This is a genomic window from Candidatus Merdisoma sp. HCP28S3_D10 (assembly GCF_052065835.1).
Taxonomy (GTDB): domain Bacteria; phylum Bacillota; class Clostridia; order Lachnospirales; family Lachnospiraceae; genus Laedolimicola.
The window spans coordinates 1-46780 of the sequence record NZ_JBQHTG010000006.1; the positions used below are offsets into that span (position 1 = coordinate 1).

Below are 46780 nucleotides of genomic sequence, written 5' to 3' on the forward strand. Positions count from 1 at the left end.
CTGCGCGAGAAACCACTTCATCATGGAGCCGACCGGCGGTATCGATCTGGATAACTTCCGTGAGATCATGGAAACTATCCTGAACGCAGGCGTGGAGAAGGTAATTCCGCACGTATACTCCTCTATCATCGACAAAGCTACCGGCAACACCCGCATTGAGGATGTGAAGAAGCTGCTGGCTATCGTGAAAGAGCTGGTATAAGTTCAGAAACAAGTTTTAAATATCAATTGAGTAGGAAGCGGTGACTAGCCGCCGTCTCTCTCACCATCGTGCGTACCGTTCGGTACACGGCGGTTTCAATAATTGACGTGCATGGACTGATAAGCTATCGCTAAATCATAGTAGCCCTAACTTATCAGTCTTTCTTTACTTAGTGCGGGAGTTTACCACTTTGTTTCCAGCATTAAACCCGTATCCTTTAAACCACTTGTACCCAGAGGGTATGATATGTCCATGCGTTTTTTCCTTTCTGTCTCGCTTGATTCGTGCACCCTTTACCCGATTAGTTACGACAGATGTTTTGTCGTTTCTGTAATACGAGACATACTCAAACTTATTTAATGAGACCTCTTTCTCTCCATATATCCGCCACATTTACTCTGCTGCTACAAATGTGATAGTTATTAGACTTCATTTGCTTACAGCTTCCTTCAGATTCCACCTCGCAATGGACACCCTTACTGTTCGACTATACACTTCCCACTATCTGGGCGTGTTCGGGACTTTCTCCCGTTAAAGCATGCCTATGGCGCGCAAGCTAAAAAAGAGGATGCTGTCATCGTTCTGAATCGCAGCATCCTCATTCTTTTATCTTCTCTGTTCTTTTCTCTTTTGTATACTTCATGTGTTCTTGTTCCACGCCTTCCTACAGCGTCAGCTCCTCCAGATTCATTCCCACTGAATTTAGCTTCGCCGCTGTAGCTCTGATTTGATAATCCAGCTCTTCATTGACCGTATCGCCGTTGGCTTTTTTGATACGCTGTAAATTTGCGTACTGATCAATCAGGATCATCAGCAATTCTTTGTCCTGCATTTCTTCCACTCTTGCCACCGCCTTTCTGTATCACCAGTATAGCGGATCCATATTCTGTTTACAAGCTTCTTTTACCCTTCCACCACATACCGGACGTCCGCAAATCCCACCGAATCGCCGGGCCGCAGGCGGGCTTTTTCATTGACGCCCAGGCGGCCGCCGTTTAAGAAGGTTCCATTGGTGGAATTGAGATCCGTCAGGTAATAACAGTCCTCCTCCCGAGAGATTCTGGCATGAATCCGGGAGATTCCCCTAGCTTTCAGCCAGCCGTCTACCGCATCCTTCTTTTTACCAATCAGGAAGCTTTCCTTCTGAATCCGCAGATCCGGATATGCCGCGCTCTCGCTCCGCAGAAAAAGTCCCGGTTCCCTAAGACCGGCCAGACAGGCGGTGCCACCAGAGGTGCTGTCCACCCACTCCGGGAAATGCTCCGCCAACCTACTTCCCGGCTGATTTTCCCGGCAGTAGACGGTTCCCCCGCTACCCTGCTTCGCAGTCTCCCCATAATGCGCCTCCTGCTTTCTTTTTTCCTGTTCCTCCGCTCCCTGATTTTCACGCTGCCCTTCCGCTTCTTTTTCTGCGGTTCCTGCTTTCCACTCTTCCAGAAGTTTTTGGACAGAAGGATTCTCCTCTCCCGCCATCCGGTAAAATTCATAGCCCAGGGTCACCGCCCCGGAATCCTGCCGTTCCAGATGATCCAGCAGATATTCTGCCAGTCCTAACAGCCCTCCGCCTGACTCCTGCGTTTCAAAGGGATAAAAACAAATCCAAACTTTCCAGGTATCCGGATCCAGATAAAGATACTCCGGCTGCAGCAAAATCCGATCCGCATCCAGCAGATATTCCTCACAGATTGCAATCGCCTGTTCCAGTTCTTCCAGAAGCTTTCGCAACTCCGGAAGGCTGATCCGCTTCCTCTCCAACACCAGTCTCAAATTCTGCCGGGAGGTAATTTCATAATAAAGAAGAGCGTCTCTGTCTACTCTCGTCATCCGGCACTCCAGGAACCCCGGTATCCGGTTTTTCAGAAGCATCTGCACCTGATAATTTTCCTGATATTCCTTTTCCTCCAGAACCAGATAATTATGATCCAGCTCCCGTCTGTAGCTAACCTCCATCTCTCTACACCTTTCCTGCCGACTACCGGTTTCGTATCCGCCCGTTACTCTGTCACTTCTTTTATGATCCTGCTTTTTCGAAGGGCACTCACCGGATTGTGCCGCTGTGCGCTTTCCTGTTCCCTGGTCTCCAGCCCTCCCAGAAGCGGCGTGTGGCCCGTGTAGCGCACCGTCACCTTGTCTCTGGTAACCTCCGCGGAAGCCTCCGTCAACCGCAGCAGATACAGCCGTCCCTCCGCAAGTCCTGCTGCCTCCGTCCTGATCCAGTTCTCCAGCTGCGCCTCTGTCTCATACTTTCTTGACGCGCCCTTTCCAGCCAGTTCTGCCGCGCAGGAAGCAAGCACGCTCCGGTCATGCCAGAACAGTCCCAGGCACAACATTACAAAAATAAGCAGAATCAAAAAGGGCATTATGAGCGAAGCCTCCACCGTAAAACTTCCCTTTTTCCATCTCAAATCCATAAAACTATCCTCAGAAGCTGCGCCAGAAACAAAAAGGGAACAAAGGGAAACGTATCCTTCCCATGCGCTTTTCCGGACAACAGCCCAAGGCTCAGAACCCCGGCGCACAGGATCGAACCGGTCAACAGCAGCGCAAAATTTCCGGACACGCCCAGAAATACTCCGGTGGCACATAATAGCCAACCGTCTCCCAGTCCCACCGCTCCCTTCGTAAAAACAGCCAGGAACACCATACCTACGCCGACTCCCAGACCTCCCAGCAGCTCCCATGCCGTCAGTTCATGAAATCCGAAGTTCCACAAAAGTCCCAGGACGAATGACAGGAAAACACTCGGAAGCCAGACCTCCCTTAGCTTCCAGTCCCATACGCTGTTTAGCAACAACAGAACTGCCACATAATATTCCTTCCACATCCTTCAACCTCCACATACCGAGCAGGGTGGTAATACTGTCTCAGACAAGGGTACCGTATGAATTCCGCGAATCAGGGCAGAACAGTTCAGGCTCTGATGATACCGCGTTCCGTCATCTGTGAGAAATACCCGGTCCGCTCCCTCTTTCCAGCATTTCTCACAGGGATAATATTTACCGCCGGAATGATTTCTCAGGCTGTCCACCCGGGAAAGCTCCTTTTGATGAATCGATAACTTTAGATAACGGCAGCCTAAATCCCGATGATAAACGGTACCATAATCCGTCACATAGACCAACTCCGCTTTTTCCGAATTTCCGGAATCTTCCCTGCCTCCAAACCCTGTCCAGCCCCGGACCACCCGTTTCTGTCGGATAGAAACTGGGTGAAACCAGGTAAACCCTGGCGGGAATAGCGCTTGTCCGGAAGCCTGCAGTGTAATCAGGGATTTATCTCTGTCCCAGCTGCTTCCCAGCGCGGAGATTCCATCGGTTCCGTCCCGAAGAACCGCTGTGGCAGCCCTTCCGTCCAAATATTCCTTAAGTTCCTGCTTTTCATATAGTATAACCGCCGCAGAAGATCCGATACTTCCCGTCGTGTCCGAATATACAGCCAGCTCCGCCAGCTGCTTTCCTGTATCCGTCAGGCTTCTTCCTATCTCCGTTTTTAACTGTACCATCACCAGCAGGTACAGAAAGGCAGTTACAACCAGCAAAAAGAACGGAAAGACCAATGCCGCCTCTACAGTCATGCTTCCCTTTTTTCCAGGGGCCCACCGTGATGTTCTCCCGCTGTCAGGGCAAGAAACAGATTGGTCGAAATCTTTGAGATCGGCAGTCCTGCCGCCATTCACTGCCTGGAGAGCTTTGAATTTTTTCAGACATGCCTCTGTACGGGAAAACATCACGGTACACCCCTTTTTACCATTCATAGCAGAATTGCCGCTCTGCCGGATACTCCTGCCCGTTTTCGCAGATTACACGAATCCGGAACGCATCCACACACTGATCCAGATAAAACCGTCTGCCGGATACTTCCTGAATCACTCCTTCCACTGCATCCAGGCTCCGCATGATCCTTTTTTCCCGTCCGGTCAGAATCAGAAGAATACCCAGATACTCCGGATACCTCAGCCCATCCGGATCCCCCTCCCCGTCTGCTTCTGACAGATTGGAGAGATCCATTATCCCACTTAAAGACGTTCTCCAGGTCGCTGCATCCTTCCGGAAGGCCACACGCTTTCCGCCAAGCAGCAGCCGTACGTCCTGCACACTCTCCGCATAAGCCCAGGTCAACAGCAGCACCTGCTTGACGGCCTCCACAAGCCCCGGAATCAATGTGACTCCCACCAGCGAAGCTGCCAGGGCTGTACACTCCGCTGTTTTTCCGGGATCTGATAAAATATAGGCGTAATTTATTCCCTCGCGAATAACCAGCAGCCGCCCACAGACCGTCTCTAGGTTAGCAATATCCGTCTCCTTCCCGGCTATCATATATTCCAGCTGGTAATTGAGCCATGGCCCGCTTTCCTTTTCCCCGCTTAAGAACTCCGAAGCGTCGCTGAAATGCTCCAGAAGATAGGCCAGAAACCAGGCGTCATGGAGCGCTCCCGGCACATTTCTGCCTCTTGCTCCCACTCCCTCCAGAAGGCTCCGTCCGGAGGGACTTTCCTGCAGATCGACCCGTTTTCCGGAAACCGCTCCCGGATCCGGAAGCACCAGATTCAGGATGCTTCCCTTCTTCAGCTGCTCCATCTGTTCCGCCGGATTGGGCGTCCCCTCTTCTTCCTCTTCCTCTCTGCGTTTCCGGAGTTCCTCCAGATTTCCTTTTTCTCGTTCCTCCGCCTCCCGGTAGTCTTCTCCCTTTTCAGAAGCTGTCTGCCCATACCCGGCATATTCTTTCAACCGTTCCAACACCCCTGCTCCACTCTCTGCCCTCATGACCGACACTGCCTGCTCATAGTAGGCTATGCCCTGCTCATCTGTCGCTCTTGCGTAATCCCAGGTTTCCAGAGCCTTCACGCTTCCGGGCTTCAGGTTCAGATTCAGGAACTCCTCTGCTCTCTGATTCAGATATTCCCTCTTCTCTGCGCCTCCGCCATAACCCAGATCCAGATAGAAAAGCCCATAACGCTCCAGCAGTTCTCTATGATACTCCGAAAGCACCGAATACTCACAAAGCTCCAGGGCTTCCTCCATCTGGCTGCGGAAAAGAGCATTGCCTGCCGACTGAAATAAGGCCTCAAAGAAAAACAGCACCACAGAAAGCAGCAGACTTAAAAAAACCGTAATTTCTCCCCGTCTTTGCATCCCTGCTTCTTATACCAGCCGGCTCTGGCTTGTAATTTTATCAAAAATCTCATTCACCAGAGAGGTCAGCTTGCTCTTGAAAATCAACACCAGAGCAATCAGAACCACCAGAATCAGGATCATTTCCACGGTTCCGATTCCCTCCTCGTCCCTCCAGAGCTTCTTCCATAATCTGTTCCATCTCCTTAACAATTTCATCTGTTTCCTCCTTCTATACCTGCATGGACATCCCGGCCGGGATCAGCACCAACAGCATTACCACCGCCAGCGTCAGCACCATTGGGAACAACAGCCTCGTAGCTGCCTTCTCTCCCTGTTCCCGGGCCAGCTCCTTTCTCTGCTCAAAGGCCTCCGTTACCTCGGCCCGCAAAAGCGCGCTCAGACCCTTGTTCCCCTTTTTTAAATTCTGTTCCAGCAGGACGGCCAGCTTCAGATAACAGGGCAGACGGCACCGTAGTCCAAAGTTTTCGTAAGCCCGTCCCTCTGAAACGCCGTTCTGCAGCTCCCGGCAGGTCAACAACATTTCCTCATAGACATAGCGGCGCTTCCCACCTGCTTTCCGCTTCCGTTCGTAATCCTGCGCCATGGTTTCCCAGGCCGTCCGCACTGCGCTTCCCGCTCCCATCAACAGCATCAGCTTACTTACCATCTGCGCATAATCCCGCCGCAGCTCCCATTCCCGCTCCTGCACCTGCTTTTTCAATTCCTGATCTCCGGCCATATATACCAGGATCAGGCAGAGTCCTGTCAGAACCGGGAAAAAAATCACGGTGGAATTCTTTTTTTCCTTCCAGCTTAAGGAAATTCCTTCCACTGCCTTCGGCAGTTCCTCCCGTTCTGACAGGCGGCTTTGCACCCGCAGGCTCTCCATTGCTTCCGCTAAAGCCTTCCTCCACTGCTCCTCAGGGCTTTGAAGCTCCGGAAGCACCCGGACGGCAGCCTCATAGACCCTTTCCTGGCCTTCACACCGAAGACGCCCCCGGATTCCCACAATCGTGCCATCCTCTGTTACCTTTTCCTTTCGGATGCTGCCGTCCAGATTCAGCACCTCATAGGAATCCAGTTCCCAGTCTACGGTAATGGGCGTCCCTTCAATCTCCCGGATCAGCCTCAGATCGGTCCGTACCTCCTCCAGGGAGGAATTTTTTCCGAGGATATAGCTTTCCATTCTCCCAGTTTCTTCCGAAAGCAGTTTTTTTATCTGTTCCGGTGTCATTCCCTGGGGCTCTATCTCCACCGTGATCGCTTCCTTTTCCTTGCCTGAATCCGGCTCCGGAATCGCCCAGAGCTCCTGTGTATACGCCCTGTCCCTTCGCGGCAGAAAATATCCGTTTTCCGGAAGACTGTTTCCACATTCGCGGAGCGCCATGCCAGCTGTCAGAAGCAGTCCGGCCAATGTCACCTGTACCAGCGTCTTCAGTTTCTTCCTGTAGAAGAGCTCCAGCGTTTCTTCCACATTCTGATCCGCGCCCAGAATCCGCAGATTTTCTGCCACAGTCTCCCGGCCCGGATATCCCTTTTCTCCCAGGTTTAACAGACGCCGGTTGATTTTCTGTAAAAGCTTCACCTTACACCTCGATTTCCAACATACGCCTTCCCAGATACCAGGCAGCCAGATACAGGATAAGACAGCCCGTCATCACACACACACCCACTGCATTGCCATAGACCGGATTCATAAAACCCGGACAGCCTGTCCGCAGATACAGCACAATGACAAACGGAATCCCGTTCATAATCCGCTGCTCATAACGGCGGGAAGCCAGTGTTCCCTCAATTGTCCGCTCCGTCTCCACGGTCTGGGCAATGGTCCGAGCCGTATCCTCCAAAATTCCAATCAGATCCCCGCCGCTTCGCTTTCCCACTGCAAAGATTTCCGCAAAGGTCTCTACCTCCGAAAGGCCGCTCCGCGCCGCAAAATCTCCGATAGCCGACTCCAGAGTCTGATTGGAATCCAGCCGTCTCTGCATAGCTGCCAGCTCCTGTACCATATCCGCATTCTCTGCATACAGCATTCTCAGATCCTTTGCGGCTTCCCGCACCGCGTTTTCCACCGAATATCCTGCAGCCAGGGCGGCGGCCATTCCCTGTACTGCATCCTTGAACTGTCCCTTCAGGACGCTTTTCCGCTTCGCCAGAAGCGTCCTCCGTTTTTCCCGGAGATACCAGAAGAAAACCGCCGGCCACAATACCAAAGCCCATAGAGAATTATAAAAACAAAACGCAATCACACCGGTGAGGAAAGCTGCTTCAAGACCGTACCGCAGATATTCCCTTCTGCTGAATCTAAAGATCCCATAATCCACGCCTACAGCCCTCCTATTCCAGCTGCCCGAAGCTTCTCCGTATGGAGAAGATCCGCCTTTTTCTGAAGCTGTCCTACGACCTTTGCAGTCTTTTCCTTCCCCTTTTCTTCCTCGAAGGAAAACAGGGTGCGAAGCCGGATCTCGTCCCGATCCATTCCTTCTATTTCCACAATTTCCAATATCTTCCTGCTTCCGTCCCGGACTCTGCCCAGGTGCACGATCAGGTCTAAGCCCGACGCAATCTGACGCCGCACTGCCGTAAGCGGCAGCTCCATTCCCATCAGCACCATGGTCTCCAGACGGGACAGCATGTCCGCCGGACTGTTGGCGTGTCCCGTACTTAAAGAGCCGTCATGTCCGGTATTCATAGCCTGCAGCATATCGATAGCCTCTGCCCCGCGGATCTCACCGACGATAATCCGATCGGGGCGCATTCGTAAAGACGTCTTAATCAAATCGCGAATGGTAATCTCCCGTTCGCCTTCCGGGTTGGCGCTTCTGGCCTCAAGGGTTACCAGGTTTTCCACCCGGTCCAGCTGAAGCTCCGCATTATCCTCAATGGTAATAATCCGCTCATCCATGGGAATAAACTCCGACAAGGCGTTGAGCGCCGTTGTTTTCCCGGATCCGGTACCGCCGCTTACGAAGATGTTGTATCCGGCCTGTACTGCCTTCTGCAAAAAGCTGACCGCCTCCGGACTGATGGAGCCCCATTCCAGAAGCTGGCGCATTCGGATCGGTTCTTTGGGAAAACGGCGAATCGTCACCACAGGCCCGTTCAGAGCTACCGGATCCAACACGATATTTACGCGGGATCCGTCTGCCAGACGTGCGTCCGCTATGGGACTGGCCTTGGATATACTCCGGTTACAGAAGCTGACCATCTGCTGTACCACATCCTCCAGCTTCTCTCTGGAAGAAAAGCATCCTTCCCAGCGGGTCAGACGCCCGCCCCGTTCCACGAATATGTCCCGGGGACCGTTTACCATGATCTCGGTAACGTCCGGGTCTTCGATCAGTTCCTGCAGCATATCCAGTCTTCGCATAGAATTGAATAATTCTTTCTGAAGCTGCAGCTTCTCATCCAGAAGCAGATACCTTTCTCCACTTTTCTTCAAAATTTCTTCGTCAATCAGCGCCAGAACCTCCTGATCCGACTGCTCCCTTGACAAATCCAGACGCTCCTGCACCCGTTTCTGAAGCTCCCGGGATAATGCTTCCCAGTCCTTTCTCAAGGCTCGCACCACCTTTTTCCTTCTGCCTTCACCAGCAGCTCCAGTCCGTCATAGGCGGACAGCTCCAGCCTTTTGCTGTTCTCCAGTATCTGCTCCCGTTCCATGAGCTTCAGTGTCTCCTCATACTGCCGCAGCTTCGCCGCCGCGATCTCATCTGTCTCCACTGGTGTGTAGATGCCGCTGCATTCCTCCAGAAGCTCATACCAGCCGTCCACTGCCCCGCTTAGATCCAGAATAACCACCTCATAGCGGCTCTCTTTCTCCAACAGTTCCAGCAACGCTTTCCAATCCTCCCGCTTTATGTTCTCGTATTCCACCGGAGAGCGCAGAGGCGGAATGTAATCCAGTCCTCCCATAGAGCGGAGCATCCCATCCAACTTCCAGCCAACAGCCGGTTTCTTCTGCTTCATAAAATACAGTAGTTCCGATAAGGTCCAGTCCCCTTCCGCAGGATACAGATCCGCAAAGCCGGAGTACTCCTCCAGATTCAGATACAGTGTCCGTTTTCTCTTCGCAATTTCCTTCCCCAGAGCCAATGCGAAGCCCGTCTTTCCGGTCCTTCCAATGGGCGAATAGATACCGATACACTTCATTTTTTCTGCGCGCAGCACCCTTCCCGGGGCTGCTGATGTCTGAACTGAATAGAATTCCACCGCCTGCCGGAGAATCTGCGGGCAGGACTGATACTTATAGATCATCGGATATTCCGTTTGGGAGGAAGCCTGATACTCGTCTCCCGACAACAGAATGATATTTCCGTATTCCTTCTCTTTTGACAGCTTCCCCGCCAATTCCTCTGACAAAAGCAGAATGTCTACCGGGTGCTCTTTTGTATAGGCGGAAAGTTCCCCGCTGTCGGTAAATCCATGAACTGTCAGCAAAGATGCCTGACGCCGGTTCGCATACTCCGCGAACCGCTGCACATACTCCCGCTCTCTGCTGCAGACCGCCATCTGCCTCCCTCTCATTCTCTACACCCCGGAACACAGCAATAATCCTGTCATCAGACTGAGCCACAGCTCCAGTCCCAGAAATACTGCCGCCAGAAGGAATGGCTTCGGCCTTTTCTTTTCCCCTGTTACACGCAAACTGATCCCTTGTCCTCCTTCCACTCCTTGTCCACTCAGGAATTATGGTTTGATACAAACCTAAGACAGTACCGACAGCCTTTCCGCCGGTCTTTTGTAAGAATTCTTGATTGACTCAACCGTCACCTCTGACGGTAGTTCAAGTATAGCCCCTGTGCTCTCGTTTGTCTATTGTAAATGCTTCACAAAATTCCCAGGGCCGCAATCCCATAAAGAAGCCCAATCCCGCTGATTCCAAGGCTTCCTGCCGTACAAAGCGTCAATGGATTCAATCCCACAGAAATTGAAATATTCTGGGATAGGAACAAGGCGTTGATAACCTGAATCCCGATAGCGCCGAATACGGCGCGGATGAGAAAGTTGATAATTTTCATAGAACCGCCTGCTTTTTTTATTATGTATACAGTCCATTTCCCCGATTTATACATACGCCGCCTGAAAATAATTCACCCAACCAGGTTTTTCCGTATATTTCCTGTTCCATCGGTCTATACTCCTACTAGAACAAAGAATCCTGCTTGCAGGATTCTCCGCCTGCGGCGGGTCGCTTCAGCTACATCATTCCACTCCGCCGCAGCGCGATAATTTTTTTTATAATAGGAGAGTCCATCGGAATATCCTATTTATACAAAAGACTTTTCAGATACGGGGGATTTTATGGGATTATTCAAAAAAGATGAGCCGCTGGAGGAATACGAACGCTTCTCGGCCCGGCGGCAGCTGATGGAAGATTTGACGCTTACAAAAAACGCGCTGGACACAGCCTACGCGAATTTCGAGACGGTGGTTGATCCGGATCTGATCGACTGCTATACTTATGAGATTTATTCGGTGCAAAAACGGTATAAATTTCTGCTGGAACAGGTGCGGCAGATTGATTTACAGAAAATAATGTGATAGACTTTTCCTAAAAGAAACCAAAGAAAAAGAGGGCTTCTTATGAATTCAGATATTCTTTCTCAGATTGCGTCCTCACGGCCGACGATTAAATTCTGCAGCCTTTTTAACGGTCTGTCCCCCCTGTGGGATTATTCGCTTCACAGTCATCCTTACATGGAACTGATTTACCGGAAAAAAGGCTTCGGGAAAACGGCTCTGCTGGACGAACTGGTCTCTGTGTTTTTTACCAGCAAATCCTTTCTTGCTAAAACATTTCAAACAGGAAACCGGGAAAACCATTATCGAATATCTGAACGATATCCGAATTGATACAGCCAAAATGCTGCTTATGACTACCACGAAATCTGTGGAGGAAATTGCCTACGCTGTGGGCTATGAATCGCCCAAGTATTTTGCGCGTATTTTCAAATCTGTCGTTGGCATAAGCCCGTCCGCTTTCTGCCGACAACAAAAGCACGGTCAGTAAGCCGTGCTTTTATTCTGGCATTTGTTCGGGCCGGTATGGCTTGGAGCAACTCATTGGGAGATGTCTGCTCCAGGACCTGGTTATAGAAAAAACACAATTTTCACTTCGAACACCGGTTATCCGGATGACTTCTTAAGGACAAAGAGGAAAAAGGGCGTTTTCCTCTTTGTCTTGTGTTTTCCGTCATCCATTTTTATAATTATATATGCATTTTTATCTGATTCATAGAAGTATAATTGCATTTTTATAGGACAAAATCGTCATTTGTATTTTTGCAGGAGGTAGATTATGGCTCTTAGTATTTCTGCGGTAAAAACCGATCCCTACGGAAGAGAGGCTGTCGCCCACGGCAATCTGGCCTTTCCAGTAGGCGCTTATCAGGAGGACTTTCTGGTGGATCTGGTCCCCTGGCACTGGCACGAGGAATTTGAGACCGTCATCATCACCGAGGGGCTTTCCCATGTACATGTGGAAAATACTATTTTGCCCCTCCGCGCCGGGGAAATGCTGTTCATCAACTCCGGTATCCTCCACAGCCTGAACAACGGCCTGCCGGAGCCTTCCTTCGGCTGTTCCGTAGTCTTTCATCCCCGGATTCTCGGCGATCTCGACACGGTCTTCTGGAAAAATTACGCCGCGCCCCTTCTTCAGGACAAGCGTCTCCGGTTTCAGCATTTTTCTCCGGATATCCCCTGGCAGAAGGAATTTATCGACCATCTCACCACAGCATGGGATGCCGTGGCCTGCGAACCCGCCGACTATGAAAATGAAGTCCGCTATCATCTCACAAAAGCCATCTCCCTGCTGCTGACCCATTACACGCCCTCCGGAGAGGTCGCGTCCACTCACGAAAGCGTAGCCGCCGAACGCACCAAGCTGATGCTCCAATACATCCAGACCCACTATTCCGAGGAGCTGACCCTGGAGCAGATCGCCGCCAGCGCCGCAGTCAGCAAGAGTATGTGCCTGCGCTATTTCCGCCAGATTATCGATACCACGCCCATCCGCTATCTGCTGCGATACCGCATAGAAAAGGCCGCCGGGCTGCTCCTTTCCACCGAAAAAAAGGCCGGGGAGATCGCCACAATCTGCGGTTTTTCCGATATAAGCTATTTTACCAGACGCTTCCGTGAAATCAATGGCTGCACCCCTCTGGAATACCGAAAAGAAAATATATAATTTCTAACGAAACTTTTTATTCTTTTATTTGAAAGTTTGAATTGACGTAGTGACCGTTCAATGGTAGTATAATATATATACGAAAGCACTATGATTTACGTTCAAAGGAGGTCACTATGAAAAACGAAAACCATTTCGGCACTTTAACCGAACGCATGCAGGCTTTTCGCGAAGAAGTTCTGGATGAGAAACCCTATGTGGACGCCGAGCGTGCCATCTGGGCCACGGAGGCTTACCGTGAGAGCCTGAACCAGCCCAGGGTCATGGTGCGTGCCCTGATGCTGCAGAAGATTCTGGAGCATATGACCGTCTATATTGAAGATAAATCCCTTCTCGCAGGAAATCAGGCTACCAAGAACCGCAATGCTCCCGTTTTCCCCGAATATACCCTGGAATTCGTCATGAATGAGCTAGATCTGTTCGAGAAGCGCGACGGCGACGTGTTCTACATCACTGAGGAAACCAAAGAACAGCTTCGGTCCATCGCTCCCTTCTGGGAGAATAACAATCTCCGCGCCCGTGGCGAAGCCCTTCTGCCCGACGAGGTCAGCGTCTTTATGGAGACCGGCCTGTTTGGCATGGAAGGCAAGCTGAACGCCGGAGACGCCCACCTGGCTGTGAATTACGAGCGTCTTCTGAAAGAAGGACTGCGGGGTTACGAAGCCAAGGCCCGCGCCTGCAAGGAAGCCCTCGACCTGACCGACCCGGACAGCATCGACAAAAATGTATTCTATAAGGCCGTTCTGATTGTCATCGAAGCGGTCCGGGCTTTTGCGCTCCGCTACAGTAAACTGGCCGCTGATCTGGCCGCCAGGGAAAGCGACGTCGCACGGAAAGCCGAACTTCTGGAAATGAGCCGTATCTGCGCCAAGGTTCCCTACGAACCCGCTTCCAACTTCCGCGAGGCTGTACAGTCCGTCTGGTTTATCCAGCTGATTCTGCAAATTGAGTCCAACGGCCATTCCTTAAGTTACGGCCGTTTCGACCAGTATATGGAGCCCTATTATGAGAAGTCCCTGCAGGACGGAACCATCACCAGAGAGGAAGCTCTGGAACTGCTGACCTGTCTGTGGATCAAGACCCTGACCATCAATAAGGTCCGTTCCCAGGCCCACACCTTAAGTTCCGCCGGTTCGCCCATGTACCAGAATGTCACCATTGGCGGCCAGACCGTGGACAAAAAGGACGCTGTCAATCCCTTAAGCTTCCTGGTACTCCAGTCTGTGGCTCAGACCCGTCTGACCCAGCCGAACCTGACGGTCCGCTATCATGCAAACCTGGATCCGAAATTTTTCGACGAGTGCATCGAGGTCATGAAGCTGGGCTTCGGCATGCCGGCCCTGAACAACGACGAAATTATCATCCCGTCCTTTATCCAGTGGGGCGTCAAAGAGGAAGATGCCTATAACTACAGCGCCATTGGCTGCGTGGAGACCGCCGTTCCCGGAAAATGGGGCTACCGCTGTACCGGCATGTCCTACATTAACTTCCCCCGTCTGCTCCTCTGCGTCATGAATGACGGCGTGGATCTGACCAGCGGCAAGCGCTTTGTAAAGGGCTACGGACGCTTCCAGGATATGGAGAGCTACGAGGAGCTGCTAGACGCCTGGGATAAATCCCTGCGTGAACTGACCCGTTACAGCGTCATTGTGGAAAATGCCATCGACAAGGCCTCCGAGCGGGATGTGCCCGATATCCTCTGCTCTGCCCTGACCGACGACTGTATCGGCCGCGGCAAGACCATCAAAGAGGGCGGTGCGGTCTACGACTTTATCTCCGGCCTTCAGGTGGGCATTGCCAACATGGCGGACTCCCTGGCCGCTGTCAAGAAGCTCGTCTATGATGAGAAAAAAATCACCCGGGATGAGCTCTGGAATGCGATTCTCGACGACTTCCAGTCCCCGGAGAACCAGAAGATTCAGGAAATGCTCATCAACGACGCGCCCAAATACGGCAATGACAACGACGACGTAGATCTCCTGGTGGTACGCGCCTACGACACCTATATCGACGAGATTAAGAAATACCCCAGCACCCGTTACCACCGCGGCCCCATCGGCGGTATCCGCTACGCGGGAACCTCCTCCATCAGCGCCAATGTGGGGCAGGGTATGGGAACCATGGCCACTCCGGACGGACGCCACGCCTTTGAACCGCTGGCCGAGGGCTGCAGTCCGGCCCATAACTGCGACAAGAACGGCCCCACCGCCGTATTTAAGACCGTGTCCAAGCTTCCCACCGACAAGATTACCGGCGGTGTTCTGCTGAACCAGAAAATGACGCCCCAGGTACTGTCCAGGGAAGAGAACAAACAGAAGCTGGAGATGTTGATCCGCACCTTCTTCAACCGACTCCACGGCTATCATGTCCAGTACAATATCGTGTCCCGCGAGACCCTGATCGACGCCCAGCTCCATCCGGAGAAGCATAAAGATCTGATCGTCCGCGTGGCAGGCTACAGCGCTTTCTTCAATGTATTATCCAAGAAGACCCAGGACGATATCATCGGAAGAACGGAGCAGTCTCTCTAAGTCCAGCTTCTCTGCCGGCCAGCAAAGGAGGTTTTTATGACATCCATGAAAACGAAACGTTATGCCATCGCAGCCCCGACCAGTATGGGGCTGCGCATCACCCCGGAAAACCGGATGAGTGTGCAGAACAGCAATTTATTCTATATGCAGGCCACCAGCGCCGAATCCAACGTCCTGAACGTGGCGTCCTCCCTAGGACGCGAGTGCCTGATTCTTACAAAATTTGTAAAAGGAAGTCCCATGGCGGATTTTATCCGGCGTCAGCTTCGCGCCCGCAATATCGCTTTTGAAGGCGCGGAAGTCGATCAGGGCGGCCCCTGGGGCTATCGTCATCAGTTCAATATCGCGGATTCCGGCTTCGGTCTCCGGGCGCCCCGGGTCTGGAACGACCGGGCAGGCGAAGTGGGCCGCACCCTTTCCATCGACGAGTTCGATGTGGAGCGCATCTTCGGCCAGGAAGGCGTAGGCATCCTGCATCTCTCCGGCCTGATTGCGGCCATGAGTCCCGAGACTACCGCCTGCTGCCTAGCTCTCGCCAAAGCGGCGAAGCAGTACGGCACCCTGATTTCCTTTGATCTGAACTATCGGGCCACCTTCTGGGCCGGACGGGAGGCTGAGCTTCACCAGGCTTTCCACGAGATCGCTTCCCAGGCCGATATTCTCATCGGCAACGAAGAAGATTTCCAGCTCTGCCTGGGCTTTGAAGGCCCCGAGACCGGTGGCAAAGACCTTTCCGAGAAAATAGATTCCTTCAAAGGCATGATTTCCCAGGTAAAAGAACGTTACCCTCATACCCGCATGTTTGCCACCACCCTCCGGCAGGTGCTTTCCGCCAATGAACACCTCTGGGGCGCCATTCTTCTGGCTGACGGCCAGTGGTACGTGGAAGAGCCCCGTCCGATTCAGGTTCTGGACCGCATCGGCGGCGGCGACGGCTTCTCCGGCGGCCTGCTCTACGGCGTGCTGAACGGCTGGGCTCCCGATAAATGCCTGCAGTTCGGCTGGGCGTCCGGCGTCCTGGCCGCATCCAGTCTCAACGACTATGCGGAACCGGCAGATGAAAAACAGGTCTGGGATATCTATAAAGGCAACGCCCGCGTGCAGAGATAAGGAGGCATACAGAATATGAAAAAAGCAGATATCGGTCTCATCGGCCTGGCCGTCATGGGCGAAAATCTGGTCATGAATATGGAATCCAAAGGCTTTACCGTGGCTGTCTACAATCGCACCACCGAGAAAGTCGACAAATTTGTAAACGGCCGCGCTTCCGGCAAAAACATCATCGGCTGCCACTCCCTGACCGAGCTGGTGGACGCCCTGAAAAAACCCCGCAAGGTTTTCCTGATGGTAAAAGCCGGCCAGGCCGTAGACGATATGATTACACAGCTGTTACCGCTTCTGGAGGACGGCGATATCATCATAGACGGCGGCAACTCCCATTTTCCCGACACCATCCGCAGAACCGCTTCTGTGGAAGCTCAGGGAAAACTCTATGTGGGAACCGGCGTGTCCGGCGGCGAAGAGGGCGCGCTCAGGGGCCCCAGCATGATGCCCGGCGGTTCGCCTGCTGCCTGGCCCTTCGTAAAGCCCATCTTCCAGGCCATCTGCGCGAAGGTGGAGGACGGCAGCCCCTGCTGCGACTGGGTCGGCGAGAACGGCGCAGGCCATTTTGTGAAAATGGTACACAACGGCATCGAATATGGCGATATGCAGCTGATCTGCGAGGCTTACCAGCTTATGCGGGATCTGCTTGGTATGTCGGACGACGAGATGCAAGAAGTCTTTGCCTGTTGGAATCAGACGGAACTGGACAGCTACCTCATCGAAATTACGCGGGACATTCTCGCTTACAAGGATACCGACGGCAGCCCCATCGTGGAGAAGATTCTCGATACGGCAGGACAGAAGGGAACCGGCAAATGGACCGGCATTGCCGCCCTGGACGAGGGCGTTCCGCTGACCCTGATCGGCGAAGCCGTATTCGCCCGCTGCCTCTCCGCCATGAAGGAAGAGCGTGTGGCGGCGGCGTCAGCGTACCGGCGCGCCATCCCGGCTTTTACCGGCGACAGAAAAGAGATGGTGGAAGCCATCCATCAGGCTCTCTACGCCAGCAAAATCATTTCCTATGCTCAGGGCTATTCCCTGATGCGTACGGCGGCGGAGCACTACGGCTGGAACCTGAATTACGGCGGCATCGCCCTCATGTGGCGCGGCGGCTGTATCATCCGAAGCGTTTTCCTGGGTAAAATCAAGGAAGCCTACGACGCCAATCCAGCCCTCGCCAACCTGCTGCTGGATCCCTATTTCCGTGAGACCATGGAGCGGCTGCTTCCGGCCTGGCGGAAAGTCGCGGCGGCAGCCATCCAGTACGGCGTCCCGGCTCCGGCTATGACGGCGGCCTTAAGCTATTTCGACGGCTACACCACCGACCGGCTTCCGGCCAATCTTTTACAGGCGCAACGCGATTATTTCGGCGCGCACACCTATGAGCGGCTGGACGCTCCCCGCGGACAGTTCTTCCATACCAACTGGACCGGCCACGGCGGCGATACCGCAGCCAGCACTTACAACGCTTAATTCAGACTGTATCCCCTGAAAAAACCGACTGTCCGGAGCTTATCATAAGCCCGGGCAGCCGGTTTTCCTTCGCTGTATTTACTTAAAGCTGGCGTCCAGTCCCCTGTCCAGGAATACCTGGATGTACTTCTGCAACTGCTCCGGATGCAGCTGCGGCACACCGCTCATCTCATACTCTGTCTCCAGCTGCTCGTATTTCTTTTCCCCGAACTGATGGAAAGGGAGCAGATGTACCTCACGGATTCCAAGTTTACATAAGTTTTCTGCCATCCCTGCCGCATCCTTCAGGCTGGCATTGAACTTCGGGATCACCGGAATCCGGGCAATCAGCGGAATCCCCTGGGACACTGCGTATCCCATATTTTCCAGAATTATATCGTTATACACGCCTGTCTTTTCAAAATGCTTTTCCCGATCCCAATGCTTCATATCAAAAAGAAGCAGGTCAATATACTCCACAAACTCCCGAAATACCTCGTGGCTGGCATACCCGGTAGTCTCCGCCGCGCAGTGCAGTCCCCGGCTCTGCGCCTCCTTCAGAAGCTCCACCGCAAAGGCGTGCTGCTGCAATACCTCACCGCCGGACAGGGTGATACCGCCCCCGGATTCCTCATAGAACTCCCGGTCCTTCTCCACTTCCTCCAGCACCTCTTCCACGGTCCATTCCCGGCCAATGAGCTTCTTATCGCCCGACGCCAGCGCCTTCTTCCGGAAGCGGTTCTGGGATTCCGGGTTAGAACACCAGCGGCAGCTTAAGGGACAGCCCGCGAAAAATACGGTGGAGCGAATGCCCGGTCCGTCGTTGATACTGAACTTCTGAATATTAAAAATAAGCCCTTTTTCTGCTGAATTTCCCATGAAATAACTCCTTTTTCTTTTCTTATTCTTAGTTTATCATTCGCATTATTGTTTGTAAACTTATTTTTGAAATTATTTTATATTTCGTTTGAAATATTCTTGAAGTTTTTAGCGAAAATATGTGGCATTATTTTCCCACTTATTATATAATAAATGCAAAGGAGAACGAAGCAAATGAAAGAACGCCATTTACAAATCATAAACCTCGTCAATGAGAAAGAAAAGGTCAGCGTCCAGGAGCTGTCCGAGCTTCTGAAGCTCTCCATGGTAACTATCCGCAAGGACCTGGAGGAGCTGGAGTCCCAGGGACTCTTAAGACGTCAGCACGGCTACGCCACAAAGGCCTCGCCGGACGCCATCAATTCCCGTATGGCTTTCCATTATTCGGAGAAAAAGGCCATCGCCAAACGGGCCATGGAGATCGTCGAACCCATGGAGACCATTATGATTGAGTCCGGTTCCACCTGCGCCCTGTTCGCGCTGGAGGCGGCCATTCAGAAAGACGTCACCATTATCACCAATTCCGCTTATATCGCCCGCTACCTGAATCAGGTGCCTACCGCGCACATTATTCTGCTGGGCGGCGATTACGATACGGTAGCCGAGGTTACCACCGGCCCCGTCACGCAGCTCTGCGCCCGGGAATACCACGTAGACAAGCTGTTCGTCGGCGTAGACGGCTACACCGAGGAAAACGGCTTCACTAATATCAATCACACCCGAAGTGCCGTGGTAAAAGAATTCGCGAAGCAGGCCGACCATGTTATCGTGTTGACCACCTCCGATAAATTCGGAAAACGCAGCGTCGCCAAGCTGTTCGATTCCGAAGAGGTCTCCATGGTTGTTACCGACGACCAAATTACCCCGGAATGCAAAGAGACCATGGAACGCCACGGCATCCAGGTCATCACCACCACGACACAGGCATAAAAACACCGCTTTTTCGGTTTGCTTTTTTCCGGAAAAGCGGTATTTTTATCTTCTTATACTTCTTTTAAACAGGTTTCTATCTCGATCGCCACGCCGTCCTCTTCATTGGTACAGGCCGTATGATACGCCGTTGCTTTCAACACTTCCGGGTCCGCATTAGCCATGGCCATGCCTCTGCCTGCAGTCTTCAGAAGCGCCAGATCGTTGGTTCCGTCGCCGAACGCCATACATTCCTCCAGCCCGATTCCCAGATATCCGCACAGGAATTTTAGTGCTAGGCCCTTATTCGCCTTAGCCGAATTAATCTCAATGTTGTTCGGCAGGGATGTGGAAATCTCCAGATTGGGAAAATGCGCCTTCATCTCCGGCAGTCTCCGGTTCCTCTCCGGAATTTCCCGGAAATAATACTGAATCTTCTGAATCGTCGGCTCTATATCGAAGATCCTTTTCTCCATATTTTTCAAAGGCCGGTACACCTGCTTCCCAATCTCTGCCGTAAGCAAAGACAGCTTCTGACTCCGCCCGGGTCAGCTCTGCCCGGTGCAAAATCCTTTTTTCTTTCACGTCATAAATCTGCGCTCCATTGACCGTTATGGCATAGCGGACAAAGGGCATATTCTTTACCACATCCGGCATGCCGTCGTAGACTCTGCCTGTGGAGGGCACCAGATAGATGCCGCGATCCGCCGCATTCTGAAGCGCGGCCATGGTTCTCCCGGAAACTGTCTTATCCTCTTTCAGAAGCGTTCCGTCCAGGTCGAACGCAATCAGTCGAATACTCATATTATTTCACCTCAGTCAAATAATAACTCAACCGCGCCGATAAGTCCAGAATCGCTTCCCAGCTCCGTCTGAAAAAATTCCACCGGGAACTCATTGGTGTGATACCGCTCAAACTCCTCTTTCATCCGCCCGAACAGCTTGTCGCCCATGGCCAGCAGACCGCCGCTGAATACGATGCAGTCGATATTCAGAAGCATGTAAACGTCGAAAATCCAGATGGCCAGATAGTGGGCCATCTGTTCTACAGCCCGGATGGCTACTGCGTCGCCTTTCTCATATGCCTCGTTGATATGGCGGGTCGTAATCTGATCCACGCCCCCTGCCAGTTCCGGCAGAATAGAGCTTTCCCCGTCTTCTTTGATCCATTTTTTTACATATTTTAAGATTGCTTTTCCGGAACCCAGAGAATTAAAGCAGCCCACATTGCCACAGCTGCAGGCCATGCCCACCTCTTCCGGCACTGCAGCAAGCATATGCCCGCTCTCGCCGGATGCCCCGTTGCTGCCTCGAAACAGCCTTCCGTCAATGATCATGCCGCTGGAGATTCCGGTGCTGACCGGACAGTACAGCATATTCCGGCGTCCCCGGCCAGCGCCCTGCCGATATTCCGCCAGCGCGCCACAGTGACAGTCATTGTCCATGACGATGCGGATATCCTGATCCAGCCTGGATTTCAGGTAATCCACCACCGCAAAATTATTAAGCTTCGGCAGACTGGCCGTCTTCGTCAGGGCTCCCTTTTCAAAATCCACAAAACCTGTGATCCCGATGCCGATACCCTCTACGGTTCCGCCACGGTCTCCCGCCTCCTCCATAAATTCCCGGATAATCTCCAGCACCGGCTCAAAAAACTCCTGGCCTTCCTTCTGATCATCCGAAGCTGTCTGCTTTCTCACCAGCAGCTTGCGCGCTTCATCAAACAGACCGTAAGCAATCTTCGTACCACCCACGTCAATTCCAATATAAAACTTCATGCTACAGTCCCTTTCTCAGAAGCTCCCTGACTACCTCGTCGTCGGTCTCCACACCGGCAGCCTTCAGTTCCTGAATCTTCTCCGCAAACTGGGGCAGGTACTTCTCATGGGCTACCAGCAGCTCATCCAACACCCGCTTGCCCTCTTTTCCGCTTTCGATCAACGGATTCATGGTAAAGGCCTCCAGCGCCAGACCATAATCTCCCGTAATAGCCGCCTCGATGACGCACTCCTCCATGGCCTTCATCAGCTGCAGCCAGCCTCTTGCCGCAGGCGGCATCTCGCCCCATGCGATGGGCTCCGCTCCCCTGGCGGAAATCAGGCTGCTGACCTCCACGATGGAATCCGGTGCCAGACAGGGAAGCGCACCCTTATTTTCGGTGCTGACCGTCATTCTCAGATGCCTGTCATTGTAAATGGCGCTGATACACTCGCAGGCCGCGTCACTGTAATAGGCTCCGCCGCGCTTGCCAAGCTGCTCCGGCTTCTCGTGAAGTCCCGGCTGAGCGTAGAGTTCAAACAACTCATGCTCCACCTGATACATCTGCTCGGCTCTGGTTCCGCCCTTTTTGAACTCCTGGATACTGTGTTCCAGCATCTCCCGCTGCATAAAATAATATCTGTGATAACCGCAGGGAACCATTTTCATGGAATCCAGCAGTTCCTCCGGGAACGGCTCCTGATAAATATTCACCGGCGTACCGCCGTTCTTCTCATTGACATGCTTCAGAACCTCCGCTGTCACATCCTCGCCGTCGCGGTTTGTCACTTTATGCCAGTGGAAATGATTCAGTCCGGCGAACTGATAAGTCAGCTCCTCTTCAGTCTCGCCGATATTGCCCGGCTCCCGCATCTGCGCGATGGTCGGCACGTTACACAGACCGATGGTCTTCTTCCAGCCAAATTTTTTGATGGCCGCCTCAGTCACCATACCGCTGGGATTCGTAAAATTGATCAGCCAGGCATCCGGACACAGCTCCCGCATATCGTCGATAATCTGTCCGATAACCGGAATAGTCCGGAAGGCCTTGAAGATACCGCCTGCGCCGTTGGTCTCCTGCCCCAGCATTCCGTGCAGATCCGGGATACGCTCATCCTTAATCCGAGCCTCCAGAAGCCCCACACGGAACTGCGTGGTCACAAAATCCGCCCCCGGAAGCGCTTCCCGGCGATCCAGCGTCGTATGCACCTTTACCTGATAGGGCGAAGCATCCCACATTCTCTGTGCCAGTTCCGATACGATACGCAGCTTTTCTTTACCGCGCTCCACATCCACCAGCCACATTTCCCCGATGGGAAGCTCTTCATAGCGCCTGATGAACCCCTCGATCAGCTCCGGCGTGTAACTGCTGCCTCCACCAATTGTTACAATTTTTACCTGCTTTTTCATGACCACAGACTCCTCCTTCTTTTATGTTTTCATTATGTAAACTGATAGATGGTCGTCGTCTTATACAGCCCGCCCTTATCCAGAATGGGCTGCGGGAAATTCGGAGTGTTGATGCTGTTGGCGTAATAGTGGCTTTCCATACAGAAGCCGCTGTTTTTCGTAATCAGCACACCGCCCTTTCCGATGATGTCCCGGGTAGTATTGCCTGCGTAAAACTGCAGGCCCGGCAGATCCGTATACACGGTCATCCGAATGCCCGACTTGGGACTCTCGGCTGTCGCGGCTTTGCGGAGTCCCTTTCCGAAACCTTTCAGAACGAAATTGTGATCGTAGCCATAGACCAGCTTCAGCTGCTCGTCGTCGGCGTGAATCTCCTGCCCGATGGCCCTGGGCTTCCGAAAATCCATGGGCGTACCAGCCACATCGCGGATTTCCCCGGTGGGAATGGTTCCCTTCCGCACCGGTGTAAACTGCTCCGCGTTGATCCACACGACGGTATCCAGAATATTGCCCGTCTCATAGCCAGACAGGTTAAAATAAGAGTGATTGGTAAGATTTACCAGTGTCTTTTTATCTGTGGTTCCATAATAGGACAGAATCAGAGCGCCTGTATCCGTCAGCGTATAGGTCAGCGAGATATCCAGATTGCCCGGGAATCCGTTTTCCATGTCCGGACTGTGATAGGTAAAGGATACGCTGTCATCCGAGAAGCTTTCCGCCTCCCAGAGCACCTTGTGAAAACCATGGGTCATACTGCTGTGAATGTTATTATCATTCTCATTGATTTCCAGCTGATACTCCACGCCGTCGATGGTAAAACGACCCTTCTCGATCCGGTTCACATTGCGGCCCACCGTCGTTCCCAGCATATCAAAATTATCCTCGTATTTTTCCAGTTCGTCATAACCCAGCACCACATCTCTCAGCTTTCCGTCCTGATCCGGCACCAGAAGCTTCACCAGAACGGCTCCGAAGTCCGTCAATACGGCCTGCATACCCTTCTGATTTTCAATGGTGTACAGGTTCGCGATCCGTCCGTCCCGAAGTTTGTCAAATGCTTTCACTGTCACGCTCATAGTCTGTCTCTCCTTTACTTATACATGCTCCCGCTTTCTTAGACGGCCGAAGCAGTCAAATCCCAGAATCAGTACAATAATGATACCCTGCAGAAGCTGCTGCACATAGGCTCCGATTCCCAGACAGTCCATACAGTTAGACATCAACTGCAAAACGAACACTCCTATAAAGCTCTGTACCACACCGCCGATACCACCCGCGAAGGAGGTTCCGCCGATTACGACGCCGCAGTTGACCAGCATACCGGTATTGTCTCCGTACACGGAGGACGCAGAGTTCATTCTGGAGGACAAGAGAATGCCCGCCAGCGCCGCCATCACGCCGGAGATTACAAAAGTGGACCACTTGATCATCACCGTATTGATACCGGAATATTTCGCCACATCATAATTGCCTCCGATGGCATAGCAGTTTCTTCCGTAGGTCGTAAACCGCAGCACGCAGAAAAAAATCACCAGAATGACCGCCATATACAGCACCAGAATCGGAATCTGTCCGAAAATCTTGGTGTTGGAAATCTTCATGAATTCCATATTGGTGCAGGCAATCGGGTGCGCGTCCGTCAGCTGTTGGCAGATACCCTTCAGCAGGGTTCCCATACCCAGAGTAATGATAAAGGGCTCAGTTCTCTGATGTACTACCAGGAACCCATTGACCAGACCCACAGCCGCTCCGGCCAGCAATGCGCAGAGGCAGGCTATCGCGATGGGCATACCGGAATTGATCATCAGAACCGTAATAACACCGGACAGACACATGATTCCACCCACCGACAGATCGCAGGCCGCGCAGAGCACGGTCATAGTCACGCCCATGGCAATGATTCCCTGTACCGTCGCGGAACGGAATACGTTCATCCAGTTGTATACACTGTAAAACTGTGTGTTGAAAAACAACATTAGAATCAGCATGGCCAGAATCGCCAATACTGCTTTCTGCTTCAGTAAAACCTGTTTTGCTTTTATGAAAACACGCTTGGTATCCATCTTCTGCCCTCCTTAATGAATCTGTTGTTCTTTACGATTATCCAGCCAGATAGCGATGACAAGAACGAGACCCTTCATGATGGTCTGCAGATAAGTAGACACGCCCAGCATATTCATACAGTTGGATAACAAGATAATTAACAGTACTCCGAGCACGGTCCGGACGCCGCTTCCGGTTCCTCCGGCCAACGCCGTACCGCCTACGACTACGGACATGATGGCGTCCGTCTCATATCCTGCTCCGGCCACCGGAGACGCGGTCGTAACACGTGAAATCAGAACAATCGAACCCATGCCTGCGAACAGGCCGCAGATGGTATATACCAGAATCATGGTGCGCTTCATATTGTAACCACAAAGCGTCGCCGCAATCTTATTGCCGCCCATCAGCGCGATCTGTCGGCCCCAGAGGGTCTTACGGTAGAACCACTCCACCGCCACCAGTGAAATGACAAAGAGAATCATGGATACCGCCAGGGGACCCACTTTTCCCTTTCCAATCCAAGTGAAAATGGTGTAGGGATTGGACAGGCGGGACATGTGCTCCGTCTCGGAATTGGTATAAATCAGCGCAATAGCCCCGAAGATCGAGCTCATTCCATAGGTGATGAACAGAACCTCCGCCTGAATCCGGGCGCCAAAGCCCACCAGGATCACGCCGTTCAGGAATCCTAAGAAGGTTCCCAGAAGCAGGCCGCAGAGCAGCGCGCCCACCTGACCCAGCGGGTCAATCAGGGACAGCGTCACCACGCCTACCAGTGAAATGATACCTACCACAGACAGGTCCAGAAAGCCGCCGATGATCACGTAGGTCATACCCAGCGCCACAAAGCTTAAGGGACCGAACTGTCTCAAAATATTGGTAAAGTTATTCTGTGTCAGAAATAAAGGCTCCACAATCGCCGTTACCACGCACAGTACCACGATGCCCAGCAACACAAGATTGTGTAACAAGAATTTTTTTACGTCGATTGATTTTCCCATTCTATTACCTCTTCCCTTATCCGATGGCCCTGTCCATGATCTCGCTCGGATCTACTTCCTCCGGAGAGAATTCTCCGGTAATCCGGCCGTCGCAGACTGTCAGTACGCGGTTGCTCATGCTCAGAACCTCCGGAAGCTCAGAGGAAATCATAATGATGGCTCCTCCCTGCTCCACGATCTTGTTCATCAGCACATAAATCTCATACTTTGCTCCTACGTCGATGCCTCTGGTCGGCTCGTCCAGAATCAATACCTTGGGATTCAGCTCCAGCCATCTTCCCACGACGCATTTCTGCTGGTTTCCACCGGACAGATTCAGCACCTTGGCAGCCGCGCTCGGCGTCTTGATCAGAAGGTTTTCAATCTGACGCTTCTCGATCTCCTTCTCTTTCTTACGGTTCAGCACACCCTTTTTCGCAATCTCGCTCAGGGCCGCCATGGTGATGTTTTCACCTACGGAAAAGCGTAAAATCAGACCCTCCTGCTTCCGGTCCTCGGGAACCAGTCCCATGCCCAGCGCTTTCGCGTCTCTGGGGCTCGATACGGTCACAGGTTTTCCTTCCATAATGAGCTCCTTGCTCTTGACCTTATCCGCTCCATAGATGGCCCGGATGATCTCGGTTCTTCCGGCTCCCACCAGGCCTACCAGACCCAGGATCTCGCCTTTGTGCAGGGTAAAGTTGATGTCGTGCAGCTTACTTGTGTTGAGGTTTTTCACCTCCAGAAGAGGTTCTCCCACGAAATGTGCCCGGGGCGGGTACTCATTTTCGATGGTACGGCCCACCATTTTGGCAATCATCTCGCTTCTGGTCAGTTCCTCGATAGGTTTGGTGTCAATGACGTTACCGTCACGCATAATGGTGACAATATTGCAGTATTCAAAAATCTCATCCAGCTTGTGGCTGATATAGATGATAGAAATGCCCTTATTTCTCAACTGGAAAATGATCTCGCCCAGCTTCTTCAGCTCCTCTGTGGTCAGACTGCTGCTGGGTTCATCCATGATGATCAGCTTCGAATCAAAGGAAAGAGCCTTGGTAATCTCTACCATCTGCATTTCGGAAGCGCTTAAATCCCCCACCAGCGTATAGGTGTCAATCTTGCTGCCGATGCTGTCCAGAAGCTCGCGGGCCTTCTGATGGGTACCCTTCATCCCATGATTTTCCGAGAATCTTCCGAGAAAAATATTTTCACCCACAGTCATCGTATTGACTAGATTGAACTCCTGGTAAATGATGCTCAAGCCCCTGCGCAGCGCCTGAATCGGTGTGGTATGCTCAATGATCTCCCCATCAAACTCAATCGTACCCTCGTCCTTTTCATAAACGCCGGACAGAATCTTCATCAGTGTAGATTTTCCTGCTCCATTTTCTCCAACAATTCCATATACCACGCCCTTGGGAATTTCCAAAGATACTTTATTCAGCGCCAGAACACCCGGAAATCGTTTCGTTACGCCGCTGACCTTCAATATCAAATCTTTTTTCTGTTCCACTGATATATCTCCTTTTAGAAAAATCTCCTTTAACTATCTCCATTTTTAAGAAAAGCTTGCTCTGGCAGATACCAGAGCAAGCTAATCACTTCTGTGTTACTCTCTCTTTTTTACCACTCCGGATAGGGTAAGCTGTCTACGTTTTCAGATGTAACGGTGTCAAGCGGGATCCAGTTGATTTCTTCGAAGCTCTCGCCTGCAACTGCCTTCTGTGCGCAATCCAGAGACTGAGCTACCATGTTGGTGAAGGACTGGCCGATGCATACAGCCTGGGTGCCGTCCTTAACATGATCGTAACCTGCGGAGCATCCGTCTACTGCTACGATATATACGCCGTCCATATTCGCGTTTTCAAGCGCGTTGATAACGCCGGTAGCGCCGTTATCCCAGTGACAGAATACCGCGTCGATCTTATCGCCGTATTTCACGATGAAGTCTTCCATGATAGCCATACTGTCCTCGGTTGCCCACTGATCGCAGTTCTTGGAATCCAGAACTGTGATGTTGGAGCCTTCCAGACCAGCCTTGAAGCCGTCGCTTCTCTTAACCTGCGCGTCATGTCCGGACTGTCCGCCGATCTCTACTACATTACAGCCGTCCGGGAATGCGTCGATAATCGCCTGAGCCGCCTGCTCGCCTGCCATGGTATCATTGGTTCCGCAGAAGAAATCTCTGTACTGCTGGCTCTCTGCTGCCAGGTCAGAGGAGAAAAGTCCTACTACGATACCGGCTTCTTTCGCTTCCATCAGAGCCGGTACAACCGCCTGCGGATCTGCCGGGTTGATAATGATAGCGTCTACACCCTGTGCGATACAGGTGCTGATAGCGTCAGTAGCCTTCTGAGCGTCGCCAGCCTGATCGTAAGAGGTCAGGTTGATTCCCAGCTCTTTCGCTTTCTCTTCTGCGATACGGCAGGAATAAGACTGAGACTCATTCGCCATATCCTGTACAATCCAGCCTACAGTAATGCCGTCGCCGGAAGCCGCTGCTGTGTCGCCGGTGTTCTCGGTCTGCGCTGTGTCTGCTGCTGCGTCAGTCTTGGTCTCCCCGCCAGACTTTCCGCATGCTGCCAGACCACAGATCATGGTCGCTGCCAGTAAGAGTGCTAATCCCTTCTTTTTCATGTTGTTCCCTCCTGTTACTTTTTTGTGTTTTTTCTATAACCGACAGGCCTTCCGCCTGTAAATTATCGTTGTTGCTTCGCCGTCTTTTATTTGTCTCTATTATAGTTTTTACCTCTGTCTCCCACAACTCCCGATCTGAGCTGTAAGGTGCACAATCTGCTTCGTTCATCAGAAGCTGATACAGGTGACACAGTAGACATTTTCCTGGTTCCAGACCTCCTTAAGACCACCTGTATGCTCATCTATTGCGAATACGCAAATATTGTCGGTATCCTGATTTGCCGCCAGCAGATACCTGCCGTCCGGGGACAGAATAAACTCCCGGGGAATTTCACCGCCGCTTAGCTTCGTCTCTGTCAGTGTCAGGCGTCCATCCGCTTCCATCCGGAATACCGCGATATGGTTTGTACCGCGTACCGCACCGTAGACCCATTTCCCACTGGGATGAATCCGGATACCCGCGCCAAGGCAGCCTTCCGTCTGCTGCGCCGGATCCGCAAACGCGGATATGGTCTGCATCAGCTCTGCCTGTCCGGCTTTATACTGATAAACATTGACCTCACAGGTCAGTTCTGTCATCACATAGAAATGTGTTCCATTTCCATCGAAAGCGCCATGTCTCGTTCCCTGTCCCGGGATACCGTAGATGTTCTTCTCTTTCTCCGGAAGCAGCCATCCCTTCTCCCAGTCCGCCCGGTAGCAGGCAAATACGTCCTGTCCCAGATCCGACACATAGACGTGCTGTCCATCCGGCGCCATCACAGTCTGATGGATATGGGGACTTTCCTGCCGCTCCGGGTTCGCGCCCCGGCCCCGGTGCCTCAGGACACAGGTCGCCGGTTCCAGTCCGTGATCCTCCCGGATCCGGTACACGGCCAGGCTGCCGCCGGAATAATTGGATACCAGAAGGTACTTTTTATCTGGAGAAAAACTCAGATGACAGGCATCCGCCCCACAGGTAAACTGCCGGTTGATGCGCCGAAGCGCTCCCGTCTCCCGGTCAATGGCAAAAGCAGAAACAGTGGAACCGTCAATGCCATTCCATTCCTTCAGCTCATTGACACAGTACAGATACGCGCCCTCTGCGTCTGCCAGTACGTAAGAGGGATTCTGAATGTCACCAGTCACTGTCCGGTAGGTCAGCTTCCCGGTCTGTTCATCGAAATCATAGCAGGCGATACCCTTGCATCTTCCTTCTACTATCTCGCCCGATCCCATCAAAATCGGCTCCGTATAGCCTCCCGTAAATATCCGCATACCCTCTCTCCTTATCAGTCAAGCACCAGTTCGGATGCTCCCACGATACCGAAATCTTTCTTCAGCTCCGCGAACCGGAATTCTACCGGAAGGGGAATCTGATTGTAACGGTCAAATTCCTTTCTCACTCTGCCGAACAGCGCGTCGCCAAAATGGGTCAGGCCGCCGCCGAATACGAATACGTTGATATTCAGCATCATGAAGCAGTTGTACGCACAGACCGCAATGTAATGCGCCATCTGCTCCACCATTTCGATGGCCAGCTCGTCGCCCTCGTTGTAGGCTGCCAGCAGATCCTCACAGCTTAAATCTTCCTTGTCCACCATGGAAGTTTCCCTGCCCTCCAGCATCTTGATTTTCAGATGCTTCGGCACGTAGCGTCCGCTGGCATGGGACATGAAGCAGCCCCTGTTCCGGCATCCGCACATGACGCCCTCGTCCGGCGTCGCCAGCATGTGTCCGCACTCTCCAGCCCAGCCGTAGCTTCCGCGGAACAGCTTTCCATCTATAATAATGCCACTTCCGATTCCGGTGCTGGTGGCCATATAGATCATATGGCGGCTTCCCCGTCCGGCTCCCTTGCGGTACTCTGCCAGGGCTGCGGCATTGCTGTCGTTATCCAGTACAATCTTTACACCCGGCAGACGCTCCTGCAGATATTCCTTCATGGGAAAATCGCGAATATTCGTCAGCGCCGAGGTCAGATAAACGTAACCGGTATCAAAAAGAATATAGGATGGCATGCAGATTCCGATTCCCTGCAAATCCTCGTTCTTCAGGTTATGCTTCTCCTCGATCTCGCGGATGGTCTCAATCATCCGGTCGCTGAAAGCCGGTCCGTCTGCATTAATATCCGACGGATGCTGCATCCGATCCAGGAGCTGCCCGTCCGCATCAAACAAACCATATGCTACTTTGGTTCCACCTGCATCAATTCCAATCCTGTACTTTTTGCACATATTTTTTCTCCAAATTGAATTTGTTTTGTTATATTTTATATTTATCATTATATAGATCAATTTCAAGTTTGTCAATAGAAATATAAATTACTTTTGAAAACAACTTTTTTTGTTTCTTTTTATATTGTTTCGAAACATGAGATCGAAAAAAGCAGCATCCGGATTTTGATCCGAATACTGCGGAAGTTTGACACCCAAAATCCCGGAAAGCCTTGTCTTTCCTTATTTTTTTTGTAAATTTTCATTTTTTCTATAAACCGTAATGCCGTATTGTGTTGTAATAGAAAATATATACGGAGGTATTCTTTATGCGGTTAAGTAAAGTAAAATCTAAAAATACGGTATCTTATTACATCATCCGTTCCGTCCGGAGAAATGGTAAAAACTCTTCTGAAATCGTGAAAAAACTTGGAACTGAAAAATTCATCCAGGACACCTACGGTGTCGAGGATGTTGACGCCTGGGCTAACGCCCAGCTTGAAATGATGAATGAAGAGGAGGCGCAGTCCAATCACAAAGTTCTGATTCCCTTTCACACGGATGCTCTTCTTTCCCTGGAAGAACAGCTTTCCTATAACGTCGGTTATCTTTTCCTTCAGCACATTTATCACCAACTGGGGCTCCCTTCCATTTGCAGGAAGATAAAAAAAGAAGGCTCTTTTATTTACGACCTGGATGCCATCCTTTCCCGTCTCGTTTATGGACGTATTCTTTTTCCATCATCAAAGCTTTCCTGTTACGAACAATCCCGTTCCCTAATGGAACCGCCTCAGTTTGAACTGCACCAGGTCTACCGCGCCCTGTCCGTCCTTGCCGAAAATGCGGACCTGATTCAGGCTGAACTCTATAAGCGTTCCAAAAAGGTCCTGAAGCGCAGCACAGGAATTTTATTCTACGACTGTACCAACTACTTCTTCGAAACCGAGCAGGAAGCAGGTTTAAAGCAGTATGGCCCGAGTAAAGAACACCGGCCTAACCCGATTGTTCAGATGGGATTATTTATGGACAAATCCGGAATTCCACTTGCCTTCTGTATCAATCCCGGAAATCAGAATGAGCAGCTGTCCCTCACACCTCTGGAGCAGCAGATCATGCGGGATTTTGAACTTTCCAGGTTTGTTGTCTGCACAGACGCCGGATTGTCTTCCGATGCAAACAGGAAATTTAATAACTTCGGGGAACGCAGTTTTATTACAACACAATCCATTAAAAAGCTAAAAACAGATTTAAAGGAATGGTGCCTGGAGCCAGCTGGCTGGATGCTGGAGGGCGATAAAAAAACTTATGACATTTCGAAACTGGAAGATACACCTGAAAACCGCAGAAAACTTTTTTACAAGCAAACCTTTATCGAAGGCTACGACAAAGAGCGGGACATCCCCTTTGAACAGACCCTGATTGTTACTTATTCTTTGAAATACAAGCTTTTACCAGCAGACTGTCCGAAGCCGTCAGCTGGAACGTGCGAAGAAGTACCTGGAACATCCCTCTTCTTCTGATAAACGTTCTCAGAATGACGCCAGGCGCTTTATCAAAAAGACTTCCTGCACAATGGACGGAGAAATCGCCGTTAAGGCTATGTATGAGCTGGATGAAACTGCCCTTCACGAAGAGAGCCGATATGACGGTTTCTATGCCGTTTGCACCAATCTCGACGATGATCCGGCCGTCATCGCAAAGATTAACCATGACCGTTGGGAAATCGAAGAATCCTTCCGTATCATGAAATCCGAGTTCGAAGCCAGACCCGTTTTTCTTCAGGGAGATGACCGTATAAAAGCCCATTTCCTGACCTGTTTTATTGCATTGATGATTTATCGCATCCTGGAAAAACAGCTGGGTGACAAATATACCTGTGAAGATATTTTTTATACCCTACGAAAAATGGATATGCGAAAACTTGGCGACTACGGATACATTCCCTGTTATACACGTACTTCCCTTACGGATGATTTGCATGAAAACGCAGGTTTCCGCACAGACTATGAACTTATCACGCCAAAGTCTATGGCAGGTATCATCCGGCGCTCCAAAGGCCTTTAATTCCAAGGGCCGCAATCCCGTAAAGAAGCCCAATCCCGCTGATTCCAAGGCTTCCTGCCGTACAAAGCGTCAATGGATTCAATCCCACAGAAATTGAAATATTCTGGGACAGGAGCAGGCCATTGATAACCTGAATCCCGATAGCGCCGAATACGGCGCGAAGAAGAAAATTTACAATCCTCATAAAATCCACCATTTTTTACAGTTCTCTTTGATATAATCTATTCACGCACCCTTTCTATCTTTCCTTTTTCTGTTTTTTGTATAAATTTTTCCAGTTCCGTCTATACTTCTACTATAAAATAATTTCCGGATATGGGGGTTTTTATGGGATTTTTAAAAAAGGAAGAACCGTTGGAAGAATATGAACGTTTTTCAGCCCGACGGCAGCTGATGAACGATCTGACGCTTACCAAAAACGCATTGGACGCCGCCTACGCCAATTTCGAAACCGTAGTGGAACCAGATCTGATAGACTGCTATACCTATGAGATTTATTCTGTCCAGAAGCGCTATAAATTTCTGCTGGAGCAGGTCCGGCGGCTGGAGCAGCAACGATTTTCATAAAAAACCGGGAGTGCCTTTTCCACACTCCCGGTTTCCTGTCATTTCATTACATTTCTTCTGTTTCCAGATATTTTTCAATCTCTACTGCCACGCCGTCTTCCTCATTCGTCAGAGTCCGGTACGCGGCAGCCTCCAGAACCTCAGGCTCCGCATTGGCCATAGCTACGCCCCTGCCTGCCTTCTTTAAAAGGGCAAGATCATTCGTTCCATCGCCGAAGGCCATACATTCTTCCGTTTGAGTTCCCAGATATTTACATAAAAATTCCAGGCCCAGACCTTTATTGGCTCTCGCTGAATTGATCTCAATATTGTTCGGCAGAGATGTGGAAACCTCCAGATCCGGGAACCTCTCTTTCATCTCCGGCAGGATACGATCCCGTTCCGGAACCTCCCGGAAATAATACTGGATTTTCTGAATGGTAGGCTCCTGTAAAAAAATCGCTTCCGGCAGGTTTTTCAACGGAATATAAACCTGCTTCATCAATCCCAGTAATTTACTGCTGGAAGCATATTCTCCCATCTGCTCCATTTCCGCTTCTTCCATCCAGCCTTTTCCACTCTGATAACAGCCGCAAATCGCATCCAGCCCTTTTCCATACGCAAATATTCTCTCTGATTCTTCCCGGTTCAGCTCTTCCCGCTGCAGAATTTTCTTTTCCACAGCGTCATAAACCTCTGCTCCGTTCGCTGTAATCGTATAACGGATAAAGGGCAGGTTCCGTATATTCTCCGGCAATCCCGCATAGATTCTTCCGGTAGCGGGCACCAAATAAATTCCTCGATCCGCCGCCCTCTGCAAAGCTTCCCTGGTTCTTTTCGAAATCGTTTTATCATTTTTCAAAAGAGTTCCATCCAAATCGAACGCAATCAGTCGAATTCCCATCTTTTTCTCCTGTTTAGCAGATCTCAGCTCCTGCCGGCATATCCTTCTCCGGCGTCATCAGCGCCAGATTGCCCTCTGCGTCCTCGGCGCACAGCAGCATACCCTCAGAGAGAATGCCTGCAAGCTTGGCGGGCTTCAGATTCACCACAACCATAACCTTCTTTCCGACCATCTCCTCCGGCGTATAGTGAGCCTTGATACCGGACACAATCTGTTTTACCTGACTGCCCACACGAACCTGTGAGCACAGAAGCTTCTTGGATTTCTTCACCGCCTCGCAGGCAATGATTTCGCCTACCTGGAACTGCAGCTTCTCAAAGTCGTCAAAGGTAATCTCTGCCTTGGGCTCAATATCGATGACGTCCGCCGCTTCCTCTGTGGTCTCCGGCTCCGCCTGCGCAGCCGCATCCGCAGCCTTCTTTGCCTCTACCTTTTCCAAAACCTCATTTACGTCCAGACGGGCAAACAGAATCTCCGGCTTATCCGTTACCTTATTGCCGGACTGATAGAGGCCGAACATATTCATTACCTCAAGGGACCGCTTTCTTGCGCCCAGCTGTGCCAGAATCTTCTCTGCGGTCTCCGGCATAAACGGCTCCAGCAGGCTTGCGCCGATACTGATACTCTCCACCAGGTTGTAGAGAACAGTTGCCAGACGATCCTTTCTGTTCTCGTCCTTGGCCAGCGCCCAGGGCATTGTCTCGTCGATGTATTTGTTGCAGCGCTTGAACAGGTTGAAGATCTCAGTCATAGCGTCAGCCACACGCAGCTCGTCCATCTTTGCGGAAGCCTTCTCTGCAGCGCTGACAGCGGCCTCGCGGAGCTCACGGTCCACCGGCTCGATCACGCCTGCATTATTTACCACGCCGTCAAAATACTTGTTGGACATGGATACGGTACGGTTTACCAGATTGCCCAGGGTGTTGGCCAAATCGGAATTCATACGCTCCACCATCAGCTCCCAGGTAATCACGCCGTCGTTATCAAAGGGCATTTCATGAAGCACAAAGTAGCGGACTGCGTCCACACCGAACATCTCCACCAGATCGTCTGCGTAGAGCACATTTCCCTTAGACTTGCTCATTTTTCCGTCGCCCTGTAAGAGCCAGGGATGGCCAAATACCTGCTTCGGCAGCGGAAGATCCAGCGCCATCAGGAAAATCGGCCAGTAAATGGTATGGAAACGGATAATATCCTTACCAATCAGATGCAGATCGGCCGGCCACTCCTTCTTAAACAGATCACTGGATTCTCCGTCACACTCATAGCCGATACCGGTAATATAGTTTGTCAGCGCGTCCAGCCATACATATACCACATGCTTCGGGTCAAAATCTACCGGAATGCCCCACTTGAAGGAGGTACGGGATACACACAGATCCTGCAGGCCCGGAAGCAGGAAGTTGTTCATCATCTCATTCTTTCTGGAAACCGGCTGAATGAATTCCGGATGCTTGTTGATGTGGTCAATCAGACGATCCGCGTATTTACTCATACGGAAGAAATAAGCCTCCTCCTTAGCCGGCTGAACCTCACGGCCGCAGTCCGGACACTTACCGTCTACCAGCTGGGACTGGGTCCAGAAGGACTCGCAGGGAGTACAGTACATTCCTTCATACGCTCCCTTGTAGATGTCGCCCTGATCGTACAGCTTCTTAAAGATCTTCTGTACCTGCTTTTCATGGTAATCATCTGTGGTGCGGATAAATTTATCATAGGAGGTGTTCATCAGATCCCAGATACGCTTAATCTCACCGGATACATTGTCTACAAATTCCTTCGGCGTTACGCCTGCCTCTTCTGCTTTCAGCTCGATCTTCTGACCGTGCTCGTCGGTTCCGGTCTGGAAAAATACGTCGTAGCCCTGCAGTCTCCGGAAACGGGCGATAGCGTCCGCCAGCACGACCTCATAGGTGTTGCCGATGTGGGGCTTGCCTGACGTGTAGGCAATAGCCGTAGTCATATAAAATTTTTTCTTGTCCATTTTTTACCTCTCTTTTCTATGCAAACGAAAGATCAAAAAATCCCCGTCTTCCTCAATACCAAAGAAGACGGGGCTGATTCCCGTGTTACCACTTCCATTCGCCTGTTCCTCACGAAACAGACCTCTGCGGGTACCTGCATACCCTGACGCTGTAACGGGCGCACCCTTCACGGCTTATCGCAGCAGTCTTATCCGACACCTGCGTTCATCCGTGCCGCTCAGAAACCATCTTCAGCCCTTTTGTCTTTATCCCTCTCAGCACCGGGAATTCTCTGTAAAAGACGCATACAGCCTACTCTTTTCTTCATAGCGTTTGCATTTTTAACTGATATAAAAGAAGCGTAACACAGGATAATTTTTTTGTCAAGTTTCCTGCTGCCTGGAAAGAGCCTTCTTAAAATTTTCAGTTTTTTACGGGTTTTTCTCCGCTATTTTTGTGAAAAATTACTCTTTCACTTTTCAAAATCAGTGCTATAATAAGCACCGTAAAGTAAATATAGAACCACTTAACAATACCTGTTTGCAACACAAAGTGGAAGGCTGCTAAGCGATTCAGATTTTGGAGGAAAAGATAAATGAATACTTTAAAAGCTGAAAAAAGAGACATGTTGACGAAAGCCAAGAAACTTAGACGTGAAGGTTATGTTACCGGCAATATCTACGGCCGCGAGATGAAGGAATCCATTCCCCTTCAGATTACCAAGGCAGACGCTGAGAAAATCTTAAGATCCGAAGGAAAAGGAAGCCAGGTAATGCTGGAGGTCGCAGGCGAGACCTACGACGCGCTGATTAAGGAGATCGATTATGATTCCTTAAGAGGACAGCTTCTGGAGATTGATTTCCAGGCACTGGTAAGCAATGAAAAGGTTCATTCCGTAGCTGAGGTAATTCTGCTTGGTCAGGACGATGTCCAGGCCGGCGTGGTACAGCAAATGCTTCAGGAAGTTACCTACAAGGCACTGCCCGCAGATCTGGTTGACAAGATTAAAGTTGATGTCAGTCACATGAAGGTCGGCGAAACACTGAAGGTAAAGGATCTGGATATCGCGAAGAATCCTGCCATCGACCTGCATACTTCTCCGGACGCTACCGTCGCTACCGTCATTGAGGTACACAATCCTGCGGTAGAGGAAGACGCTGACACCGAGGGTGAAGCCACAGAGGCATAAGCAGACATTAGATAGGATAGAGGAAGCCTGTTCTGTTTCGGAACAGGCTTCTTTTTGTCCCTTTATACCGATACCAGCTTCCCGGCCAGCCACAGGCTGGCGGCGATTCCCACCGCCGTAGCCAGCAGCGCGCCCGGCAGCGTGTAACGGGTTTTCTTTACTTTTGCCGTCAGAAAATAGATACTCATGGTATAGAAAATCGTCTCTGTACACCCCATCATAATCGACGCCGCCAGCCCCACGTAGGAATCTGTCCCATATTCCCGGAAAAGATCCAGCGCCAGACCCGTAGCTGCCGAAGAGGAGAACATCCGGACAATGGCTAGGGGCAGAAGCTCCGATGGGACATGAATCCCTTCTGTCGCCCGCCCCAGGGCTTCCGCCAGGAAATCCAGAAAGCCGGAGGCCCGAAGGACGCCCACGGCTGTCATAAGCCCCACCAGCGTCGGCAGAATCTGCACCACCGTCCTAAGCCCCTCCTTCGCCCCTTTTACAAAGTCGTCATACACCGGTCTTCTGGCAATCACCCCCTCTGTCACCACATAAAAAATCAGGAGCGGCACCATCAGATCCGACAGATACAGCATGATTCCTGTCACCCCTTCACCTCCTGTCCATCAGCTTGCAAAATCCTACCGCCACCGCTGCGCCAAGAAGGGTCGCCAGCAGGGACGGCGCCAGAATGGCCGCCGGATTCACACTGCCGTATTGGCTCCGATAAGCGATGATATTCACCGGAATCAGCTGAAGCGACGCAATATTCAATACCAGAAAGGTACACATTTCATTGCTGGCCGTCCCCTTTTTCCGGGCTCGGACGCCGGATTTCCGTCGTTCCTCCTCCAGATCCCCCAGAGCCTCCATGGCCTTTAGTCCCGCCGGTGTGGCGGCCCAGCCCAGACCGAAGATATTCGCTATCATATTGGCTGTCATATACTCCCGGGCCGGATGCTCCCACGGCAGGTCCGGAAACATCAGATTTATAAATGGACCCAGGGCCCTGGACGCCCGCCCGATGACGCCGCTTTCTTTTGCAATCTCCATCAGCCCCACCCAGAGAGCCATAATCCCTGCCATGGTGATACACAGCGTCACCGCCTCACCGGCCGAATCCAAGGCCGCCTGGGTCAGCTCCGGCAGCTTTCCCTGTATGCTCCCGTAAAGAATTCCCAGGAGCAGCATAGCTGCCCACAGAATATTCAGCATTCACAATTCTCCTGTTTTTTACTACTATATTCCCGTCTATCTGTATTTATGGAAATTTTTTGCCTTCCCCTGACCTGTTTCCAATATTTATCTTATTTATCCTTTTTTCATACATTTTTATCATACTTTTTATAAAAAACCTATTAAAAAATACAAATTCCTATTGGAATCTTATGGTTTTTTTGCTATAATACAGAAATTGATTGTTACCATTATTTAAGGAGGAGAAGCAATGAAGAACACCGGAGTGGTCAGAAGACTGGATGAACTCGGACGTATCACGCTTCCTATGGAATTACGAAAAGTATTCGGAATTGAAGAACGCGATTCTCTCGAGATCTATGTTGAAGATGACAAAATTATTTTAAAGAAGTATGCACCGACGGATATTTTCACTGGAGACCGAGATGACCTTATTGAATTTCATGGTAAAATGGTTTCTAAAAAATCGATTGAAGAATTAGCAAAGAAAGCTAACTTGATTTAATAATTGTCAGCATACAAAAACCGGAAGCCCCAGGCGGGTTTCCGGTTTTTTCTACATATACCCTCTATTCTTCCAACAGCGCCTGGTAAATATCGCGCCTGGACACGCCTCTGTCCCTGGCCACCAGCCGCATGGCCTCTTTATGCTGGATTCCCTGCTGCTCATACTGCGCCACATGGTCGGCAATCGTCATCTGCTCCCAGGCCGCCTGCTTTTCTTTTACCAGCTCCTCCGGATTTCTTCCCTCGATCACCAGCACGCACTCGCCTCTGGGCGCTTCCGTCTCGTAATGGCGAATAGCTGCTTCCAGATCCGTCCGGAAAATGGTCTCGTGCTTCTTGGTCAGTTCCCGGCACACGGAAATCTGCCGATTTCCCAGTGTCTCTTTCAGCTCTCCCAGTGTCTTCAAAAGCCGGTGGGGCGCTTCATAGAGAATCATCGTCCGCGTCTCATTTTTCAGCTCTTCCAGGACGCTCTGCCGCTCCTTTTTATCCGATGGTAGGAAGGCCTCGAAGGCAAAACGTCTGGTTCCCAGGGCCGACAGGGTCAGCGCCGTCACACAGGCGCAGGCTCCCGGAAGTACGGTTACAGTAATCCCGGCCTCCGCGCACATTTTCACCAGCTCCTCGCCCGGATCGGAAATGCCGGGCATACCCGCGTCGGTGATCAGCGCGATATTTTTGCCGGCCCGGAGCTGCTCCACCAGCTCCCGTCCCTTATCGAACTTGTTGTACTCATGATAACTGGTCATGGGCGTATGAATTTCAAAATGGTTCAGAAGCTTAATGCTGTTGCGGGTATCCTCCGCCGCAATCACATCTACCTCTTTCAGGATACGCAGCACCCGGAAGGTAATATCCTCCAGATTACCGATGGGTGTGGCGCACAGATATAACGTTCCCTGCATGTTATCTCCTTAATAGCCGTAAATATCGTAGATCTCGTCCATATAGACGCCGGGCTTTTTGTATACAATCAGCGGCTTCTCCACCGTCATACGGGAACGGCCGCCGCGGCAGGCCTCCAGAAGCACCATATTGGGTTCCTTGTCCACATAGGGATAGACCAGCTGCATCCGCTTGGGCTCCAGCTTATACTTCACCAGGGTGGTGATAAGCTCCGCCAGCCGGAAGGGACGGTGTACCAGATAAAAGCGTCCGCCGGGCCGCAGCAGCTTGGCCGCTTCCCGCGCCACGTCTTCAAAGCTGCACAGAACCTCATGCCGCGCGATGGCCTTCGGCAGCTCCGGATTCACCAGACCGTGATTACCGGTCATATAGGGCGGATTACAGGTGACCACATCAAAAGAAGCCGCCCCAAAGATGGAAGCTGCTTCCTTTATATCTCCCTGGACAATGGAAACGGAATCCGTCAAATTGTTGAGCTCCACGCTTCTTCTGGCCATATCCGCGCTCTCCTCCTGGATCTCCAGCCCGGTAAAGCTTCGTCCTTCGGTCTTGCCCCGGAGCAGGATCGGGATAATTCCCGTACCGGTTCCCAGATCCAGAACCCGCTCGCCCCGCTTTACCTTTGCAAAGCCGGACAGCAGCACCGCGTCCATGCCAAAACAAAATTTGCTCGGATTCTGGATAATCTGATAGCCGTTCCGCTGCAGATCATCCAGCCGTTCTCCATCTTTTAACTTAATTGTCATCCAGCTTTGATTTCCTCTCCTGCTTTTCCAGGGCCTCCAGCTTCTTCAGCTCTTTATCGGATGTTCCCCGATCGCCTTTATCGCCCTTTTCCTTCTTCTTTCTGGGACGGAACTTCAGCTCCTCCACCGGATATTCGCGAATCTCCTTCTCATCGCCGTCCACCGTCACGATAACCTTCACCTTCTGACGCAGCACATTGACGCTCTGCACCTCGCCCTTCAGCCCGTCGGAGGTCGTCACATAATCTCCCAATCCCGGCAGATGGCTGTTCAGCTCCTCATAGGTCTCCTGCTCATGCTTCAGACAGCACATCAGTCTGCCGCACACGCCGGAAATCTTCGTGGGATTCAGGGACAGGTTCTGCTCCTTTGCCATCTTAATGGATACCGGAACAAAATCCGACAGATGGGTGTGACAGCACAGGGGTCTTCCACAGATTCCGATACCGCCCAGGATCTTTGTCTCGTCCCGGACGCCGATCTGCCGCAGCTCAATTCTCGTCCGGAACACGCTGGCCAGATCCTTTACCAGCTCCCGGAAATCAATTCGTCCGTCCGCGGTAAAATAAAACAGGACCTTATTGTTATCAAAGGTATATTCCGCCTGGATCAGCTTCATTTCCAGTCCATGCTTCCGGATCTTTTCCTGACAGATCTTATACGCCTCTTTTTCCTTAAAGCGGTTGGCCGCTTCCCTTGTGTCGTCCTCCGGAGTCGCAAGCCGGATAACCGGCTTTAAGGGCTGAATGATCTTCTTTTCCTCTACCTCCTTGGTTCCCACAACTACATATCCGTATTCCACGCCTCTGGCGGTCTCTACAATCACATGCTTTCCCTTGGGAATATCCAGCTTTCCGGGAGAAAAGAAATATATCTTTCCCGCATTCCGAAATCTGACGCCTATGACTTTTTCCATCTTAATTCTCCTTTATTGTCAGCATGAGAAGCTCCATCGTCAGCTCAAAATTCACATTGGCCTTCAGACGTACCTTAGCCTTCTCCAGTGCCTTTAAAATCCGCTCCAGGCCCTCGTAAGAGCTCTTCTGGGCCTGTGCGCTGATATCTCCTATCTCTTCCGCGAAAACCAGTCCGTCAATCTGGCGGGTGGCCTTGAACAGCAGCACATCCCGGAACCACAGAGCTATCAGATCCAGATAATCGCCTATCTCCGCCTTATATTCCGACGCGGAGCGCACCGCTTCCGTCAGTTCATAAATCTCCATATCCCGCAGATGGCGCAGCAGATGAATCAGGTGTTCCTTTAGCTCCGCAAACTGCTCCGACTGGGCCAGCCGCTGTGCTTTTCCCACATTTCCCCGGGCAAAGGCCGTACATACATCGGCCTGATAGTCAGGAATCTGATACTTCTCCATCAGATATGCCCGAATTACCTCGCTCTTTACCGGTCGCAGCTTCAGGGTCACGCACCGGGACAGAATCGTCGGAAGAAATGCGTCCGCATTGGTGGTCAGAAGCAGAATCACCCCGTAGGCCGGCGGCTCCTCGATCGTCTTCAGGAGCGCGTTCTGCGCCTGCACCGTCATCTTTTCCGCTTCGTCCACAATATAGATTTTATAGGGACTGCTGTAGGGCTTGATCTGAATGTCGCCGCAGAGCTGACCCCGGATATCCTCCACGCCAATAGACGCAGGCTTTTCATGGCTCACCGTAATAATATCCGGCTGATTGCCGCTCAGCGCCTGCTTACAGGAATGGCATTCCCCGCAGGGCTCGATTCCGCCCCGTTCGCATTGGAGTGTCTGGGCAAAGGCCCGGGCCAACATCATCTTTCCCGCACCCTCTTCTCCGTCCAGAATATAGGCATGGGATACCTTTTTCATCTGTATCGCATTCTGCAGATGTTCGATGATCTGCTCGTGTCCCAGAATCTCAGAAAATCCGGCCATATATTCACATCCTCCCTAATAAAAATACTCTTTTTAGTATACCATACATTTTTTAGAAAAAACAGCTTTTTGTTTTTACTTATTTTCCATGATATAATCCGAGATTTCCTGTATGCATTCCTTCAGATCCCGGTTGAAAAACCGTTTTTCAATCCCGGCCTCCGCTATATTTTCCTCGGAAAAATCCTCGCTGTCCGCCAGAAATCTCCGGCAAAGCTCCGCGTACTTAGGCTCCTGCTGCGCCCGTTCCCGATCGAGGGCCCGCTGCAGCCGTTCCCCGTCCTCCACCTCAATATAGATAGGAACCACCCGGTCAGCGCCGTAATAATCCCGCAGCGCCCGATAGGACTCCAGCACGCCGATCCCTGCGTAGTTCTGCCGGGTCAGATCCGTAGCCTCCGTATCTGCTGTAAAATACTTCCACACGCCGTAGACGGTATCGTAAGCCCGGAGTTCGATGACTTTTCCCTCCTTCTGAAGGGCCAAAAGCCCCGCCTCATCGGTAAAATGATACTGTACCCCCGGCTGCTCTCCGGCCCGCATGGGGCGGGTGGTGTAGAGCACCAGCGGCTTCAGTTCCAGCCCCTCCTGCCCCAGCAGGCTCTGGAAAATGGTATCCTTGCCGGTGGCGCTCTTTCCGATTACATAAAACAATTTTCCCATTTTTATCTCCGTTTTATCCGCTATTCCGGATTTCTGCTCCGTCCGTTCCTGTAACTTGCACAGCTAATTATGATTTATCACTATTTTTAAAGCAGGGTTTCCCTCGGAATCAGCTTCCAGACCATGTACCTCATAGCCGGCTGTAAGCCAGGCTTCTACACATTTCAATAGCTCTGCCGTCACCCGCTCCCCCGGCGCCAGAACCGGAATGCCCGGCGGGTAGAGATACACATAAGTTCCCGATACAGCGCCCTCACAGGCCGCCAGAGGCCTGCAAGTGCCTTCGGCCTCCCCTGCTTCGCTGATGGTCAGAACGGCCTCCAGACGAGGCAGGGCGCTGCTCTTCGCGCTTTCATTTCTCGCTTTTCTATCTGTGCCTTCTGTTAGCTCAGTTCTGTCGAGTTCCCGATCCATCTCATGCAGAGCCTCCGCCAACCGCCGAAAGCCTTCCTGTGAATCTCCGACGCTTGCGATTCCCACCACATAATCCGGTCCGCTCATTTCCATCTGGATATGATAACGTTCCCGGAGAATCCGCGACAGCTCTTCGCCCGTCAATCCGACCCCGATCCGGTTCGCTCTCCTTGCAGAAATCAGAAGCTTACTCCGGTCAAAATCCGATCCCCGGTCCGCTCCGGCCAGATACAGCATTTTCAAATCCCGGCAGTTCTCCCGGAACATCCGCAGCTTTCGCACATGCTGTTCAAAAAGCTCCCGCCCTTCCCGTTCTATCAGATCCACACAGGCGTCGATAGACGCCATCAACACATAGGATGGACTGCTGCTCTGGTAGACAGACAAGAACTTCCGAATCCGCTCCCGATCCACAAGCTTTCCCTGCACATGCAGCAGCGCCGTCTGGGTCAGGGAGGGCAATGTCTTATGGACGCTGTGAATCACCACATCTGCCCCTGCGCTCACCGCATCCTCCGGGAAATACTCCGAGAACCGAAAATGCGCCCCGTGGGCCTGATCCACGATCAGCGGCACCCCAAAGCTGTGACAGACGGCCGCTATCCGCTCCACATCTGAGCAGACGCCGTCGTAGGTGGGCGATACGATCATTACTGCCTGAATTTCTTTCTTTTCGTTCAGGGCCTTTTCCACATCCTCCGGTAAAACCGCCCCGTTTATCCCCAATTCCTCCAGGTATTGTGGATAAAGATACTCTGTTTTCAAGCCCCGAAGCTCCGCCCCGTGATAGGCGGATCGGTGACAGTTCCGGGCCATCAAAAGCGTCCCACCCTGCTTCGTGCAGCCTGAGATAGCGCTTAAAATCCCAGCCGTACTTCCATTTATCAGGAAATGCGTCTCCTCCGCTCCAAAGACCCTCGCCGCCCGACGCTGGGCCTCTGTCAAAATTCCCTCTGCCTCCGGGTGGTGCAGATCGTCAAAGCCGTCAATCTCCGTAATATCCATATGAAATGGATTCTCAAATTCCCCTATCAGCCGCTTATGTCCCGGCATATGGAAAGCATAAAAATCCGATGCCCCATAGTCGGCCAGCTTCCGGTAAAGGGGGCCGCCAAATTTTTCTACAGCCACTGGCCCAGCTCCTCCATGTCCTCTGCGGTTGTATACCAGCCGGTCGCCAGGCGCACAACTGTATGGTTCTCATCGACTTTCTCCCAGGAGCTGACTGCCACATGCTTCTTCAATTCTTCCAGTTGTCCATTTTCCATGATCACAAATTGCTGGTTGGTCGGAGACTCCAGATAAAAGGTGTAATTTTTATCATGGAGCAGACGCTTCAGTTCCTCTGCCTTCTCTATGGCGTTGCGGCTGATATTCAGGTACAGGTTTCCCGTAAACAGCTCGTCAAACTGAACGCCCAGAAGACGTCCCTTGGCAAGCAGCGCGCCCTGCTGCTTGATCCGCGTCAGGAAATGCTTCGGCGCGTTCCCCTTCGGAAATACCACCGCTTCCCCGCAGAGGGCTCCCACCTTGGTGCCTCCGATATAAAAGACGTCGCAGATCCGCGCGATATCCGCCAGGGTCATATCCGCCTCCGGACTTATGAGTCCATAGCCCAGACGGGCGCCGTCCAGATACAGCGGCATTTCATAGGTATGGCAAACCTGCGCGATGGCCTCCAGCTCTGCCCGGCTGTAGAGTGTGCCGTACTCTGTAGGCCAGGACACGTATACCATTCCCGGAAATACCATATGCTCATAGCTGCTATCCCCATAAAAGGTTTCCAGAAAAGTCTTCAATTCTCCTGCGTCGATTTTTCCCTGGTGCTGCGGCAGGGTCAGCACCTTATGGCCGGTATATTCGATGGCTCCCGCCTCATGGCAACTTACATGGCCGGTCTTTGCTGCTACCACACCTTCGTAAGGCTGCAGCATGGAACCAATGACTACTGCATTGGTCTGGGTACCGCCCACCAGAAATTCCACCGTTGCCTCCGGACATTCTGCCGCCTCCCGGATCTTCCGTTTCGCGTTTTCACAATATACATCTGAGCCATAGCCCGGCAGCGGCTCCATGTTCGTCTCCGTCAGTCTCTGTATAATCCGCGGATGGGCTCCTGCTGAGTAATCATTTTCAAATGAAATCATACTATAACCTCCTCTTTTCTATCCCCGCACCCTGATGTTGCCTTTATTATACTATGGTTTTCTGTTTTATCGTAATTATATCACGAATCTGCCTGTTCATTTCAGATTCTCACGAATTTTCCGGAAAAAAGTTGCTTTTTTTATAGGATTCTCTCTTGATTTCCTGTGGTAAAGTGCTACAATGAAGCATAGAAACAACAAGGGCTTGTAGCTCAGTTGGGAGAGCGCTGCGTTCGCAACGCAGAGGTCGAGGGTTCGAATCCCTTCAGGTCCATGGAACAAACATTTTATAAATACGGAAGTATAGCTCAGCTGGGATGAGCGTTCGCCTCACACGCGAGAGGTCATGGGTTCGAGCCCCATTACTTCCACTAAAAAAATCCTCAGGAAATTTCCTGGGGATTTTCTGTTCTATGAATTCCAGACATAAAAAAAGTGCCCAGAACCGGAATCGAACCAGTGACACGAGGATTTTCAGTCCTCTGCTCTACCAACTGAGCTATCTGGGCATTTTTATAAAATAAGAGTACGAGTCGTTTCTCCGTACTCTTTAGTTGCGAGGACAGGATTTGAACCTGTGACCTTCGGGTTATGAGCCCGACGAGCTTCCAGACTGCTCCACCTCGCGATATGAAATTAAAAAGTGGCTTATCTAAAAGATAAACCAGAGTGGGGGAAAGTGGATTCGAACCACTGAAAGCACAGCTAACAGATTTACAGTCTGCCCCCTTTGGCCACTCGGGAATTCCCCCATGACACGGTCCAACAACGGCTAATGTACCTTTTTCAGTTCCGTGAAGCCGATGATCGGACTCGAACCGATAACCTGCTGATTACAAATCAGCTGCTCTGCCAATTGAGCCACATCGGCACTACAACTTTTAGGTTGTAAAATGGGACCTATAGGGCTCGAACCTATGACCCTCTGCTTGTAAGGCAGATGCTCTCCCAGCTGAGCTAAGATCCCATTTGCACTCGACATGCATGTAGCAGTCAGTACGATATTTATATATTGATTACTCAATATAAGCGACCCGAATGGGACTCGAACCCACGACCTCCGCCGTGACAGGGCGGCGCTCTAACCAACTGAGCCATCGGGCCTTAATTACACCTTCAAAACTATATACTGCATATCTCTTTAGACATTTTCTATCCTATGACGCTTCGCGTTCCGCTTTCGCTTCACACTCTTGGTCAAGCCCTCGACCTATTAGTAACAG

General features: G+C 51.5%; 47 protein-coding genes, 8 tRNA genes, 1 pseudogene and 1 other annotated feature. Of the genes and pseudogenes, 14 read left to right on the forward strand and 42 right to left on the reverse strand.

Features of this window, described 5'->3' with window-relative positions; translation table 11 throughout:
• Positions 1-202 (forward strand): KDGP aldolase (locus ACTNCH_RS12140; RefSeq protein WP_441019434.1); only part of this gene is annotated, 202 nt, incomplete at its 5' end.
• Between the two features lie 664 nt (positions 203-866).
• On the opposite strand, the gene ACTNCH_RS12145 is transcribed toward ACTNCH_RS12140, so the two are convergent.
• From ACTNCH_RS12145 to ACTNCH_RS12200, 12 genes are all read right to left on the reverse strand, one after another.
• Positions 867-1043: a hypothetical protein gene (locus ACTNCH_RS12145; protein ID WP_441019474.1), complete on the reverse strand. Its 177-nt coding sequence runs from the start codon at positions 1041-1043 to the stop codon at positions 867-869.
• Between the two features lie 62 nt (positions 1044-1105).
• Positions 1106-2152, reverse strand: coding sequence for a DUF6382 domain-containing protein (locus ACTNCH_RS12150; protein ID WP_441019435.1), 1047 nt, complete (start codon positions 2150-2152; stop codon positions 1106-1108).
• Between the two features lie 44 nt (positions 2153-2196).
• Entirely contained in the window at positions 2197-2613 is a 417-nt protein-coding gene (locus ACTNCH_RS12155; protein WP_441019436.1) for a TadE family protein, read from the reverse strand.
• A complete protein-coding gene (locus ACTNCH_RS12160; RefSeq protein WP_441019437.1) occupies positions 2604-3026 on the reverse strand; it encodes a prepilin peptidase in 423 nt (140 codons plus the stop codon). Before ACTNCH_RS12160 ends, ACTNCH_RS12155 begins: the two co-directional genes overlap by 10 nt.
• Before the next feature lie 3 nt (positions 3027-3029).
• A complete protein-coding gene (locus ACTNCH_RS12165) occupies positions 3030-3776 on the reverse strand; it encodes a hypothetical protein (RefSeq protein ID WP_441019438.1) in 747 nt (248 codons plus the stop codon).
• Between the two features lie 169 nt (positions 3777-3945).
• Positions 3946-5334, reverse strand: coding sequence for a DUF5702 domain-containing protein (locus ACTNCH_RS12170; RefSeq protein ID WP_441019439.1), 1389 nt, complete (start codon positions 5332-5334; stop codon positions 3946-3948).
• 9 nt (positions 5335-5343) lie between these two features.
• Positions 5344-5532 carry a Flp1 family type IVb pilin gene (locus tag ACTNCH_RS12175; RefSeq protein WP_441019440.1) on the reverse strand — a complete coding sequence of 63 codons (189 nt, stop codon included), beginning with the start codon at positions 5530-5532 and terminating at the stop codon, positions 5344-5346.
• A gap of 13 nt (positions 5533-5545) precedes the next feature.
• Positions 5546-6901, reverse strand: a complete 1356-nt coding sequence (locus ACTNCH_RS12180) for a secretion protein F (RefSeq protein WP_441019441.1) — start codon at positions 6899-6901, stop codon at positions 5546-5548.
• 1 nt (position 6902) lies between these two features.
• Positions 6903-7640 carry a type II secretion system F family protein gene (locus tag ACTNCH_RS12185; protein ID WP_441019442.1) on the reverse strand — a complete coding sequence of 246 codons (738 nt, stop codon included), beginning with the start codon at positions 7638-7640 and terminating at the stop codon, positions 6903-6905.
• Positions 7641-7642: 2 nt separating this feature from the next.
• Complete coding sequence (locus ACTNCH_RS12190; RefSeq protein WP_441019443.1) at positions 7643-8875, reverse strand: CpaF family protein; 1233 nt, start codon at positions 8873-8875, stop codon at positions 7643-7645.
• Positions 8872-9843 (reverse strand): hypothetical protein, encoded by a 972-nt coding sequence (locus ACTNCH_RS12195; RefSeq protein WP_441019444.1) that lies wholly within the window; start codon positions 9841-9843, stop codon positions 8872-8874. The genes ACTNCH_RS12190 and ACTNCH_RS12195 overlap by 4 nt, the downstream gene beginning before the upstream one ends.
• A gap of 302 nt (positions 9844-10145) precedes the next feature.
• On the reverse strand, positions 10146-10391 hold the full coding sequence (locus ACTNCH_RS12200) for a pro-sigmaK processing inhibitor BofA family protein (RefSeq protein WP_441019445.1): 246 nt from the start codon (positions 10389-10391) through the stop codon (positions 10146-10148).
• A 229-nt stretch (positions 10392-10620) separates the two neighbouring features.
• Between ACTNCH_RS12200 and ACTNCH_RS12205 the strand changes: the two genes are divergently transcribed.
• The 6 genes from ACTNCH_RS12205 to gnd all read left to right on the forward strand — a co-directional run bounded on the left by ACTNCH_RS12205 (position 10621) and on the right by gnd (position 17616).
• Positions 10621-10860 carry a DUF2508 family protein gene (locus ACTNCH_RS12205; RefSeq protein WP_158363866.1) on the forward strand — a complete coding sequence of 80 codons (240 nt, stop codon included), beginning with the start codon at positions 10621-10623 and terminating at the stop codon, positions 10858-10860.
• A 244-nt stretch (positions 10861-11104) separates the two neighbouring features.
• A complete protein-coding gene (locus ACTNCH_RS12210) occupies positions 11105-11329 on the forward strand; it encodes a helix-turn-helix domain-containing protein (RefSeq protein WP_441019446.1) in 225 nt (74 codons plus the stop codon).
• A 288-nt stretch (positions 11330-11617) separates the two neighbouring features.
• On the forward strand, positions 11618-12508 hold the full coding sequence (locus ACTNCH_RS12215; protein ID WP_441019447.1) for an AraC family transcriptional regulator: 891 nt from the start codon (positions 11618-11620) through the stop codon (positions 12506-12508).
• Between the two features lie 116 nt (positions 12509-12624).
• Entirely contained in the window at positions 12625-15039 is a 2415-nt protein-coding gene (locus tag ACTNCH_RS12220) for a glycyl radical protein (protein ID WP_441019448.1), read from the forward strand.
• Positions 15040-15075: 36 nt separating this feature from the next.
• Positions 15076-16149: a PfkB family carbohydrate kinase gene (locus ACTNCH_RS12225; protein WP_441019449.1), complete on the forward strand. Its 1074-nt coding sequence runs from the start codon at positions 15076-15078 to the stop codon at positions 16147-16149.
• 15 nt (positions 16150-16164) lie between these two features.
• Positions 16165-17616 carry a decarboxylating NADP(+)-dependent phosphogluconate dehydrogenase gene (gnd, locus tag ACTNCH_RS12230; RefSeq protein ID WP_441019450.1) on the forward strand — a complete coding sequence of 484 codons (1452 nt, stop codon included), beginning with the start codon at positions 16165-16167 and terminating at the stop codon, positions 17614-17616.
• Positions 17617-17694: 78 nt separating this feature from the next.
• Here gnd and ACTNCH_RS12235 read toward each other — a convergent pair whose 3' ends face one another.
• On the reverse strand, positions 17695-18474 hold the full coding sequence (locus tag ACTNCH_RS12235) for a glycyl-radical enzyme activating protein (RefSeq protein WP_158363861.1): 780 nt from the start codon (positions 18472-18474) through the stop codon (positions 17695-17697).
• Positions 18475-18648: 174 nt separating this feature from the next.
• Here ACTNCH_RS12235 and ACTNCH_RS12240 point away from each other — a divergent pair, with 174 nt between their 5' ends.
• Positions 18649-19404, forward strand: a complete 756-nt coding sequence (locus ACTNCH_RS12240) for a DeoR/GlpR family DNA-binding transcription regulator (protein WP_158363860.1) — start codon at positions 18649-18651, stop codon at positions 19402-19404.
• Between the two features lie 53 nt (positions 19405-19457).
• Here ACTNCH_RS12240 and ACTNCH_RS12245 read toward each other — a convergent pair whose 3' ends face one another.
• The 11 genes from ACTNCH_RS12245 to ACTNCH_RS12295 all read right to left on the reverse strand — a co-directional run bounded on the left by ACTNCH_RS12245 (position 19458) and on the right by ACTNCH_RS12295 (position 30433).
• Positions 19458-19826 carry an HAD family hydrolase gene (locus ACTNCH_RS12245; RefSeq protein ID WP_441019472.1) on the reverse strand — a complete coding sequence of 123 codons (369 nt, stop codon included), beginning with the start codon at positions 19824-19826 and terminating at the stop codon, positions 19458-19460.
• Entirely contained in the window at positions 19711-20187 is a 477-nt protein-coding gene (locus tag ACTNCH_RS12250; RefSeq protein WP_441019451.1) for an HAD family hydrolase, read from the reverse strand. Before ACTNCH_RS12250 ends, ACTNCH_RS12245 begins: the two co-directional genes overlap by 116 nt.
• An 11-nt stretch (positions 20188-20198) precedes the next feature.
• The gene (locus ACTNCH_RS12255; protein ID WP_441019452.1) at positions 20199-21161 is read right to left on the reverse strand and encodes an ROK family protein; all 963 of its coding nucleotides are present in this window, start codon (positions 21159-21161) and stop codon (positions 20199-20201) included.
• A 1-nt stretch (position 21162) separates the two neighbouring features.
• Positions 21163-22551: a 6-phospho-beta-glucosidase gene (locus ACTNCH_RS12260; protein WP_440322982.1), complete on the reverse strand. Its 1389-nt coding sequence runs from the start codon at positions 22549-22551 to the stop codon at positions 21163-21165.
• 32 nt (positions 22552-22583) lie between these two features.
• Positions 22584-23627: an aldose epimerase family protein gene (locus ACTNCH_RS12265; RefSeq protein WP_441019453.1), complete on the reverse strand. Its 1044-nt coding sequence runs from the start codon at positions 23625-23627 to the stop codon at positions 22584-22586.
• An 18-nt stretch (positions 23628-23645) separates the two neighbouring features.
• Positions 23646-24614: an ABC transporter permease gene (locus tag ACTNCH_RS12270; protein ID WP_441019454.1), complete on the reverse strand. Its 969-nt coding sequence runs from the start codon at positions 24612-24614 to the stop codon at positions 23646-23648.
• Between the two features lie 12 nt (positions 24615-24626).
• Complete coding sequence (locus tag ACTNCH_RS12275) at positions 24627-25598, reverse strand: ABC transporter permease (protein ID WP_441019455.1); 972 nt, start codon at positions 25596-25598, stop codon at positions 24627-24629.
• A gap of 16 nt (positions 25599-25614) precedes the next feature.
• A complete protein-coding gene (locus tag ACTNCH_RS12280) occupies positions 25615-27093 on the reverse strand; it encodes a sugar ABC transporter ATP-binding protein (protein ID WP_440322978.1) in 1479 nt (492 codons plus the stop codon).
• A 110-nt stretch (positions 27094-27203) separates the two neighbouring features.
• Positions 27204-28217, reverse strand: coding sequence for a sugar ABC transporter substrate-binding protein (locus ACTNCH_RS12285; protein ID WP_441019456.1), 1014 nt, complete (start codon positions 28215-28217; stop codon positions 27204-27206).
• 168 nt (positions 28218-28385) lie between these two features.
• Positions 28386-29474 carry a lactonase family protein gene (locus ACTNCH_RS12290; RefSeq protein ID WP_441019457.1) on the reverse strand — a complete coding sequence of 363 codons (1089 nt, stop codon included), beginning with the start codon at positions 29472-29474 and terminating at the stop codon, positions 28386-28388.
• A 14-nt stretch (positions 29475-29488) separates the two neighbouring features.
• Positions 29489-30433 (reverse strand): ROK family protein, encoded by a 945-nt coding sequence (locus ACTNCH_RS12295; RefSeq protein ID WP_441019458.1) that lies wholly within the window; start codon positions 30431-30433, stop codon positions 29489-29491.
• Between the two features lie 308 nt (positions 30434-30741).
• On the opposite strand from ACTNCH_RS12295, the pseudogene ACTNCH_RS12300 reads away from it, so the two are divergent.
• A pseudogene (locus tag ACTNCH_RS12300) lies at positions 30742-32476 on the forward strand (IS1634 family transposase).
• Here ACTNCH_RS12300 and ACTNCH_RS12305 read toward each other — a convergent pair.
• Positions 32451-32660: a pro-sigmaK processing inhibitor BofA family protein gene (locus tag ACTNCH_RS12305; protein WP_441019459.1), complete on the reverse strand. Its 210-nt coding sequence runs from the start codon at positions 32658-32660 to the stop codon at positions 32451-32453. The pseudogene ACTNCH_RS12300 and the gene ACTNCH_RS12305 overlap by 26 nt on opposite strands.
• A 143-nt stretch (positions 32661-32803) precedes the next feature.
• On the opposite strand from ACTNCH_RS12305, the gene ACTNCH_RS12310 reads away from it, so the two are divergent.
• Positions 32804-33043, forward strand: a complete 240-nt coding sequence (locus tag ACTNCH_RS12310) for a DUF2508 family protein (RefSeq protein WP_441019460.1) — start codon at positions 32804-32806, stop codon at positions 33041-33043.
• 46 nt (positions 33044-33089) lie between these two features.
• Here the strand turns inward: ACTNCH_RS12310 and ACTNCH_RS12315 are convergent, their stop codons facing one another.
• Positions 33090-33926, reverse strand: a complete 837-nt coding sequence (locus ACTNCH_RS12315; RefSeq protein WP_441019461.1) for a Cof-type HAD-IIB family hydrolase — start codon at positions 33924-33926, stop codon at positions 33090-33092.
• 13 nt (positions 33927-33939) lie between these two features.
• Entirely contained in the window at positions 33940-35910 is a 1971-nt protein-coding gene (gene metG / locus ACTNCH_RS12320; protein ID WP_441019462.1) for a methionine--tRNA ligase, read from the reverse strand.
• A gap of 60 nt (positions 35911-35970) precedes the next feature.
• Positions 35971-36227, reverse strand: a binding site (T-box leader).
• A 258-nt stretch (positions 36228-36485) separates the two neighbouring features.
• Here metG and ACTNCH_RS12325 point away from each other — a divergent pair.
• Entirely contained in the window at positions 36486-37079 is a 594-nt protein-coding gene (locus ACTNCH_RS12325) for a 50S ribosomal protein L25 (protein ID WP_441019463.1), read from the forward strand.
• A 62-nt stretch (positions 37080-37141) separates the two neighbouring features.
• Here the strand turns inward: ACTNCH_RS12325 and ACTNCH_RS12330 are convergent, their stop codons facing one another.
• Positions 37142-37666 (reverse strand): spore maturation protein, encoded by a 525-nt coding sequence (locus ACTNCH_RS12330; protein WP_441019473.1) that lies wholly within the window; start codon positions 37664-37666, stop codon positions 37142-37144.
• Positions 37667-37682: 16 nt separating this feature from the next.
• Positions 37683-38285, reverse strand: a complete 603-nt coding sequence (locus ACTNCH_RS12335) for a nucleoside recognition domain-containing protein (protein WP_441019464.1) — start codon at positions 38283-38285, stop codon at positions 37683-37685.
• A gap of 232 nt (positions 38286-38517) precedes the next feature.
• Here ACTNCH_RS12335 and ACTNCH_RS12340 point away from each other — a divergent pair, with 232 nt between their 5' ends.
• The gene (locus ACTNCH_RS12340; RefSeq protein ID WP_158363844.1) at positions 38518-38772 is read left to right on the forward strand and encodes an AbrB/MazE/SpoVT family DNA-binding domain-containing protein; all 255 of its coding nucleotides are present in this window, start codon (positions 38518-38520) and stop codon (positions 38770-38772) included.
• 64 nt (positions 38773-38836) lie between these two features.
• Here ACTNCH_RS12340 and rsmI read toward each other — a convergent pair whose 3' ends face one another.
• The 7 genes from rsmI to ACTNCH_RS12375 all read right to left on the reverse strand — a co-directional run bounded on the left by rsmI (position 38837) and on the right by ACTNCH_RS12375 (position 45557).
• Complete coding sequence (gene rsmI / locus ACTNCH_RS12345) at positions 38837-39679, reverse strand: 16S rRNA (cytidine(1402)-2'-O)-methyltransferase (protein ID WP_441019465.1); 843 nt, start codon at positions 39677-39679, stop codon at positions 38837-38839.
• 9 nt (positions 39680-39688) lie between these two features.
• The gene (locus tag ACTNCH_RS12350; protein WP_441019466.1) at positions 39689-40426 is read right to left on the reverse strand and encodes a tRNA1(Val) (adenine(37)-N6)-methyltransferase; all 738 of its coding nucleotides are present in this window, start codon (positions 40424-40426) and stop codon (positions 39689-39691) included.
• Positions 40416-41342: a PSP1 domain-containing protein gene (locus ACTNCH_RS12355; protein ID WP_441019467.1), complete on the reverse strand. Its 927-nt coding sequence runs from the start codon at positions 41340-41342 to the stop codon at positions 40416-40418. Before ACTNCH_RS12355 ends, ACTNCH_RS12350 begins: the two co-directional genes overlap by 11 nt.
• A 1-nt stretch (position 41343) precedes the next feature.
• Positions 41344-42333, reverse strand: a complete 990-nt coding sequence (holB, locus tag ACTNCH_RS12360; RefSeq protein WP_441019468.1) for a DNA polymerase III subunit delta' — start codon at positions 42331-42333, stop codon at positions 41344-41346.
• A gap of 75 nt (positions 42334-42408) precedes the next feature.
• Complete coding sequence (locus ACTNCH_RS12365; protein WP_441019469.1) at positions 42409-42996, reverse strand: guanylate kinase; 588 nt, start codon at positions 42994-42996, stop codon at positions 42409-42411.
• Positions 42997-43059: 63 nt separating this feature from the next.
• On the reverse strand, positions 43060-44541 hold the full coding sequence (locus ACTNCH_RS12370) for an aminotransferase class I/II-fold pyridoxal phosphate-dependent enzyme (protein WP_441019470.1): 1482 nt from the start codon (positions 44539-44541) through the stop codon (positions 43060-43062).
• The gene (locus tag ACTNCH_RS12375; protein ID WP_441019471.1) at positions 44532-45557 is read right to left on the reverse strand and encodes a threonine aldolase family protein; all 1026 of its coding nucleotides are present in this window, start codon (positions 45555-45557) and stop codon (positions 44532-44534) included. Before ACTNCH_RS12375 ends, ACTNCH_RS12370 begins: the two co-directional genes overlap by 10 nt.
• Positions 45558-45758: 201 nt before the next feature.
• Between ACTNCH_RS12375 and ACTNCH_RS12380 the strand changes: the two genes are divergently transcribed.
• Both ACTNCH_RS12380 and ACTNCH_RS12385 read left to right on the forward strand, forming a co-directional pair.
• Positions 45759-45831: transfer RNA gene (locus tag ACTNCH_RS12380), tRNA-Ala, on the forward strand.
• Between the two features lie 23 nt (positions 45832-45854).
• Positions 45855-45928, forward strand: a tRNA-Val gene (locus ACTNCH_RS12385).
• A 65-nt stretch (positions 45929-45993) separates the two neighbouring features.
• Here the strand turns inward: ACTNCH_RS12385 and ACTNCH_RS12390 are convergent.
• The 6 genes from ACTNCH_RS12390 to ACTNCH_RS12415 form a co-directional block, all read right to left on the reverse strand.
• Positions 45994-46066, reverse strand: a tRNA-Phe gene (locus ACTNCH_RS12390).
• A gap of 45 nt (positions 46067-46111) precedes the next feature.
• Positions 46112-46185: transfer RNA gene (locus ACTNCH_RS12395), tRNA-Met, on the reverse strand.
• A gap of 42 nt (positions 46186-46227) precedes the next feature.
• Positions 46228-46309 (reverse strand) — tRNA-Tyr (locus ACTNCH_RS12400).
• A 46-nt stretch (positions 46310-46355) separates the two neighbouring features.
• Positions 46356-46428, reverse strand: a tRNA-Thr gene (locus ACTNCH_RS12405).
• A 23-nt stretch (positions 46429-46451) separates the two neighbouring features.
• A tRNA-Val gene (locus ACTNCH_RS12410) sits at positions 46452-46524 on the reverse strand.
• Between the two features lie 63 nt (positions 46525-46587).
• Positions 46588-46661: transfer RNA gene (locus tag ACTNCH_RS12415), tRNA-Asp, on the reverse strand.
• Between the last annotated feature and the right edge of the window lie 119 nt (positions 46662-46780).

What these genes read in the sequence shown, in the direction of transcription:
- ACTNCH_RS12150 (WP_441019435.1), bottom strand. Translation starts at nt 2,152, where the DNA reads ATGGAGGTTAGCTACAGACGGGAGCTGGATCATAATTATCTGGTTCTG.
- ACTNCH_RS12155 (WP_441019436.1), bottom strand. Translation starts at nt 2,613, where the DNA reads ATGGATTTGAGATGGAAAAAGGGAAGTTTTACGGTGGAGGCTTCGCTC.
- ACTNCH_RS12160 (WP_441019437.1), bottom strand. Translation starts at nt 3,026, where the DNA reads ATGTGGAAGGAATATTATGTGGCAGTTCTGTTGTTGCTAAACAGCGTA.
- ACTNCH_RS12165 (WP_441019438.1), bottom strand. Translation starts at nt 3,776, where the DNA reads ATGACTGTAGAGGCGGCATTGGTCTTTCCGTTCTTTTTGCTGGTTGTA.
- ACTNCH_RS12170 (WP_441019439.1), bottom strand. Translation starts at nt 5,334, where the DNA reads ATGCAAAGACGGGGAGAAATTACGGTTTTTTTAAGTCTGCTGCTTTCT.
- ACTNCH_RS12175 (WP_441019440.1), bottom strand. Translation starts at nt 5,532, where the DNA reads ATGAAATTGTTAAGGAGATGGAACAGATTATGGAAGAAGCTCTGGAGG.
- ACTNCH_RS12195 (WP_441019444.1), bottom strand. Translation starts at nt 9,843, where the DNA reads ATGAGAGGGAGGCAGATGGCGGTCTGCAGCAGAGAGCGGGAGTATGTG.
- ACTNCH_RS12200 (WP_441019445.1), bottom strand. Translation starts at nt 10,391, where the DNA reads ATGTATAAATCGGGGAAATGGACTGTATACATAATAAAAAAAGCAGGC.
- ACTNCH_RS12205 (WP_158363866.1), top strand. Translation starts at nt 10,621, where the DNA reads ATGGGATTATTCAAAAAAGATGAGCCGCTGGAGGAATACGAACGCTTC.
- ACTNCH_RS12215 (WP_441019447.1), top strand. Translation starts at nt 11,618, where the DNA reads ATGGCTCTTAGTATTTCTGCGGTAAAAACCGATCCCTACGGAAGAGAG.
- ACTNCH_RS12220 (WP_441019448.1), top strand. Translation starts at nt 12,625, where the DNA reads ATGAAAAACGAAAACCATTTCGGCACTTTAACCGAACGCATGCAGGCT.
- ACTNCH_RS12225 (WP_441019449.1), top strand. Translation starts at nt 15,076, where the DNA reads ATGACATCCATGAAAACGAAACGTTATGCCATCGCAGCCCCGACCAGT.
- gnd (WP_441019450.1), top strand. Translation starts at nt 16,165, where the DNA reads ATGAAAAAAGCAGATATCGGTCTCATCGGCCTGGCCGTCATGGGCGAA.
- ACTNCH_RS12235 (WP_158363861.1), bottom strand. Translation starts at nt 18,474, where the DNA reads ATGGGAAATTCAGCAGAAAAAGGGCTTATTTTTAATATTCAGAAGTTC.
- ACTNCH_RS12240 (WP_158363860.1), top strand. Translation starts at nt 18,649, where the DNA reads ATGAAAGAACGCCATTTACAAATCATAAACCTCGTCAATGAGAAAGAA.
- ACTNCH_RS12250 (WP_441019451.1), bottom strand. Translation starts at nt 20,187, where the DNA reads ATGAGTATTCGACTGATTGCGTTCGACCTGGACGGAACGCTTCTGAAA.
- ACTNCH_RS12255 (WP_441019452.1), bottom strand. Translation starts at nt 21,161, where the DNA reads ATGAAGTTTTATATTGGAATTGACGTGGGTGGTACGAAGATTGCTTAC.
- ACTNCH_RS12260 (WP_440322982.1), bottom strand. Translation starts at nt 22,551, where the DNA reads ATGAAAAAGCAGGTAAAAATTGTAACAATTGGTGGAGGCAGCAGTTAC.
- ACTNCH_RS12265 (WP_441019453.1), bottom strand. Translation starts at nt 23,627, where the DNA reads ATGAGCGTGACAGTGAAAGCATTTGACAAACTTCGGGACGGACGGATC.
- ACTNCH_RS12270 (WP_441019454.1), bottom strand. Translation starts at nt 24,614, where the DNA reads ATGGATACCAAGCGTGTTTTCATAAAAGCAAAACAGGTTTTACTGAAG.
- ACTNCH_RS12275 (WP_441019455.1), bottom strand. Translation starts at nt 25,598, where the DNA reads ATGGGAAAATCAATCGACGTAAAAAAATTCTTGTTACACAATCTTGTG.
- ACTNCH_RS12285 (WP_441019456.1), bottom strand. Translation starts at nt 28,217, where the DNA reads ATGAAAAAGAAGGGATTAGCACTCTTACTGGCAGCGACCATGATCTGT.
- ACTNCH_RS12290 (WP_441019457.1), bottom strand. Translation starts at nt 29,474, where the DNA reads ATGCGGATATTTACGGGAGGCTATACGGAGCCGATTTTGATGGGATCG.
- ACTNCH_RS12295 (WP_441019458.1), bottom strand. Translation starts at nt 30,433, where the DNA reads ATGTGCAAAAAGTACAGGATTGGAATTGATGCAGGTGGAACCAAAGTA.
- ACTNCH_RS12305 (WP_441019459.1), bottom strand. Translation starts at nt 32,660, where the DNA reads ATGAGGATTGTAAATTTTCTTCTTCGCGCCGTATTCGGCGCTATCGGG.
- ACTNCH_RS12310 (WP_441019460.1), top strand. Translation starts at nt 32,804, where the DNA reads ATGGGATTTTTAAAAAAGGAAGAACCGTTGGAAGAATATGAACGTTTT.
- ACTNCH_RS12315 (WP_441019461.1), bottom strand. Translation starts at nt 33,926, where the DNA reads ATGGGAATTCGACTGATTGCGTTCGATTTGGATGGAACTCTTTTGAAA.
- metG (WP_441019462.1), bottom strand. Translation starts at nt 35,910, where the DNA reads ATGGACAAGAAAAAATTTTATATGACTACGGCTATTGCCTACACGTCA.
- ACTNCH_RS12325 (WP_441019463.1), top strand. Translation starts at nt 36,486, where the DNA reads ATGAATACTTTAAAAGCTGAAAAAAGAGACATGTTGACGAAAGCCAAG.
- ACTNCH_RS12330 (WP_441019473.1), bottom strand. Translation starts at nt 37,666, where the DNA reads ATGCTGTATCTGTCGGATCTGATGGTGCCGCTCCTGATTTTTTATGTG.
- ACTNCH_RS12335 (WP_441019464.1), bottom strand. Translation starts at nt 38,285, where the DNA reads ATGCTGAATATTCTGTGGGCAGCTATGCTGCTCCTGGGAATTCTTTAC.
- ACTNCH_RS12340 (WP_158363844.1), top strand. Translation starts at nt 38,518, where the DNA reads ATGAAGAACACCGGAGTGGTCAGAAGACTGGATGAACTCGGACGTATC.
- rsmI (WP_441019465.1), bottom strand. Translation starts at nt 39,679, where the DNA reads ATGCAGGGAACGTTATATCTGTGCGCCACACCCATCGGTAATCTGGAG.
- ACTNCH_RS12350 (WP_441019466.1), bottom strand. Translation starts at nt 40,426, where the DNA reads ATGACAATTAAGTTAAAAGATGGAGAACGGCTGGATGATCTGCAGCGG.
- ACTNCH_RS12355 (WP_441019467.1), bottom strand. Translation starts at nt 41,342, where the DNA reads ATGGAAAAAGTCATAGGCGTCAGATTTCGGAATGCGGGAAAGATATAT.
- holB (WP_441019468.1), bottom strand. Translation starts at nt 42,333, where the DNA reads ATGGCCGGATTTTCTGAGATTCTGGGACACGAGCAGATCATCGAACAT.
- ACTNCH_RS12365 (WP_441019469.1), bottom strand. Translation starts at nt 42,996, where the DNA reads ATGGGAAAATTGTTTTATGTAATCGGAAAGAGCGCCACCGGCAAGGAT.
- ACTNCH_RS12375 (WP_441019471.1), bottom strand. Translation starts at nt 45,557, where the DNA reads ATGATTTCATTTGAAAATGATTACTCAGCAGGAGCCCATCCGCGGATT.